Below are 55,052 nucleotides of genomic sequence, written 5' to 3'. Positions count from 1 at the left end.
CCGGATATCCACATGATATCCGGGGCCTTCTTCGTTTCCGATGTCGCCGTGTCGTCGGACAGGACTCGCGTGGATCGTCGAGTCCTGTCCGACGCGGTCGGGCCGGCGCCTGTCAGACCGCGCCGACGCCGAACACCAGACCGAGCACGTACGTGACCGCTGCGGCTCCGAAACCGATCGCCAGCTGACGCAGCGCACGACGCAGGGGCGGCCCTCCGGACAGGATGCCGACCATCGCTCCCGTCGACAGGAGCGCGATGCCCACGAGCACGAGAGCGACGACCACCGCTGTGGTCCCCTCGAGCCCGAAGAGCCACGGGAGCACGGGGATGATCGCGCCGGATGCGAAGAGCAGGAAGCTCGAGATCGCGGCGGTCCAGTCGCTGCCGACGATCTCGTGGTCGTCTCCGGCGTGGACGTGGACCGGCCCTGTGGCGGTGCGTTCCACGCCGGCGCGCGCGGCATCGACGATGCGCCGTGCGCGCTCCAGAGCCTCCTGCTGGCCGATCCCGCGCGCCCGGTAGACCAGAGCGAGCTCGTTCTCATCGATGTCGAGGTCGGCGGCAGATGCGGCAGCATCCTCGTTGGCCTCCGTCGACGCGAGCAACTCTCGTTGAGACCGCACGGACACGAACTCCCCCGCTCCCATCGACAGCGCCCCGGCGAGCAGGCCTGCGATGCCGCTGAACAGGACGAAACCCGAACTGACGCCTGTGGCGCCGATGCCGAGCACGAGCGCGAGGTTGCTCACGAGGCCGTCGTTGGCCCCGAAGACCGCTGCGCGGAACGAGCCCGACAGGCGACGCCGACCCCGCGCAGCGAGACCGCGAACCACCTCGTAGTGCACTTTCTCGTCAGCGCGCATCGCCGGCGTCGCGTACTGCTCCGAGTCGTACGGTGAACGTGCCTCGGCGCTCTGCGCGAGGGCCAGCACGAAGATGGATCCGAAGCGGCCCGCCATCCAGCCGAGGAGGCGGGAGCGGACGCCGGCGCGTGGCAATCGGACCGGTTCCGCGCCGAGCAGATCGAGCCAGTGCTGCTCATGGCGCCGCTCGGCGTCGGCGAGGCTGAGAAGGATCTCACGCTCCTCCCCCGTGCGTCGGCTCGCGAGCTTCTGGTACACGTGTCCTTCGGCGCGTTCCTCGACGAGGTACCGCGCCCAGCGGCGGCGGTCTGCGGTGGTGGGCTCGGCGGCAGCGGGGGCTGTCATGAAGTCTCCTGATCGACGGTCCCCGTTCTCGGGGCAACCGTTCAACGCTAGCTTCGGGAGCCCGTCTCGGTCGCACCCGGCGACGGTATTGCCAGCTTTTCGGGTATCCGAACCGGCGCCAGGGTTCAGGAGCGGACGCGCTTGCGGAGTACGTCGATACGGGACTGCAGCTGCGTCACGGTCGCCTGGGCGACTGCTGGTCCACCGCAGATCCGGCGCAGCTCGGCATGGACCGCACCATGCGGTTCGCCCTTCTGACGGGCGTACAGCCCCACGAGGCTGTTCAGCAGCTGCCGCTGCTCGCGCAGCGTGCGGTGCAGGGGCGCAGGGAGCGTCGTCGTCTCGGTGGGACCCGCCTCGGCTTCTCTCGTCTCTCGCAGTCGCGTCTGCCGTGCCTGTCGCTGCATCAGGAGCTCGTGCACGTGCTCGGGCTCGAGAAGACCGGGAAAGCCGATGAACTCCTCTTCTTCGGGGGTGCCCGGTTCGGCCAGCTGACCGAACTCCTGGCCCTCGAACACGACCCGGTCGAAGTGGGCCACCGACGAGAGCGCCTGATAGCTGAATTCCTGGGTCAGCGCGTCGGACGCGTCGTCCTCGCGGTTCGCGGAGTCGAGCAGCGAGTCCTCGAGCCCGTCGTCGTCCTTCGACTGACGGTCGAGCGCGTGATCGCGCTGCTTGTCCATCTCGTTCGCGAGACCCATCAGGACCGGCACCTGAGGGAGGAATACGCTCGCGGCCTCGCCACGGCGGCGTGCTCGCACGAATCGGCCGATGGCCTGAGCGAAGAACAGCGGCGTCGACGACGACGTGGCGTAGACGCCGACCGCGAGGCGCGGCACGTCCACCCCCTCGGACACCATGCGCACCGCGACCATCCAGCGGTCCTCGCTGTTGCTGAACTTCTCGATGCGTTCGGAGGCCGTCGCGTCATCGGACAGCACGATCGTCGGCTGCTGACCGGTGATGCTGTGCAGGATCTTGGCGTAGGCACGCGCGACGGTCTGATCGGTCGCGAGCACCAGGCCGCCGGCATCCGGAACGTGATGCCTGATCTCGGTCAGACGACGATCGGCTGCGGACAGCACAGCCGGCATCCACTCGCCCTCGGGGTCGAGCGCCGTGCGCCAGGCCTGCGAGGTCACGTCCTTGGTGTTGTCCTGCCCGAGATGCGTCTCGAGTTCGTCTCCGGTGCTCGTGCGCCATCGCATCTTGCCGGCGTACATGTGGAACAGCACGGGGCGGACGACGCCGTCGGCCAGGGCGCGACCGTAGCCGTAGTTGTAGTCGGTGCGGGAGATCCGTGCACCGGACTCGTCAGGGTGGTACTCCACGAACGGGATCGGTGCGGTGTCGCTGCGGAAGGGCGTCCCGGACAGCAGCAGTCGGCGCTTCGCCGGCCCGTACGCGTCTCGGATCGCATCACCCCAGCTGAGGGCGTCTCCGCCGTGATGCACCTCGTCGAGGACGACGAGGGTCTTCGCATCCTCGGTCAGATGACGGTGGACCGACGACTTCGCCGCGACCTGCGCGTAGGTCACGACGGCGCCGTGGTAATGCCGCGCCGGCGCCCAATGACTGTTGCGGAACCGGGGATCCAGACGGATGTGCACCCGCGCTGCTGCATCGGCCCACTGCGTCTTGAGATGCTCGGTCGGCGCGACCACGATGATCCGGTTGACCTCCCCCATGCGCATGAGCTCGACCGCGAGGGTGAGCGCGAAGGTCGTCTTGCCTGCACCGGGTGTCGCCGCGACGAGGAAGTCACGCTGATCCGCCTGGAAGTACTGTTCGAGCGCCTCCTGCTGCCAGGCGCGCAGCTTGTTCGCAGTACCCCAGGGGGCGCGCTGGGGGAAGGACGGAGAAAGCATCGAGTCAACGATAATCGCTGCCGCCGACACTCGGCACGCTCACGCGATCCGCCGAGCGCGTCCTCCCCACATCCCACGCACCCGAGTAGGCTCGGTCACTGCGTGGCCGCCCCAGATGGGCCGCGTTCGTTCGCGAAGGAGAGCTGGATGACAGACCAGGATTCGATCCGAACCCCGGAACTCGACAACGAGAATCCGCACCCCTGGCGGAGGTTCGTCGCGATCGGCGACTCGTTCACCGAGGGGATCGGCGACCCCGACCCCTCGCAGCCCGGCAGCCACCGCGGCTGGGCCGACCGCGTCGCCGAGGTGCTCTCGCGTCAGGTCGACGACTTCGCGTACGCCAACCTCGCCGTGCGCGGCAAGCTGATCGCCCAGATCGTGCGCGACCAGATCGAACCCGCCGTGGCGCTGCATCCCGACCTGATCTCGATCTGCGCGGGCGGCAACGACGTGATCCGTCCGGGCACCGACCCCGACGCCATCGCCGTCCAGCTGGAGGACGCCGTCGCACGCCTGTCATCGACGGGTGCCGCCGTGCTGCTGTTCACCGGGATCGACACCGCCTTCACTCCTGTCTTCCGAGCGTTCCGCGGCAAGGTCGCGATCTACAACGAGAACGTCCGCGCGATCGCCGAGCGCCACGACTGCATCGTCGCCGACCAGTGGGCGCTCAAGGTCGTGCAGGACATGCGGTTCTTCGATGACGACCGTCTGCACTACAACTCGCTGGGCCATCATGAGGTCGCCCGCATGGCCCTGCGCGCGCTCAACGTGCCCAACGACCTCGAGTCCATGCAGCCCGAGCCGCTTCCGCTGCGCACCTGGCGGGAGGCGCGCTCCGAAGACCTCGGCTGGGCGCGGGAGCATCTGGTTCCGTGGGTGCTGCGGCGTCTTCGCCATGAGTCATCCGGTGATCACATCGTCGCGAAGCGTCCCGAGCCCTCGCCGATCATCTTCCCGTCGTCCGACTGACCATCTCATCCCATCCCATCCCGTCAGCGGCGTCCGAGCGCCCACAGCGCCACGGCCGCGGCAGACGCCACGTTCAGCGAGTCGACGCCTCCCGACATGGGAATCGTCACCACGGTGTCTGCCTCGTCGAGGGCGGTGCGTGAGAGTCCGTCGCCTTCGGATCCCATGACGAGAGCGACGCGCTCGGGGCGGGACGCGACGTAGGCGTCGAGAGTCACCGCGTCGTCGCTCAGCGCGAGGGCTGCGACGTCGAACCCTGCGGTATGAAGGTCGGTGACGGCGGACGCCCAGTCCGTGATCCGGGTCCACGGCACCTGGAACACCGTTCCCATGCTGACGCGCACGCTGCGCCGGTACAGGGGGTCGGCTCCCCCGGGAGACACCAGCACGGCATCCGCTCCGAGCGCGGCGGCCGCACGGAATGCGGCGCCGACATTCGTGTGATCGCCGACGTTCTCGAGAATCAGCACGAGCGTGGCGGAGTCGATGACCTCACGCACCGTCGGCAGGTCAGGACGGTGCATCGAGGCGATCGTGCCCCGGTGCACGGCGAAACCGGTCAGCGCCTCCGCCACGTCGTCCGGGACGACGTACACAGGTACATCGAGTTCTCCGACGATCGCTCGGATGTCGTCCACCCGCCGCTCCTGAACGAGGACCGATCGCGGATGATGCCCCGCAGCGACGGCTCGCGCGATGACTTTCGTCGATTCGGCGATGTACAGCCCGCCGGCCGGGTCGCTCACACTTCGGAGCGCGGTGTCGGTCAGTGCGCGATAGTCGTCGAGTCGTCGATCATCGGGATTCGTCACGCGCAGCAGTTCCACGAGCCCCAGTCTGCCATCGCTCTCCGAGTCGCCGTCGCGGTCGGCCGCGACGCGTCGAGCGGCCTGCGCACGCCGTAGACTCGCACAGGGAGGTCCTGTGAGCGCATCGAGTCCGGTCGAACTGTCGACCACCATCGCTCGCACCGCCGAACTCCTGCGCGGTCGGAAGATCGCCTTGCTCACCGGCGCCGGGATCTCCACGGACTCGGGAATCCCCGCTTACCGCGGCGAAGGGTCGCGCAACCGGACTGATCCCATGACGATCCAGCGGTACCTGGCCGATGAGACGGCGCGGCGTCGTTATTGGGTCGGCGGGCATCTCGGCTGGCGGGCGTTCGCCCGCGCCGAGCCGAACCCCGGCCATCTCTCTCTCGCCGCCATGGAGTCCTCCGGACACGTCACCGGCGTCATCACCCAGAACGTCGACGGACTGCATCTGCGCGCGGGCAGCTCGCACGTCATCGAAGTGCACGGCACCATGCGCAGGGTTCTCTGCCTGAAGTGCGGCCAGGTCTTCGATCGCCGCGACATCGCAGTGCAGATCGAAGAGCGCAATCCGTGGATCTCCGTCCCCGAGAACGTGGCGCTCGCTCCCGACGGCGACGTGCTCCCCGAGAGCACCGACGGCTTCATCGTGCCGGTGTGCACGGTGTGCGAAGGGATGCTGAAGCCCGACGTCGTGTTCTTCGGGGAGTACGTGCCGCAGGGGCGCTTCAAGGCCGCGGAGTCGCTGCTCCGGGCGAGCGATGCGCTGATCGTCGCCGGCTCATCCCTCGTCGTCAACTCCGGCGTGCGCCTCGTCGAGCGCGCACGACGCCGCAGCATCCCCCTGATCATCATCAACCGCGAGCCGACGCGCGCGGATGTCTGGGCCGATGCCACCATCGCCGCAGGCACCAGCGACGTGCTCCCCGCGATCCAGGAGCTCCTCGAATGACTCTGCTCACGCTCATCCGCCACGGCCAGACGGATTGGAACCTCGCCCGACGGATCCAGGGCTCCACCGACATCCCCCTGAACGAGAAGGGCCGTGCGGACGCACGGACCGCCGCGGATCGTCTCGAGGGCGTGACACATCACTCGATCTACGCCAGCCCGCTGAAGCGGGCGCGGGAGACGGCAGAGATCATCTCCGAAAGCCTGGGCCTCGGGGCTCCCGTGCTGGTGCCGGACATGCGCGAGCGCGAGTTCGGTGAGGGCGAGGGCATGCTCGTCTCTGACTACATCGAGAAGTACGGCGATTGGCTCTCGCCGGTTCCCGGCGCGGAGACCCTGGAAGGTGTCGCCGAACGGGCGCTGGTCGCCCTCGACGCGATCGCCCGCGATGCTCGCCGTCGCTCCGCACCGGTGGCGGAGTCCGTCATCGTCGTGACGCACGGCGGCGTGATCCGGTCACTGATCAACCACGTCTCGGGCGGCACGCTGCCGCGCGTCGGCGAGGTGCTCGCGAACGGTTCCGCCCACCGTTTCGAGGCCTCCCCCGGATCTCTGCGTCTCATCGACCAGGCGATCCTGGTCTGAACGACAGACCGCGGGAGATCGTTCGATCAGCGGGTGCGACCGAGCAGCGACCGAGCATGCCTCAGCACGGGCTCGTCTATCATGCGTCCGTCGAAGCGGAACACGCCTCGCTCGCTCGCTGAGGCGGCGAGAACCCGGCGGGCCCACTCGAGCGTCGCGTCGTCCGGAGCGTACGCCGCGCGAATGACCGCCACTTGACTCGGGTGGATGCACGCGGTCGCGACGAACCCGGACGCGGCAGCGTCGACAGCCTCGGCCTCCTGACCTGCGACATCGCCGATCTCGATGTGCACGGCGTCGATGGCGCCCTTGCCCTGTGCCCCCGCTTCGAGGAGAACGCGGGAGCGGGCATAGCGCGCGATGTCTCGATAGCCACCCTCCGGTGTGCGGCTCGATGTGCCGCCGAGGGAGGCGACGAGATCCTCCGCGCCCCACATCATCGCGACGACCTGCGGATGTGCTGCGATGCGATCTGCCGCGTGGATCCCCTTCGCCGTCTCGCACAGGGCGATCAACGAGAACCTCTCGTCGAAAGCGTTGAGGCTCTCAGCGCTCTCGGTCTTCGCGACCATCACGGTGCGGAAGTCGGTCTGAGAGAGCATGGCGAGGTCTGAGACGAAGGCGTCGGAACCCGGTGCGTTCACGCGGACGATCACTCGATCGGGGTCCAGGTCGGCATCGACGAGATTGTCGCGAGCTGCGGCCTTCGCCTCGGCCAGCACCGCGTCTTCGAGGTCGAGGATGACAGCGTCCGCCTTCTCGAGGGCACCGCGGAACCGTTCGGGTCGATCGGCAGGGCAGAAGAGCAGTGCCGGTCCGAGATCGAAGCTCATCGTTCCCCCTCGGGAAGACAGTGCACGAGCACCGTTCGGGTCGCGGTGGCGACGACTGTGCCGTCCTGGTTGCGTCCGGTATGCGCGATGGTCACGATCCCCTGCCCCGCTCGTGACGTCGAGAGCCGCTTGTCGACGACCACGCTCTCGGTGTACAGCGTGTCACCGGCGAACAGCGGATGCGGGAAGGCGATCTCGCCCAACCCGAGCTGAGCCACCAGGGTGCCTTGCGTGAGCTGCGCGACGGATGCCCCGACCATGGTCGAGAGCGTCCACATCGAGTTGATCAGACGCGCACCGAACGGCTGCTGCCCATCGGCGAAGGCGGCGTCGAGGTGCAGCGCCTGGGTGTTCATCGTGAGCGTCGTGAAGAGGACGTTGTCGGCCTCGGTCGCGGTGCGCCCAGGGCGATGAAGATATCGGGCATCGGTGACGAACTCCTCGAAGAAGAGACCGCGCTGGACGATGTCGTGCACGATCACCTCACCTCCTCGGTTCGCTGAGCGGATGGCATCCTGCCACGCTACCCGGCGAGCCCCAGCGCTCGCGCGATCACGAGGAGCTGCACCTCGGTGGTGCCCTCGCCGATCTCGAGGATCTTCGAGTCGCGATAGTGACGGGCCACCGGGAACTCGTTCATGAAGCCGTTGCCGCCGAAGATCTGCGTCGCGTCCCGGGCGTTGTCCATCGCGGCCTCGCCCGCCACGAGCTTCGCGATCGCCGCCTGCTCAGCGAACGGCCGCCCGGCGTCACGGAGCCGTGCCGCATGGTGCCAGGCGAGCCGTGCCGTGTGCACTCGGGCACGCATGCGCGCGAGTGTGAACTGCGCGTTCTGTCGCGTGCTGAGGGCGCTGCCGAAGATGGTGCGACTCTTCGCATAGTCGACGGCTGCCTCGAGGCAGCCCTCCGCGGCGCCGGTCGACAGCGCGGCGATCGCGATGCGGCCCTCGTCGAGGATGCTCAGGAAGTTGCGGAAGCCGCTCCCCTGCTCGCCCAGGAGGTTGCCGGCGGGGACCCGTGCCCCGGTGAAGCTGAGCGGATGCGTGTCGGACGCGTTCCACCCGACCTTGTCGTACGGCGCCTCGACGGTGAAACCGGGTGTGCCGTTGGGCACGATGATGGTCGAGATCTGCTTGCGGCCCCCCTCGTTCCCGGTGACCGCGGTGACCGTGACGAAACGCGTGATGGGCGTTCCTGAATTGGTGATGAACTGCTTCGACCCGTCGATGACCCATTCGTCGCCGTCGAGCCGGGCGGTGGTCCGGGTCGCTCCCGCGTCGCTCCCGGCCTCCGGCTCGGTGAGGCCGAAGCCCGCGAGCGCTCGGCCGGCGAGCAGGTCCGGCAGGTACTCCTGCTTCTGCTCTTCGGTGCCGAAGCGGAAGACGGGCATCGCACCGAGGCTGACTCCGGCTTCGAGCGTGATGGCGATGGACTGGTCGACGCGTCCGAGTGCCTCGATCGCGATGCCCAGCGCCATGTAGTCGCCGCCCTGACCCCCGTACTCCTCGGGGAACGGCAGGCCGAACAGCCCGAGGTCACCCATCTGGGCGACCACGTCCATCGACAGCGTGTGCGTGCGGTCCGCCTCGTAGGACTGCGGCGCGACGACCGTCTCGGCGAACTCGCGCACCATCGCCGCGAGTTCGCGCTCTTCATCGGTCAGCTCATGCATCGTCACTTCTCCTCCGTCGTCATGTGCGCGACCGGCTGGTCGCGTCGAACCTGATCGCCGACGGCGACCAGGAGGCGCACCGTCCCGTCCTGGGGCGCCAGCACCGGGTGCTCCATCTTCATCGCCTCGATCGAGACGAGCGGCGTGCCGGCGGTCACGACGTCGCCATCGCGGACATGCACGGCCACCACGCTTCCCGGCATCGGAGCTCTCGCATCCGGACCGTTCGCGGACTCGCTCTGCTCCCTCTGCTGCAGACGGTGCAGCAACAGGGCTCGGCGATCGAGAGGCTCCAGGCGCACGGTGCGTCCGTCCTCGCTGACCCAGACCGCACCGTCGTCGTCCACCGCAGCCATGGCGCGCGACCGCGAGCCGCTGGATGCAGGCGCGGGGATGACCTTGCCGCGTTCGGTCCGGAAGGAGATCTCGCGCCGATCGTCCTGCGTGAGGTGCTGCCACACCGCGCCCGCTCGGTGACTCGCCCTGGTCGCGCCGACCGCGTCATCCGTGCCTGAGACGGTTCGCCGTGCGGCGGCCAGCATCGTCGGCGATGGCGGCTCCTCGACGAGCGGCAGAAGCGTCTCGATGAGTCCCGTGTCGAGGTCCCCGGCCGTGACCCGCTCATCGCGGCAGAGTGTGCGCAAGAACCCGATGTTCGTGTCCACACCCAGCACGACGGTCCTGCTCAGAGCCTCATCGAGCAGGCGGAGCGCGGTGGTCCGGTCGTCAGCGAACGCGATGATCTTCGCGATCATCGGGTCGTAGAATCCGGTCACGTCGTTGCCCGTCTCCACGGCCGCATCGACCCTCACACCGCGCGGCGGATCGAACAGCAGCACGCGTCCGGTCGAGGGCAGGAATCCGCGCTCCGGCGATTCCGCGTACACGCGCGCCTCGACGGCGTGACCGTGCAGACCCGGCGCAGGGTCGAGACGTCCGCCTGCCGCGACGTGGATCTGCAGGGCGACGAGGTCGAGGCCGGTGACCTCCTCGGTGACGGGATGCTCGACCTGCAGGCGGGTGTTCATCTCGATGAAGAAGACCTGGTCCGGAACATCGGCGTCGATGAGGAACTCCACGGTTCCGGCGCCGACGTACGAGACGCTCTGTGCGGCCTGCGTGGCGGCTTCGAGGAGTCGGTCCCTCGTCGACTCGGGGATCCCCGCAGAGGGAGCCTCCTCGATCACCTTCTGGTGACGTCGCTGCAGCGTGCACTCGCGCTCGCCGAGGGTGATCACCGTTCCGTGAGCGTCGCCGAACACCTGCACCTCGATGTGCCGGGGGCGTCGGATGAGCCGCTCCAGGATCAGGGAGTCGTCACCGAACGCCGAACGCGCCACCCGTCGAGCGGACGCCAGTGCGGCGCTGAGCCCGGATGCCGCCTCGACGACCTCCATACCCTTGCCGCCGCCGCCCGCACTCGGCTTGACGAGCAGCGGGTAGCCGACAGCGTCGGCCTCGTCAGCGATCTCCGCGTCCGACAGTCCTCTCGCATCGAAACCCGGCACCACCGGGACGCCGGATCGCACGACATGGTCGCGGGCCTTCGCCTTGTCTCCCATGACCTGGAGTGCGTCGACCGACGGACCGATGAAGACGATGCCGCTCTCCGCGCATGCCTCGGCCAGCCCGACGCTCTCCGAGAGGAATCCGTAGCCCGGATGGATGGCCTGCGCTCCGGTCGCGCGGGCTGCGGCGATGACGGCATCGATGTCGAGGTACGACTCGGCGACCGGCGCCGGGCCGATCCGCACGGCTTGATCGGCCTCGCGCACATGGGGGGCGTCGGCATCCGCATCGCTGTAGACGGCGACGCTGCGGATGCCCATCGCACTGAGAGTGCGGATGACCCGGCGTGCGATCTCGCCTCGATTGGCGACGAGGACGCTGTCGAAACGATGGGAGGTGGAGACACTGTTCGTCATTGCGGTCACATCCGGAAGAGGCCGAAACGCGGCTCGGGCAGCGGGCTTCGCGCGACCACATCGAGGGCGAGCCCCAGTAGGTCGCGGGTCTGGGCGGGGTCGATGATGCCGTCGTCCCACAGGCGGGCGGTGGCGTAGTACGGCTCACCCTGGGTCTCGTACTGCTCCCGGATGGGCTGTTCGAACGCGAGCCTCTCGTCGGTACTCCACGCCTGTCCGCGAGCCGTCAGCTGGTCGTCCTTCACCGTCCCGAGAACGGAGGCCGCCTGGGCGCCGCCCATCACCGAGATACGGCTGGCCGGCCACGTCCACAGGAAGCGAGGCGAGTACGCACGTCCGCACATGGAGTAGTTGCCGGCCCCGAAGGATCCGCCGATGATGACGGTGAGCTTCGGCACGCGGGTGCTGGCGACGGCGGTGACCATCTTCGCTCCGTCCTTCGCGATGCCGCCCGCCTCGGCATCCGATCCGACCATGAAGCCGGAGATGCTCTGCAGGAACACCAGAGGGATGCCGCGTTGGTCGCAGAGCTCGATGAAGTGCGCGCCCTTCAGGGCGGATTCGCTGAAGAGCACTCCGTTGTTCGCGACGATCCCGACCGGGTGCCCGTGCAGGCGCCCGAAGCCGGTGACGAGGGTCGTGCCGTACTCCTTCTTGAACTCGCGGAACGTGCCGCCGTCGATCAGCCGATCGATCACCTCGTGCACGTCGTACGGGGTGTTGACGTCGACCGGGACGACGTCATAGAGCGAGCCGGGTTCGGACGGCCGACGCGACTCGACCACGTCCCAGACCGGAGCGAGGGGCGACGGCAGGGTGGCGACGATGTCGCGCAGGATCTCGAGTGCGTGCTCGTCATCCTCGGCGAGATGGTCGACCACCCCGCTGCGCCGGGCGTGCAGTTCGCCGCCGCCGAGCTCCTCCGCCGACACGATCTCACCGATCGCCGCTTTCACGAGCGGAGGACCGCCGAGGAAGATCGTCCCCTGGCCACGCACGATGACGGTCTCGTCACTCATCGCGGGGACATAGGCTCCGCCCGCCGTGCACGAACCGAGCACGGCGGCGAGCTGCGGGATCCCCTCCGCGGACATCCTGGCCTGGTTGAAGAAGATGCGTCCGAAGTGCTCGCGGTCCGGGAACACCTCGTCCTGCTTGGGGAGGAAGGCGCCGCCGGAGTCGACGAGGTAGAGACACGGAAGTCGATTCTCGAGCGCTATCTCCTGTGCGCGCAGGTGCTTCTTGACCGTGAGCGGATAGTAGGTTCCGCCCTTGACTGTCGCGTCGTTGCACACGACCATCACGTGCCTGCCATGGACGAGGCCGATCCCCGCGATGACTCCTGCGGCTGGCGCCTCTCCCCCGTACAGTCCGTCGGCCGCCAACGGGGCGATCTCGACGAAGGGGCTGCCCTCGTCGAGGAGTCTGGTCACGCGATCACGCGGGAGGAGCTTGCCGCGCGCGATGTGCCGTTCCCGGGATGCCTGCGGCCCCCCTTGAGCGGCGACGGCCAGTCGTTCGTGCAGCTCGGCAGCGAGAGACTGCTGGGTTGCGGGCATCGTGACGTCCTCCTCGACCACATCGCGCCGGCGTCATCGCCCTGGCGCATTCGATGCTTTCTCGGTTAGTGTTCACTAACCGATCGCATCAGGTTAGCGAGGATTAACTGAGATGACAAGCCCTCCCACTGCGCGAGACCGCGCCAAGGCGGAGCGGTCTGACGCCATCCTCCGAGAAGCCGCACGACTCTTCGCCGAGAGCGGATACAACGGTGTGAGCCTCGAAGACATCGGCGCCGCCGTAGGCGTCTCCGGACCGGCGGTCTACCGCCACTTCGCCGGCAAGCAGGCGCTGCTCGGCGCCGTGCTCGTCCAGGTGAGCGATGACCTGGTCTCGGGCGGCACGAGTGTCGCGGCGGGCGGGTCCACACCCGAGGAGCGCATCCGCGCGCTCGTCGCCTTCCACGTGGAGTTCGCGCTGGGTCACGCGGATGTGATCCGAGTGCATGACCGGGACGTCGCGCATCTCGCCGCTCAGGATCATGCCGAGGTCCGCCGGCTGCAGCGCGCATACATCGAGCTCTGGATCGAGACCCTGAGCCCTCTGGTCGATGCCGACGCCGACGAGCTTCGTCTGCGGGTGCAAGCGTGCTTCGGGCTCATCAACTCGACACCGCACAGCACGCGCGCGGCGTCCCGGCAGCGCTCCGCCACCGCGACAGTGCTCGCCGCGATGGCGGAATCAGCGCTCCGAGCGACTACCTGAGCAGCATCGCCCTCCCCGGTTCCTCCAACACGTCCGCGACGTCCTTGAGGAACCTCGCTCCCTCCGCCCCGTCGACGATGCGGTGGTCGAACGACAGGCTGAGAGTCATCACTTGGCGAAGGGCGATCTCACCGCGGTACTCCCACGGAAGGCGCCGGACGGCGCCGACGGCGAGGATTCCCGACTGCCCCGGAGGCAGGATGGGGGTGCCCGCGTCGATGCCGAACACACCGATGTTCGAGATGGAGAAGGTGCCGCCCGCCAGCTCGACAGGAGATGTGCGTCCTTCCCGCGCGGTGACGGCGAGAGATGCCACCGCATCGGCGAGCTCCGTGAGTGTCAGAGACTCGGCGTCGCGGATGTGAGGCACGATGAGTCCCCGCTCGGTCGCTGCGGCGATCCCGAGGTCCACGTATCCGAACTGCACGATCTCGCCCGCGGACTCGTCCCATCGGGCATTGAGCCCGGGCGTGCGACTCAAAGCGAGACAGGCCGCTTTCGCCACCACCGCAAGCGGACCGATCCGATGCTCCGAGAGTGAGCGGTCGCCCCGCAGTGAGGCGATGAGGTCCATCGTCGCCGTGACATCCACCGTGTGGAAGACCGTGACGTGCGGTGCGGTGAACGCGCTCTCGACCATCGCCGCAGCCGTGTGCTTGCGAACTCCGCGGATGGGGATCCGCGTCTCCCGAGAGCCATCACGGAGGCTCGCGGCATCGTCCGGAACCCGCGGTCGGGGAGGCGCGGGATCGACCTGTTCTGCGGTCGTCGCCGTGCGAGACGCGTAGTCGTCGACATCCCCGCGGGTGATCACGCGATCCCCCACCGTCGCCGCCACCAGCACGAGATCGATCCCGAGACGCTTGGCATACGCACGCACGGGCGGAGTGGAGCGCGGCCGCTCGGCGACGACCTCGACGCTCACGGTCGGCGACGCGTCGTGCGGCGCCGCTTCGAGCACGGCCGTGTCGGTCGCCGCCCGTCCGCCGACCGCACGTCTGGCACGTCGGGCCGGTCGCCCGGATGCTGATGGCGCAGCTCCGTAGCCCACGAGGTTGGGTTGCGCCTTCTCCTCAGCACCGCCGCCATCCGAGGCGGCAGACGAAGCGTCGTCGGCTCCCTCGACATCGAACTCGATCAGCGGCGCGCCCACTGCGACGGTCTCCCCCGCCGCAGCATGCAGGGCTGTGACGACGCCTGCGTGCGGAGAAGGCAACTCGACGATCGCCTTGGCGGTCTCGACCTCGGCGAGAGTCTGATTGAGCGCGACGACATCGCCGGGAGCGACGAGCCACTGGACGACCTCCGCCTCTGTGAGTCCTTCTCCGAGGTCGGGCAGTCTGAACTCCGCGTTCACGCCTCTGCTCCCGTCAGGCTGTTCGGACGGTCGAGCACCCGGTCGACGGCGTCCAGCAGTCGGTCGAGATCCGGGAGATGGTATTTCTCGAGCTTCGCCGGCGGGTACGGGACGTCGTGTCCGGTCACGCGCAACGGCGCCGACTCGAGGTACTCGAAGCAGCGCTCCGTGACGCTCGCGATCACCTCAGCCGCCATACCGGCCTCTCGCGACGCCTCGTGCGCGACGACGACACGGCCGGTCTTGCGGACCGACGTCGCCACGGTGTCGTAGTCGACCGGCGACAGCGAACGCAGATCGATGACCTCGAGCGAGATGCCATCGTCTTCGGCGGCCTCGGCGGCCTGCAGCGCGGTCGTCACCATCGCCCCGTAGGTGATGAGCGTCGCATCATCGCCTGTGCGGACGACTCGCGCGAGTCCCATGGGGGCGGCATCCGCGAGCGGGGCGTCGAGATCGACATCGCCCTTGTGGTGGTAGAGCCGCTTCGGCTCGAAGAAGATCACCGGGTCGTCCGACGCGATCGCCTGGCGAAGACTCCGGTAGGCGTCTTCCGGATTGGAGACCGCGATCACACGGAGCCCTGCGGTGTGCACGAAGTACGCCTCAGGCGATTCCGAGTGATGCTCGGCAGCACCGATGCCTCCCGCCCAGGGGATGCGGATCGTTATCGGCATCTTCACCCGGCCCTGCGTCCGGTAGTGCAGCTTCGCCACCTGCGCGACGATCTGGTCGAAGGCCGGATAGACGAAACCGTCGAACTGGATCTCGACCACAGGCCGATAGCCGCGGAACGCCAACCCGACCGCCATGCCGACGATGCCGGATTCAGCGAGGGGCGTGTCGATGACACGCTGGGGCCCGAACTCGTCGAGGAGTCCATCCGTGATGCGGAAGACGCCTCCGAGCTTGCCGATGTCCTCGCCCAGCAGCACGACCTTGTCGTCGTCGCGCATCGCCCGTCGTAGACCTGCTCCGAGCGCCTTCCCGAGAGTGATCTGAGTCATGCTCACGCCTCGCCGTCGAACGACGCGAGGTACGCGGCGTACTCGTCGCGCTGCCGCTCGAGGCCGGAGTGCGGCTCTGCGTAGACGCCGTCGAACACCGAGAGCGGAGGACGCGTCACCATGCCCAGGCACTCGGCGCGCATGTCTCGAGCCGCGGCGTCCGCCGCTCTCTGCGTGTCCGCGAGCTGCTCGTCGTCGAGCTCGCCGATCGATCGCAGGTGTGCCTCCAGCCGGGCGATCGGGTCACGCTCACGCCATGCCTCGAGTTCGTCGTCGCTGCGGTAGCGGGTCGGGTCGTCGGCTGTCGTGTGCGGACCCATGCGATATGTGACGGCCTCGATGTAGGCGGGGCCCTGTCCGGACCGCGCGTGCGCGAGAGCCCAGCGCATCGCGGCCATGCAGGCCAGCACGTCGTTGCCGTCCACGCGCAGGCTCGGGATGCCGAAGCCGGGCGCGCGTCCGGCGATCGGATACTGCGATTGCACCGATACCGGCTCCGAGATGGCCCAGTGGTTGTTCTGGCAGACGAACACCACCGGAGCCTGATACGAGGACGCGAAGATCATCGCCTCGTTCACATCTCCCTGGCTCGTGGCACCGTCGCCGAAGTAGGTGACGGCGACCTCGTCCGCATCTTCGTGACGGATGCCGAGCGCATACCCGACCGCGTGGAGCGTCTGCGCTCCGATGATGATCTGCAACGGAGCGACGCGGAGTGCTGCGGGGTCGTGACCCGCGCCCTCTTCACCACGCCACATACGGACGAAGTCGCCCGGCTGCGCGCCCCGTGCATAGATGACACCCGTCTCGCGGTAGCTCGGGAAGACGTAATCCTGCGGTGCGAGCGCCCTCGCGGTTCCGATCTGGGTCGCCTCCTGCCCCTGGCATGGCGCCCAGAGCCCCAGCTGGCCCTGGCGCTGGAGCGCCACCCCCTCCGCGTCGATGCGCCGGAGGACGACCATGTCGCGGTGGAGCGCGCGCAGTCCGGCACCGTCGACGTCGGCGACGAACCCGTCGAGACGAGTGTTCGCGACGCGCTCGCCGTCCGGCGCGAGGATGCGCTCCGCGAGTTCGAGATCCTGCGCCATGTCGGCGATCGGAGTGATCTGGGGTGACATCGTCGTCCTCCTCGTTCGTGGCCGTCGTCACGGGTTCTACGCGCGGCCCCGGCCTCAGCGCCGGTTCACTTGAGAGTACGTCCGCTCATCACCTCGCTCAAGCAATCGAGAGCGGCTTGAGCATGTTGCCAAATCTGGGGTACATCGTGCCTGCTATCGTTTGGCACTATGGCCGGACTTGACCGCATTGATCTGGAACTTCTCGCCGCACTCGCCGATGACCCTCGCGTGACGATCGTGGCGCTGGCGGAGAATCTTGGACTCTCCCGCAACACCATCCAGGCGCGCATGGCGCGACTCGAGCAGACAGGGATCTTCCAGTCGTACGAGCGGTCGTTCTCGACCGACGTGCTGGGGTTCCCCCTTCAGGCGTTCGTGAGCATCGGCGTGCGTCAGACCGAATTGCCGCGGATCATCAACGAACTGGCGCGCATTCCCGAGGTCGTGCAGGCGCACGGACTCAGCGGATCGATCGATCTGCTGGCACGCGTCGCGTGCAGGGATGCCCGCCACCTGTTCGACACCGATGCGCGCATCCTGTCGATCGACGGAGTCGAGCGGACCGAGACCTCCCTGGCCATGGGCGAGGTCATCCCCTTCCGGGTCGCCGGCCTCATCGGGCTCGCGAGACGGGAATCCTGAGGAATCGTCGCACGGCGCCTGCAGCCTCGGCAGGCGTCTCGTAATGGATCAGGTGTCCGACCTCGGCGATCTCCACGAGGGTCGCGTCATCGAATCTGGTGGCGAGCTCCCGCTCGACCTCGATCGGTGTGATGTCGTCGCGCTGAGCGGCGATGAGCAGAGTCGGGGTCGGGATCGAGCGGGCGAATTTGCTCACATCATGCGACACGCTCGTCACGAAGGCGTCCCGCAGGACATCGCGGTCGGCGAAGCGCGAGAAGTAGGTGTCGTGCTGATCGTGGATGAAACGGCGCAGCTGCGGGTCCGACGTCTTCGCCATCGTGATGCTCATGACTCTGACGATCAGTCGGTTCCGCAGCAGAGCAGTGCCCAGCCGCTCGGGCAGCCGCGCCCCGAGCGAGTAGTACAGCACGGCCAGCCGCGTCATGATGCCCTTGGGGCCCTCGAGGGCGGGTGCTCCGATCGGATTGATGAGGATCAGCCGCGGAGTCTCGAGCCCTGCCGCCACGGCCGCGGAGGCGACGATCGATCCGAAGGAGTGCCCGAGGATCACCGCCCCGGGGGCCACCGCAGCGGCGAACTCGGTCAGCCACGCGACGTACTGGTCGAGATCGTACGAGCGCCCGGCGACGGGCGCCGTCTCTCCGAAGCCGGGAAGGTCGGGAGAGATGACCCGGACCTCGGGAAGGAACGCGAGAACCGGCTCGAGACCGTGGTGCTCACCTCGGAATCCATGCACGGCGACGACTGTCACATCTGCATCGGAGGGACCGTACTCCCAGTACACGGTCGTCCCGCCTCTGACCTCGACCTCATGACGCACGACCGGCAGTCGGCTCAGACGGTCGGCATACGGAGAGGGCGCTGGCATGGATCAAGTCTAGGGTCGTCGCATGCGGGATCCCCGTGTGCCTCCGCCCCGATGTCGGAGCCCGGTTCTACGGTGAGATCATGCCCCCGGCACCCTCGCTCCCGCACTGGATCACTCGCGTAGGCGTGTTCGACCTCGAGACGACCGGTGTGGACGTGGAGCACGACCGCATCATCAGCGCACACGTCGGGCTCCTCGACGCCGGCGGCCGCGAGATCGCCGCACGGGACTGGCTCGCGGATCCCGGCGTGCCGATTCCGGACGGCGCCACCGCCGTGCACGGGATCACGACCGAGCACGCGCGCCGCCACGGACGGCAGGGCGCCGAGGTGGTCCGAGAGGTCACGGCGGCCCTGCGATCCCTGCTTTCTCAAGGTGTGCCGATCGTGGCCTACAACGCCGCATACGATTTCTCCCTCCTGGCACACGAGGCGCACCGCCACGGCATCCCGCCACTGGAGGACCCTTCACCGATCATCGACCCGCTCGTGATCGACAAGGCCTATGACCGCTATCGTCCGGGCAAGCGAACGCTCGAGGTGGTCGCAGCCCTCTATGCGGTGCGCCTCGAGGACGCCCACGAAGCGGCGGCGGATGCCGTGGCCGCAGGCCGGGTCGCGCAGGCTCTGGCCCGCCAGTTCGTGCTTCCGGATACCCTAGAAGAGCTGCACACACGCCAGATCGGGTGGGCCCGCTCTCAGGCGGCGAGCCTCACGGAGTACTTCATCCGGATGGGCCGCATCGAACCTGATGAGCGCCTCGACGGAACCTGGCCGGTCCGTGCACGTCGAACCGTTCAGGAGGTGCCCCGCGATGCGATTCCGTACCAGTGACGTCTCGCGTGTCGAGAGCACCTGGAAGCAGTTCGTCCCGTCCGCCGTCCTGCACGACGTCGACCCGCAACGCTTCCGCTTCGACTGGCACTCTGCCGATCTCGGTGCCGTGAGTCTCGTGCGCTACGACCTCGCCGCCGAGGTGCGCTCGACAGCCGAACCACAGGACCAGGTGCTGGTCTGCCGTGTCGATGGGCCCGATGCCCGGGTGTACTCCGATCGAGGAGATCTCGATGCGAGTCTCCCCTGGATCTCCGATGGTCCGAGAGTGCGCGCCCGCTGGGATGCGGGAGCGAGGGTCACGGCACTCGTCTTCGAGCGGAACACCCTGACCCACCTCGCGAAGAGGATCAGTGGCGACGACGGCGTATCCGTCCGCGTGGGCGATCTCGCTCCGCGCTCCGCGCACGCCGGGGCCGCTTGGGATCGCATGTTCGCGTATCTCGAGATGAGCGCCGCGGATCTCGTCGACGATGCGGACGATGACGATCTCGTGCGCAGCGAACTGGCTCGCCATGCCGCGGCGACGACGCTCGCGGCCTTCGCGACGACGAGTCGCCTGCAACGGCATCGGCCGGCGCAGAGCACGCCGGCGCCGGCGACGGTGCGTCGCGCCCTCGCCTTCATCGCCGAGAATTCGCACCGGCCGATCACGGTCGACGACGTCGCCGCTGCCGTCCACATCTCGACGCGAGGCCTTCAATACGCCTTTCGGCGCGCACTCGACACGACGCCGGCGGAGTCGCTGAGGCAGGCGCGCCTCGATGGAGCGCACCGCGATCTGCGTTCGGGCTCACCGACGACGGTCGCCGCGGTGGCCCGACGGTGGGGTTTCTCGCATCCGTCTCGCTTCGCCGCGGCGTATCGCGAGAGCTTCGGCGTGCTTCCTTCTGTGACGGCGGCGAAGCACAGTCGATGACACTATGCGAACAGATTGTTCGCACGTGTCGCGCGCCGCGACCAGCACGCCGAGAGCGTCGCCGACTGAGACATATATTCCGAGATATGGGTTCTCTCTATTACGGCGGCTCGGAGCCGATCCATATCGAAGATCGGGCGCTCGCGCACCTCAAGGTCGTCATCGCGACGAAGTTGCGTCGCAACGAGAGCTTCACACTCACGTGGAAGCATCCCGACGGTGACACCGAAGGCCGTTCGACGGTCTGGCTGCATCCGTCGATCCCGCTGCGGTTCGTCTTCGACGAGAGCGAGACGCCCGAGCTCAGCCGCCGATGGATCGAGGATCTCGCTCATTCGGCCAACTCGAGCGGGGGCATCACGCTCGTCGACGAGGTCATCGACCCCTCGCCCGACCTCGACGCCGCGGGTACTCACTGACGTCCACAGGCATCGGCACGCACCTCCCGGTGTCAAGTCCCTCGCGCCCGACGTCGGGTGATGCCACGATCGAACCGATGACGGCACGCACCGAGGGGCACACGATGGAGACGGTCGATGGCCTTCCGTCGACGGCGAATCAGGGCACACGGGTCACCACGTCAGTGGTCATCCCGGTCAAGGACGATGCCGAGCTGCTGGTGCGCTGCCTGAGCGCTCTGCACGCCCAGGACCAGCCGGCCGACGAGATCATCGTCGTCGACAACGGCTCATCCGACTCGTCGGCCTCCGTCGCCCTCGCCCGGGGTGCGCGCGTGCTGACGTGTCTCGATCCCGGCATTCCCGCTGCAGCGTCGACCGGGTATGACGCGGCTCTCGGCGAACTGATCCTGCGCCTCGACGCGGACTGCGAACCGGATGCTCAGTGGATCACGGCCATCGTCTCGGCCTTCGACGACGACGAGCACCTCGGGGCGATCACCGGGCCCGCGCGCTTCACGGACGGGCCGGCAGCCCTGCGCACGCCGCTCTCGCGGCTCTATCTCGGCGCCTATATGACCCTCTTGAGCGTCACTCTCGGACATCTGCCCCTCTTCGGATCCAATCTCGCGTTCCGCAGGGAGGCCTGGCAGGCCGTGCGGTCCGACGTGCACCGAGGAGACCCCGACATCCACGACGACCTCGACCTCGCCTTCCACCTCGGCGAGAATCACCGCATCGCCCGGCTCCCGCACACCACGATGGGGATGTCGATGAGGCCGCTCACCGCAGGACAGTTCGGTCGACGCGTGCACCGAGGCGTCCGTAGCGTGCTCGTGCACTGGCCCCGCGACTTCCCACCCGTGCGTTGGGGACGGCTCATCGTCCGCCGCCGCCTGTTCAGCATCGCGGGACGGAGCGCCCGATGACGGTCGTGCCGCTGATCGGTCCCGCTGCTGCACCGGACCTGCACGTGATGTCGTTCAACATCCGTCGCGCGATGGAAGGCGCCCTGCGTCAGAAGCGTGACCGCTGGAGCCATCGCGAGCCTGCGGTCGCCGAGATGATCCGCTCGGAGCGGCCGACCGTCCTCGGACTGCAGGAAGTGCTCCCCCGATCGCTGAACGCCGTCACCGACGCCCTCGGGCGGGACCATCGGTTCATCGGCAGAGGGAGGAACCGCGATGGCACTGGTGAGGGAACACCCATCCTCTACGACGCGTCGCGGCTGGAGCTGCGCGGGTGGGACCAGCACGCTCTCTCGACACGGATCGACGAGCCGGGCAGCCTGTCATGGGGAGCGCTCTTTCCTCGCATCGTCGTCTCCGCGGAGTTCAGGGACAGGTCGACAGGGGTCGGGTTCCTGGTCGTCAACACCCATCTCGATCATCTCTCGCGTCGGTCTCGGCGACGTTCTGCCGAGGTCATCGCCGCACTGGTTCGCGCGCGCTCCCTTCCGACGGTCGTGATGGGAGACCTGAATGCGGGCCCCGGCTCCCAGGCCCTGCGCACACTCGTCTCGCGCGCCGATCTGAGCGACTCCTGGGGCGCGGCAGATGATCGGCTGACGCCCCTGTGGAGCACTCTCAGCGGATATCGGCGTCCGAAGGTCGGCGGTCGACGCATCGATTGGCTGCTCGTCAGTCCGGATGTCCGAGTCCGTGCCGCTGCAGTGAACGCACACGTCTTCGACGGGATCGCGCCCTCGGATCATCGCCCGGTGCAGGCGCTCCTGCGCCTGACGGGGAGGACACCGTGAAAGAGGACTTCCTGCGACCGCCGCGCACCGTCACGGAGTGGTCGGCCGACGCCGTGCGGGCGGTGGGCATCATCGGGGTCGCCGTCGCGCTGGTATGGCTCGCCCCGACCGACGCCGGCATCGCGGCGCTTGCGCTTCCCGCTCTGATGCTGCCGCGAGTTCTGGGCATGCGCGGGTGGTTCGACCTCACTGTGTGCGCCACCGTGCTCGTGGCGGCGTGGAGCAATGTGCTCGACCTGTACCGGTCGATCCCCGGATGGGACCTGCTCCTGCACCTGATCTGCACGGGGGTTCTCACGGTCGTCGCCGCACTGATCCTCACCCGGGCAGATGTCGTGCCCCTGACTCGCGACTCGGGCGCCAGCCGACGCACCTCGCTGATCCTCGCGCCCGTCCTGGCGCTGGCGCTGAGCGCGGTGTGGGAGATGATCGAGTGGCTCGGCTGGGCCTACCTCAGTGACGAGATCTTCGTCACCTACCAGGACACGATCGGCGACATGGTCTTCGGCGCCTTGGGCGGGATCGCCGCCGGAACAGTCCTCGCGACGTCGTCCCTCGATCGACAGCGGTCGACCGATGACGTCGCTGCGAAGCGGAGCAGGAGTAGGGCGGGCGGGACTTGAACCCGCGATCGTTGGGTTATGAGCCCACTGCCTTAACCAGCTTGGCCACCGCCCCGTGAGGACCAGCCTATCGGTCGAATCCGATCAGATCGGTGTCGCCGCGGCGTGGGTCCGGACGTGCGCGAGGTAGACGTCGGCGTTCGCGATCAGGTCAGCACGCTCCTGGTCGCTGAGCGCTCGGCGCACCTTCGCGGGCACCCCGGCCACCAGTGATCCGTCTGGCACCTCTGTGCCTCCGAGCACGACGGCTCCACCGGCGATGAGACAGCCGGCGCCGATGACGGCCCCGCTGAGCACGACGGCTCCCATGCCGATGAGCGAACCGTCTCCGATCGTGCACCCATGGACGACCGCGTTGTGACCGATCGACACCTTCGCGCCGATGACGACCGGATGCGCCGCGTCGACATGGACCGAGACATTGTCCTGGACGTTGCTGTCGCGTCCGACCGCGATGGAGGCAGAGTCGCCTCGAAGGACCGCGTTGTACCAGACACTCGCACCCTCGGCCAGCGACACGTCTCCCACGATGCGTGCGCCCTCGGCGATGAACGCGTCGGCGGCGATCCACGGGGACTTCCCCGACAGGGCGAGGACGGAGGCTCCGGCAGCGATGCTCATAAGGTGAGACTATCCTCCCAAGCCCGGATTTCCGCATGATTCCGGGCCACTAAGCCGAGCCTTCGCTTGCTTGCGGAATGATTTCAGACGAGTAGCGTTGTCCTCATCAGGCACGAAGAGACAACTCCGGAGGAGTCACAATGAGCAAGGTACAGACCGTTTCCACCACAGCCAGCGACCCGACCGTGGCCGCTGCAGCGTCTCAGTTCCTCTCCCCCGTCGTGCTCGGTCTCCAGGCGCTGACGATCGACGGCAAGCAGGCGCACTGGCATGTCCGCGGCGCCAACTTCGTCGGAGTTCATGAGCTTCTCGACACCATCGTCGCGCACGCCGGCGACTTCGCCGACACGGCCGCCGAGCGGATCGTCGCCCTCGGTCTCCCGATCGACGCGCGCATCAGCGCCGTCGCCGCCAAGGGCGGTGCGACGTCGGTTCCGGCTGGCTTCACCCAGTCCGATGAGCTCGTGCGCGCCGTCATCTCCGACATCGACGCGATCCTCGTCGACGTGAAGGCAGCGATCGACGGGCTCGACGAGGTCGACCTCACGAGCCAGGACGTCGCGATCGAGATCATGCGCGGGCTCGAGAAGGACCGCTGGTTCCTCGTGTCGCACATCGCAGCCTGAGCACGCACGCGACGAAGAAGGGCACCGGGCTTCCGGTGCCCTTCTTCGTTCTCGCGCTCATCCGCCGTAGGTCAGCCGCCCGGCGACCATCGTCGCCATGACCGGCATCCCTCGCAGATCCGCACCTGATGCGGAGAGCGGGTCGTAGCCGCACAGGGCGATGTCTGCGGCCTCTCCCGGACGCAGAGCCGTGCGGACGCTCGCCTGGATCGCCTGTTCCCTCGTCAGTCGCTCTTCGGGGTGCCAGGGGTCGCGATCATCGTCCGTGCGGGTGACCGCCGCGGCGATCGCCTGCCAGGGATCGAGGGGAGCCACGGGAGCGTCGGATCCGAAGCGGATCTCCACACCGGCGTCTCGGAGGGCACTGAGCGGATAGCCGATCGACGTCTGCCCGGCCCAGTGCCGGCCGACCAGATCCCTGTCATCGAGCGCGTGCTGCGGTTGCACACTCGCGATGACGCCGAGCCTGCCGAACCGCGCGAGGTCGGAGTGCCGCACCAGCTGAGCGTGCTCGATGGTTCCGACGGCACCCGACACCGTGAAGGCGTCCAGCGCCCCGGTGACGGCGCGATCACCGATCGCATGCACCGCGACCGAGAGCCCTGCGCCGGTGGCTGTCGTGAGCAGCTCGGCGAGCTCGGCGGTCGGCACATTGAGCACCCCGAAGTTCTCGGGATCGCCAGGATACGAATGCGAGCAGGCCGCGGTGCGCGTGCCCAGCGAGCCGTCGCTGATGATCTTCAGCGGCCCGATCCGGATCAGGCCGCGCCCGGCTTCCGGTGCGTCCGCCGCCTCGTGCAGCTCGCCCGACCGGAGCCCGGCGCGGATCGCACGTCCGAGGTCGAAAGGGTAGATGGCGAACTCGACACGATGGGCAGCGAACCCGGCGCCGATACGCCGCGGCCAGGCATCGGCGTTCCAGGCCATGTCGAAGTCCACCAGGCCGGTGATGCCTCGAGAGGCGGCCCTGTCCCCCGCGTCGCGGACCGCTCTGTCGCCGCGTTCCGGGTCGACGGCGTTCAGGCGACGGGAGATCTCGAAGGCTTGCTCCTCTCTGAGCATCCCGTCTGGACTGTCGAAGCCCTCGAGCCGCAACGCCGCCGAGTTGAGCCACGTGCTGTGCACATCCGCGTTGATGAGATAGGTGGGCACTTCTCCCGTGGCGCTGTCGAGAAGTGCGAGCGAGGGCTGATCGGGCCACATCGCATCACGGAACCCGCTGCCGACCTTCCGCCCGTCCGGGAGGGGCGCCGCGGAGGACATGATCGCAGCCGCCTCCGACGCGGAGCCCGCGCCACCGAGAGCGACGCGTTCGGCGGCCAGAGCCCACTGCACCGTGTGCACGTGGTTGTCCCAGAGGCCCGGCACGGCCCATGCTCCGTTGCCGTCGAGGATGCGCCCCTGTGGCGGCAGCGCTCCGGCGGGGGCGATGTCGCTGATCCGGCCGTCTTCGATGAAGATGTCGACGGGCTCGTCGTCGATCAGGAACTCCTTGCCCGGTCCTGAGACCCGGACGCCCGACACGGTGGCCACGCTGTCTGCGGCTCCGGTCACGAGCGGGCTCCGACGCGCGCCTGCTGGGCGCGACGCATCTCGGCGGCGAGGGCGGGCTGTGCGTACGGCCCATCGGCCTCGAGTTCGGCGATGATGGTCTCCACTGTCTCGGCCGGCTTGTTCTGACTCAGTTTGCGTTTGGCGACGACGCGTGTCGGGGTGAGCCTGAATCCCACCGTCCCTGCGGCCAGGCGTGTGATGAACGCGGGGTCGTTCGGCCGTTCCCACATCTGCCGTGGCTCCGGCATCCGCCCCTCGAAACGGTCGACGAGTCGATCGAGAACGGCGAGGTTCTCTTCGTCGCTGAGTATCTCGGGAACTCCGGCAAGATGAACGGCCGTGTAGTTCCACGTCGGAACGGAGGGGACATCGCCATACCAGCCCGGTGAGATGTAGCCGTGCGGCCCCTGGAACACGATGAGCAGTTCCCTCTCGCCCAAGCCGTGGATCAGGTCGTCGGGCCGGCCGACGTGACCGACGACCGTGAGATCATCGCGATCCTGGTCGAGCAGCACGACGTAGTGAGAGGAGACGAGGCCCTCCGGTCCGTCGCTCACTATGGTCGCCCACGGATCGGCATCGATGACCCGACGGATCTCGGCCACATCAGCGAGCGTGAAACTGGGGTTCTGACGCATCCCCTCAGCCTACGGCTGACCGGTCAGGCCTGGCAGCGCGGGCACCAGTACAGCTTGCGGGCGCCGATCTCCTCGAGGGCGATCTCGGTGCCGCAGATACGACACGGCAGACCGGCACGATGGTAGACCCAGTGGCGATCGTCGCGGCTCGCCATCGCCGCCCGATAGGCGTCGGGCGACAGATCATCCATGGTCATCATCTGGCCGGTCTCCACACCGACGGCCAGCAGACGCACCCAGTCGCGCCACAGTGCTCGCACGACTTCCTCGGGCACCTCGCGGCCGGGCGTGTGGGGGTTCAGCCGCTGTCGGAACAGCATCTCCGCCCGATACACGTTTCCGATGCCGCTGACCACGGCCTGATCCATCAGCAGAAGTGCGATCACCGTCTGCTTCTTACGCACCGCCTGCACGAAGCGCTCCTCGTTCTGCGCGGGATCCCCCACGAGGGGATCCGGGCCGAGCTTGGCGACGCTTGCGAGCATCTCCTCCGGACTCTGGAGCACGCAGGCCGTGGGGCCGCGCAGATCGGCAGCCGTGATGTCGGTCATCAGACGCAGTCGAACCTGACCGACGACCGGTGGGGGCCATTCGAGTCCCTCGTCGGCGAGCCCCTTCGTCTGCTCCGACATGCGCACGTGCACCCGGGTCCGGCGGGGTGCGCCGATCGAGGCGAGCGAGTTCTCTCCGGCATCGTCGAGGATCTCCTCGTCGACCACAGTTCCGCGCTGGTTCGTCTGGCCCATGCGGCCGTTCGCAGAGGCGATCGTCGGGTCGACCAGGATGTCGCCGGCGAAGTCCCACGCTCCGTACAGGCCGAGGTGCACCCGAAGCCACACATCGCCTTCGGCCTCGAGGAACATCTGCTTCCCCACCGCCTGCACGCTGATCGCCTCACGACCGTTCAGGACGGCCGCCCCCTCGGCGAATCGTCCCTGGGGGCTCGAGGCGAGCATCTGCTTGCCGACGAAGTTACGGTCGAACTGGCGCGCGATGCGGTGGACCGAATGTCCCTCGGGCATCTCAGGCTCTCGGATCCGGGAGCAGCGAGCCGTTGCGCTCGAAGTCCGCGATCTGACCGATTCGGCGGACGTGGCGCTCGTCCTCCGAGAACGGCGTCGCGATGAAGGTGTCGATGAACGAGGTGACCTCGTCGAAGGAATGCTGCCGCGCCCCGATCGAGATCACGTTCGCGTCATTGTGCTGGCGGGCCAGCTCGGCGGTCGACGTGTTCCACACCAGCGCGGCACGGACACCCTCGACCTTGTTCGCGGCGATCTGCTCGCCGTTGCCGGAGCCGCCGAACACCACACCGAGCGTCTCGACACCGGCCGCCTGATCCGCGACGACCGCCTGCGCCGCACGGATGCAGAATGCGGGGTAATCGTCCAGCGCGTCGTACTCGATCGGCCCGTGATCCACGACCTCGTGTCCCGCGCCGCGGAGGTGATCCTGTAGCTGCGTGGAGAAGTCGAGACCGGCGTGATCGGTGGCGATATGGATGCGCATGGCATCCATCCTAGAAGCGCCGCGGGTCAGCGGGTGCTCACGGGGCCACGCCGGCGGCGGCCGGCTTGAATCCGGCGCGGACGTTCTCGCAGCAGCCCGGACGGCACACGTCGAACGCACCCGGCAGCGACGTCACGTGAGGGCGCTCCTCGTTGGGGCGGCCTTCCAGCCGCTCGACGATCAGGTCGACGATGCCGGTGACGAATGACGGCGCCACCCCGGGCGTGGGAGTGCGTGTGAAAGCCAGACCGGCCTCTTCCGCAGCTTCGGCCGCCTCGGTGTCGAGGTCCCAGAGAACCTCCATGTGGTCGCTCATGAAACCGACCGGCACGACCGCCACGGCTTTCCGACCGCGCTCGGGGAGTTCGCCGATCACGTCGCACACATCCGGCTCCAGCCACGGCTGCGAGGCGGGACCCGAACGGGACTGGTAGACGAGCTCCCACGACACGTCCGCCGCCTCGGGGATGCTCTCGCGGACTCGATCCATGACCCACGCGGCGACCGCGAGGTGCTGCGCCGCGTAGGCGCCGCCCTCGCCCCAGTCGATGTCCCGCGCACCGGAGCGCTCCGCGTCGGCCGTCGGGATGCTGTGGGTCGAGAACAGGATCTGGATGTCCGCGGGGGCGATGCCCTGTCCGAGGAACGCCTCCACGGCCTCGCGGACGCCCGTCTCGAACGACTCGACGAATCCGGGGTGGTCGTAGAAGGGACGGATCTTGTCGATCGTCACCGTCTCGCCGAGCTTCGTCTCCTCGAGCACGCGCGCGAAGTCCTCGCGATACTGCCTACAGCTCGAGAACGAGCTGTAGGCACTGGTGGCGAACGCGAGCAGGGTCGTCTTCCCGTCGTCGGCCGCCTCGGTCACGACCTCCTCGAGGTACGGACTCCAGTTGCGGTTGCCCCAGTACACCGGAAGATCGATGCCGCGGCGTGCGAGCTCGCCCTCCAGAGCCTCCTTGAGGATGCGGTTCTGACCGTTGATCGGGCTCACGCCACCGAAGTGACGGTAGTGATGCGCCACCTCTTCCAGTCGTTCATCGGGGATACCGCGACCGCGCGTGACGTTGCGGAGGAACGGGATGACGTCGTCCTGTCCCTCGGGCCCTCCGAATCCGGCGAGCAGGATGCCGTCGTACGCCGTCGGCGTCGATACGTAGGGCGCACCTTCGGCAGCGGCAGCAGAGGCAAAGAGGACGTGGTTCGGCTCGATCGCGGTCACCCCTCCATCCTTTCACCTTCCAGACGTGAGACAGGCCGCCGTGCTGGCGTAGGCTGTCATGGTTGCCGTGGGCGCCAACTGCGCTGGGTTGCGGCAGCATCCCCTCACCCCTGGGAGTACAGCTGTGCCTGGAGAGAACCTCACCCGCATCGAAGCGCAGGAGCGCCGCGACGTCATCGACACTCAGTCGTACGAAGTCTCGCTCGACCTGACGAAGGGTGCGGAGGTCTTCGGCTCCCGCAGCGTCGTCCGGTTCACCGCGACGCCGGAGAGCACCACCTTCATCGATCTGATCGCCCGCGACGTGCGCGAGATCTCGCTGAACGGCGAGCAGCTGGACCCCGACGAGGTCTTCGCCGACTCGCGCATCGCACTCGCCGGTCTGCAGGCCGAGAACGTCCTCGTGGTCGACGCGGACTGCCTCTACACGAACACCGGAGAGGGACTCCACCGGTTCGTCGATCCCGTGGACGGCGAGGTCTACCTGTACTCGCAGTTCGAGGTCCCCGACTCCCGACGCGTGTTCGCGGTGTTCGAGCAGCCCGACCTCAAGGCGACGTTCCAGTTCACGGTCACCGCACCGGCGTCGTGGAAGGTCGTCTCCAACTCCCCCACGCCCGAGCCCATCGTGCACGACGACCACTCGGTCGCCACCTGGGGCTTCGAGCCCACCCCGCGTATCTCCTCGTACATCACGGCGCTCGTCGCCGGGCCCTACGAAGCGACGTTCTCCGAGCTCACCAGCGCCTCGGGCCGGGTGATCCCGCTCGGCGTCTACGGACGCAAGAGCCTCTGGCAGCACCTCGACGCCGACTACATCTTCGACAAGACCCGCGAGGGATTCGCATACTTCGAGTCGAAGTTCGGCGTCCCCTACCCGTTCGCGAAGTACGATCAGCTCTTCGTCCCGGAGTTCAACGCCGGCGCCATGGAGAACGCGGGCGCGGTGACCTTCACCGAGACCTACGTCTTCCGCAGCAAGGTGACCGACGCCGTCAAGGAGCGTCGCGTCGTCACGATCCTGCATGAGCTCGCACACATGTGGTTCGGCGACCTCGTCACGATGAAGTGGTGGAACGACCTCTGGCTGAACGAATCGTTCGCCGAGTGGGCGTCGACGATCGCGACCGCCGAGGCCACCGAGTGGACCGAGGCATGGACCACGTTCAACGCGATGGAGAAGACCTGGGCCTACCGTCAGGATCAGCTTCCGTCCACCCACCCGATCGTGGCCGAGATCAACGATCTCGAAGACGTGCAGGTGAACTTCGACGGCATCACCTACGCGAAGGGCGGCTCGGTTCTCAAGCAGCTCGCCGCCTGGGTCGGCATCGAGGAGTTCTTCGCGGGTGTCTCGCAGTACTTCCAGAAGCACTCGTGGGGCAACACCGAGCTGAGCGATCTTCTCACCGAGCTCGAGGCCACCAGCGGTCGCGATCTGAGCACCTGGTCGAAGAAGTGGCTCGAGACCGCGGGCGTGAACACGCTCGAACCGGTGATCGCCGACGACGTCGACGGCACCATCACGCGGTTCGCCGTGACGCAGACTGCTCCCGCGGACTACCCCACCATCCGCCCTCACCGCCTCGGCATCGGCTTCTACAATCTCCAGGACGGCGCACTCGTGCGGTCGCACTATGCCGAGGTCGACGTCGACGGAGACCGCACCGAGGTCCCCGAACTGCACGGCCTCAAGCGCCCCGACCTGGTGCTGCTCAACGATGACGATCTCGCCTACGCGAAGATCCGCCTCGATGACCGTTCCCTTGCCACGGCGATCGAGCACCTCGCAGACATCCGTGATCCCCTCGCACGCTCGCTCGTGTGGGGAGCGGCGTGGGATCAGACCCGCGACGCCGAGACCGCCGCATCCGATTACATCGATCTGGTGCTGGGGAACATCGGCCACGAGACGGAGTCGACCACGGTCCGTACGACCCTTGCGCAGCTGCGCACGGCTGCGACGCTCTACGTCACGCCGGAGGACCGCCTCGCGGCCCGCCAGAAGGTCGCCGACGGTCTCTGGGCACTCGCAGAATCCGCCGAATCGGGCAGCGACAGCCAGCTCCAGTTCGTGACGGCCTTCGCGAACGCGCTCGTCACTCCCGAGCACGCCGGCATCGTGGGTCGACTGCGCTCCGGCGAGGAGACGCTTCCCGGTCTCGAGATCGACGCGGACCTCAGCTGGCAGCTCCTTGTGGGCCTCGCCACGATCGGAGCGACGGACGCAGCATCCATCGATGCCGCGCTGTCCTCGGACAACACCTCGAAGGGCGGCGAGTTCGCCGCGCAGGCCCGTGCCGCGCTGCCGGACTCCGCCTCGAAGAAGGCCGCGTGGGCCTCGCTGATCGATCGTGACGACGCTCCGAACACGATCGTGCGTTCGGCCGCACTCGGCTTCGTCCACCCGGCGGGCGCCGAATCGCTCCGCGAGTTCGTTCCGGCGTACTTCGACATGCTCGTGCCGATCTGGGAGTCCCGCAGCTACCAGATCGCGCAGTACCTCATCGTCGGCCTGTTCCCCACCGCCATCGCGGATGTCGAACTGCGCGATGCGACGCGGGCCTGGCTGTCCGCGAATCAGGACGCCGCACCGGCACTCCGTCGTCTCGTGCTCGAGAACCTCGCAGACGTCGAGCGGTCGCTCGCCGCGCAGTCTCGCGACGCAGAGGACTGACCCGTCTCTCCCGATCAGGCCTCTGTGCGGTGCATCCAGCCCGCGCAGAGGCCTGATCGCTACTCTGGAGGGGATGATGCAGCCATTCGATACGAACCCTGACCCTGCAGAGACCCCACTCCCCGACTGGTGGATGGATGCTGTCACCGTGCTCCGGGACGTGGGCCTCCAAGCTCTCGGGGTCGTCGCGATCATCGGCGGCTGCATCCTGATCGGTCTGGTCCTCCGGGTGGTCATCCGACGCGTCGTGCACCGGATCGTCGACAGTGCGAAGAGCAAGGCAGACGTCGACGACACCCAGGCCCTCGAGCGATCTCCGCTCGCCGACATGCGCCTCGTGCAGCGGACGCGAACTCTCGGGACGATCCTGCAGAACATCGTCAATGTGATGCTCGTGGTGATCGCGATCGTGCTGGTGGTCAACCATCTGTCCCCCACCCTGCTCGGTTCCCTCACCCTGCTCACTGCGGCGGTCGGCGCGGGCCTCGGCTTCGGCGCTCAGAACATCGTCAAGGACGTGCTGAACGGCATGTTCATCGTCGCGGAGGATCAGATCGGCATCGGCGACGTCGTCGATCTCGGTCTCGCGTCAGGCGTCGTCGAGTACGTGAGTGTGCGCATCACCCAGGTCCGTGATGTGAACGGCACCCTCTGGTACGTCCGCAACGGCGAGGTGCTCCGCATCGGCAACATGTCCCAGGGTTGGGCGCGCGCGATCATCGACGTCGGTGTGCCCGTCGACTCGGACTTCGACAAGGCCGAGCAGACCATGTTGGACACCGCGCTGGCGCTGGCCAAGGATCCGAAGTGGCGAACTCGCATCGTCGAGAAGCCGGAGCTGTGGGGTCTCGAGTCGATCGACGGCGACGCCCTGGTCATCCGTCTCGTCATCAAGGCTCGTGCGAACGCCAAGGACGACGTCGCGCAGGAGCTGCGCAAGCGTCTGCGGTCGGCCCTGCTCGAGAACGAGATCGCGCTCCCGAGCATGACGACGGTCGTGCCCACCGGTCTCGACGGTGCACGCCGGGTTCGAGGTGCGAATCCGCCCAAGACCCGTCCGAACGCGGTCACCGGCGTGCCTGTGATCCCGGACAGGGGAATCTGGCGACGCAAGAAGACGAACGACGACGGGAGCTCCCAGAAGTGACTTTCTACGACGAGGTCGGCGGTCGCGACACCTTCGCGAAGATCGTGTCGGTCTTCTACCGCGAGGTCGCACTCGATCCTGTCCTGAAGCCGATGTATCCCGAAGAGGATCTCGGCCCCGCCGAGGAACGCCTGCTCCTGTTCCTCGAGCAGTACTGGGGTGGCCCCACGACGTACGGCGAGACTCGTGGCCACCCCCGCCTCAGGATGCGCCACATGCCGTTCCACGTCGACCCCGACGCGCGTGACCGGTGGCTCCGGCACATGCGAACGGCCGTGGACGAGGCGCAGTTGTCGCCACTCCACGAATCGACGCTCTGGGACTACCTGGAACGAGCCGCGTATGCCATGGTGAACACATTCGAGCCGTCCGGCATCGGCGCACCCTCCGCCGGGCGTCCCACGCTCGAGACGCGATCACGTCAGGAATCAACGGAGAGCACATGACGACCACGCCCCTGTCTGCAGACGTACTGGTCATCGGATGGGGGCTTGCCGGGCTCGTCGCGGCGAGTGAGGCGTTGGATGCCGGGCGTCGCGTGATCCTCGTCGACCAGGAGCCGCGCACGAATCTCGGCGGGCAGGCGTGGTGGTCGTTCGGCGGACTCTTCTTCATCGATTCGCCCGAGCAGCGACGGATGGGGATCCGGGATTCGCTCGCGCTGGCGACTCAGGACTGGTTCGGAACGGCCTCCTTCGACCGCCCGGAGGATCACTGGCCGCGCCGGTGGGCCGAGGCCTACCTCCAGTTCGCGGCCGGTGAGAAGCGCGCGTGGCTGCGCGAACGCGGCGTCTCGTTCTTCCCCGTGGTCGGATGGGCCGAGCGAGGCGGATACGGTGCACTCGGTCCGGGCAACTCGGTTCCGCGATTCCACATCACCTGGGGCACCGGGCCCGGTGTCGTGGCTCCGTTCGCCGCAGCAGTCGAACAGGGTGAGCGCGAGGGCCGGATCACGATCGTGCCCCGCCACCGGGTGACCGAACTCGTCACCACCGACGGAGCCGTCACCGGCGTACGGGGAACGATCCTGGAGTCGAGCCCCGCGCTTCGCGGCGTCGAGTCGTCACGGTCCGCGATCGGCGACTTCGAGATCAGCGCCGGAGCGACGATCGTCTCCTCGGGCGGCATCGGCGGCAACCACGATCTCGTGCGTGCGGCATGGCCTGCGAGCCTCGGCGTGCCGCCCGAGCACATGCTGACGGGGGTGCCCGCGTACGTGGACGGATCGATGCACGCCGTCTCGGACGCGGCGGGGGCTCGCCTCGTGAACGGTGACCGGATGTGGCACTACGTCGAAGGCATCACGAACTGGGATCCGGTCTGGCCGTCCCACGGCATCCGCATCCTCCCCGGACCCTCGTCGCTGTGGCTCGATGCCACGGGGACGCGATTGCCTGTCCCCTTGTTTCCTGGCTTCGACACGCTGGGCACGCTCGCCCACCTCCGCCGCACCGGCTACGACCACTCGTGGTTCATCACCTCTCGTCAGATCGTCGAGAAGGAGTTCGCCCTCTCGGGAAGTGAGCAGAACCCCGACCTGACGGGCAAGGACGTCGGTCTGCTGGTGAAGTCCCGACTGGCGAAGGGACCGACCGGCCCGGTGCAGGCATTCCTCGACGAGGGTGAGGACTTCATCGTCGAGAACGATCTCGAGTCCCTGCTCGAGCAGATGAAGCGGCATCCCGGCGGCGAATCGCTCGACATCGACCACGTCCGACGGGAGGTCGTGGCGCGCGACCTGGAGATGGACAACGAGTTCTCGAAGGACGCCCAGATCGGCATGCTTCGCTCCATGCGCGGATATCGTGGCGACAGGCTGATCCGCACCGCCGCACCGCACCGGCTCCAGGATCCGGCAGCAGGTCCGCTCGTCGCTGTGAAACTGCACGTCCTCACGCGGAAATCACTCGGCGGAATCAATACCGATCTCGACGGCCGTGCTCTCGGAGCCGACGGCGAACCGATCCCCGGCCTGTATGCCGCGGGCGAGGCGAGCGGCTTCGGCGGCGGCGGGATGCACGGCTACCGCGCACTCGAGGGCACGTTCCTCGGCGGATGTCTCTTCTCGGGTCGTCAGGCCGGGCGCGCTGCCGCGCGGTGAGCTCGTACGCGTCTACTGTGCGGAGCCCGTACCCCTGACGGCGGTCAGGCCCGACGCAACGGGACCTCGAGAGAGAACGTGTCCGCGACGGAAGGCGAGCCGAGTCCATCGCCCCGATTGCATGACCGGAACGTTCTCCTCGCCGGAGATGAAGCCGAACGCGTCCGCCGCGAATGCCACTCCGCGCGGCAGACCGCCGAGATCGTCATCGGGCTCGCCCCAGATGGCCGCACGGAGGGCTCTGACCGCCTCCTCGCCCGCGCCCGGCGTCGCTCCACGAGCAACGGCGCTGATCCCCCACTGGGCGCGTCGGGCGATCACGGATGCCGGCAGGGTCGACGTCGCCCGCCAGTGACCGCGCGGCGGGGCGACCCCGGCCCACGCGGGTGAGAGCCCGGTCTCCGGCAGCGTCAGGGCGCGCTCGTCGTCCGTCGCTGTGAGCGCGGCGACGACGACGTCGCACTCGAGCTCGGGGTCCGCCTGGACGACTCGCATCGCCAGCACCGTCGGAGTCTGATCGAACAGCCCGTGGGGAGAGAGCGCGGCGCCCGTCAGCGCGAGAACTCCCCGCGCTGCCTGCAGCCGAACCCCTTCATCGGAGATGCGGGTCGCTCGTCCGAGGAAGGTCAGAACGTCCTTCGCGGTCTCGGCGTCTGCGAGAAGAAGCTGGTGGGGCACACCCTCTAAACTAGCAACGCCAGAAGCATCCGCAGTCGCGGGAAGGAAGTCATGACCGCCGACGCCCACGCGATCCGCACCGTCGAACAACTCCTCGACGTGCTCGATCTCGACTCGACGCAGGCACGCACCACCGAGGACATCTTCACCGGTTCGTCGCATCCGATGCCGTCCGGACGGATCTACGGTGGCCAGGTGCTCGCGCAGAGCCTGCTCGCCGCGGAGCGCACGCTTCCGGAGGATCGGGCTGTCCACTCCATGCACGGCTACTTCCTGCGGCCGGGCGACGCGAGTCAGGGAATCACGATCGCTGTGGATCGCATCCACGACGGGCGATCCTTCTCGACTCGCCGATCACAGGCCTATCAGAACGGCGTACCGATCTTCTCGATGATCGCGTCCTTCCAGGACGAGGATCCGGGACTCGAGCATGCCGTCCCCATGCCCGCCGATGTCCCCGGTCCCGACTCCTTGCTCCCCGATGAGCAGCGCGTCGACGGTCTGCCCTCCGGCGTCGTGCGGATGCTCAGTGATCGCGCGGCCGACGTGCGCCATATCGACTCGCCTCTGTTTCTGCCGAGCGCAGACGACCGCGTCCCTCAACAGGGTGTGTGGATGCGCATGAAGGCGCCGCTTCCCGATGACCAGCGCATCCACAGGGCGGCTCTCGCATACCTGAGCGACATGACGATCCAGGAATCGATCCTCCGGGCCCATGGCGTCTACTGGGGCCTGCCCGGGCTCAAGGTGGCGAGCCTGGACCACGCGATGTGGTGGCACCGTCCCGCACGTGTCGACGGGTGGTTGCTCTATCTACAGGAGTCCCCGAACGCGCGCGGCGGCCGTGGACTCGCCCAGGGACGCATCTACACGCAGTCGGGCGACCTCGTCGCCTCGGTCGCGCAGGAGATCATGGTCAGGGTGCCGGCACCGGCGTGATCCGGCCGGCGCCGACGAGTCAGCTCACCTCACCGGTGGGCGTACTCGATGGACGGCCCGACGTACGGTTCCCAGGCCTCGCGCATCTCCTGCGTGAGCCGCGTGGGTCGTCCGGTCTTCGCATCGACGAGCACGATGATGGCGGTGGAGCGCGCATAGATCGTACGAGGTTCCGCCGTCGGGTCGTTGTGCACCTCGTAGCAGACCTCGACGCTGGAGCCGCCGAGCTTGCCGAACCACATCTGCACCTCGAGCGGGCGCCGTTGATACGGCACCGGTGCGAGATACTCGATCTCCTGACGAGCGATGAGCGTCAGCGTTCCCTCGTCGATGCCTGAGTCGAGCACAGCGGTGGATGGCGCCTGCTCACCGGGACCCGCACGCCAGAACGCGCGTACGCGCGCCTCCTCGAGGAGCTTCAGCATCGAGGTGTTGTTGACGTGATTGAATGCGTCCAGATCCCCCCAGCGGAGGTGGATCGGGATGTGCAGCCGGGATCCCGGTGTCAGGTCGGACATCGGGCGGTCAGTCGCGCGTGAGCTTGCGGTGCGTCGAGCGGTGCGGCTTCGCCGCGTCTGCACCGAGGCGCTGGATCTTGTTCTCCTCGTACGCCTCGAAGTTGCCCTCGAACCAGTACCACTGGTCGGGCTTCTCGTCGGTACCCTCGTACGCGAGGATGTGCGTCGCGATGCGGTCGAGGAACCACCGGTCGTGGGTGATCACGACTGCGCAGCCGGGGAATTCGAGCAGCGCGTTCTCGAGGGAGCTCAGCGTCTCGACGTCCAGGTCGTTGGTGGGCTCGTCGAGCAGCAGCAGGTTGCCGCCCTCCTTCAGAGTGAGGGCCAGGTTCAGTCGGTTGCGCTCACCACCGGAGAGCACACCGGCCTTCTTCTGCTGGTCCGGCCCCTTGAAGCCGAACTTCGAGACGTACGCGCGCGAGGGGATCTCCGTCTTGCCCACGGTGATGAAGTCGAGCCCGTCGGAGACGACCTCCCACAGCGTCTTGTCCGGGTCGATGTTCGACCGGGACTGGTCGACGTAGCTGATCTTGACCGTCTCACCGATCTTGAGGTCGCCCCCGTCGAGCGGCTCGAGGCCGACGATCGTCTTGAACAGCGTCGTCTTACCCACACCGTTCGGGCCGATCACCCCGACGATGCCGTTCGGCGGAAGGCTGAAGCTGAGGCCGTCGATGAGCGAACGCCCGTCGAACCCCTTCTTCAGGTTCTTCGCGTCGATGACGACACTCCCGAGTCGGGGACCCGCCGGGATCGTGATCTCCTCGAAGTCCAGCTTCCTGGTCCGCTCGGCCTCGGTCGCCATCTCCTCGTACCGCGCGAGACGTGCCTTGGACTTGGTCTGACGGCCCTTCGCGCTCGACCGCACCCACTCGAGCTCCTCCTTGAGGCGCTTGGCGAGCTTGGCGTCCTTCTTGCCCTGGATCTCGAGGCGTTCGCCCTTCTTCTCCAGATAGGTCGAGTAGTTGCCCTCGTACCCGATGAGCCGACCACGGTCGACCTCGGCGATCCACTCGGCGACGTGGTCGAGGAAGTACCGGTCGTGGGTGATCGCGATCACCGCGCCCTTGTACGCCTGCAGGTGCTGTTCGAGCCAGAGCACGCTCTCGGCGTCCAGGTGGTTGGTGGGCTCGTCGAGCAGCAGAAGATCGGGCTTCTGGAGCAGGAGCTTCGCCAGCGCGACTCGGCGCTTCTCTCCGCCGGAGAGAGGCGCGATGGCGGCATCGGCCGGCGGCGTGCGGAGGGCGTCCATCGCCTGCTCGAGCTGCGAGTCGAGGTCCCAGCCATCGGCTGCATCGATCTCTTCCTGCAGTGTGCCCATCTCAGCCAAAAGCGAGTCGAAGTCCGCATCCGGGTCGGCCATCAGCATCGAGATCTCGTTGAAACGGTCGACCTTCGCCTTGATGGCGATGCCGTCCTGGATGTTCTCGATGACGGTCTTGCTCTCGTCGAGCTCGGGCTCCTGCATCAGGATCCCGACGGAGAAGCCGGGAGACAGCTTCGCCTCGCCGTTGGACGGCGTGTCCATGCCGGCCATGATCTTGAGGATCGTCGACTTGCCGGCGCCGTTCGGACCCACCATGCCGATCTTGGCACCGGGGAGGAATGCCATGGTGACGTCATCGAGGATGAGCTTGTCGCCCACCGCCTTGCGCGCACGAACCATCGAGTAGATGTACTCAGCCACCGAAAACCGCTCCTTCTGTTGGCGTCGAAGATCGACACTCCAGCCTACCGGCGATCGCAGGGCTCGCTACCGAAGCCGCCGTATCACCAGTCGATTGCCCGCGTCGCACCGACGAGACAGCGCCCTTCTGCGAGCTGGGGCATCACGACGGCGACGGGCTCGCCGGTCGACGGTCCCACCTGACCGACGAGGCACTCCGCGTCGCCCCAACGCACCGCGAACTGCAGGCTCTCGACCGGGTTTCCGACCGTCGTGACGTCTGCGGTCACCTGCATGGCGGCCTTGTCGAAGCCGGCCGCCGTCAGGGCATCGATATACGCGCGGCCGGAAACCCTCTGCTCGGATGCCCATACGCCGTCGGTCACGGCTGCGAAGAGCGGCAGGTTGTCCTCCGCACTGCCGTCCGCCACGAACACGGGACCTGCCGGAGATGCCGACGGCCCCGGCGACGCAGCGGCGTCGGTCGAACCCGGTGCCGGTGCGGGCGAGGCTGTCGGACCGCACGCCGTCAGCAGCAGCACCAGAGTCGTGCCGATGCCGACTGCGATCGCCGAACGCGGTGCGGAGGAGTCCGGTCGTCGAAGCACGAACCGAGTCTACGGGCGTCCTCCTCCGCACGCGTCCGGCTCACCACGATCGAGTGCGTCGGACGCAGTCCTCACCCGCCCTCAGGACGCACCGGAACCTGAGGGGAACGAACCCACGAGGTCGCTGCCTGATCCCGCAGGCTCGGCGTCGTTCGCGGCCCACGACGTCCGCGTCGATGTCGACGCTGGTCCCCTGCTTGCCGTTGTTCTCCCATGCGCGGATCTTCATCCTCCCGGTGACGATCACGCTGTCGCCCGCCCGCAGCGAGGCCTTGGCATGCTCTCCCAACTGGCGAAAAGCCGCGACCGAATACCAGTTCGTGACCACGTCGATCCAGGTCCGCGTCGATTCGTCGAACCGCCTGTGAGTGCTGGCGAGTCGGAAGTTCGTGACAGGGATCCCGCTGGTCGTGCGCCCCTGGGTGGGATCGGTCGCAACGTTTCCCACGATCGTCACTGTGTCGTACATGTTCGCTCCTCTGTGCCCGGAACGTGCGTCCGGCTCGCTACAGAGTGCGCTCCGGCGGTGCTTCCTGCGCACGCGGAACACCAGATCCTGAACAACCAGAATCGACGTCCGCATGTGCAGAAGAACTGCGCTTGCCGCCGCATCATGCCACCCGCGCAATGTCGGTGGTCGGTCATACGTTCGAATCAGGAAAGGAGATTCGATGTCCGCCACCCTGATCACGTCCGTCCCCGAGGTTCCCCACGCGGCGCCGCGGCTGTCGGCGAAGAAGGAGCACCTTGTGCGCGCCTCAGCCCATCTCTGGCGGGTGCAGGACGCGAAGGACCGGGTCCTCGGGCATCTGCGCCTCGTCCCAGATCCCCTCGGGGTCAGGTATCGGGCGGAACGCCTCCACCTCGCCACGTCGTCTTTCCGACTCGTCGGAGACTTCTGGAGCGCAGACGATGCGGTGGCCGCGCTGCGGAACGGATGAGCCTCCGCGCACGGGCCCGGGCGATGGTGCCCCCGGCAGGATTCGAACCTGCGACCAAGAGATTAGAAGGCTCCTGCTCTATCCCCTGAGCTACGGAGGCGCACAGAACTACCGTACCGCGCCCGACTCGGATGTCGGAGCCGTCGATAGGATGGCGACATGGTATCTGCCTCAGAGAACGACCGCCTCGTCTGGATCGACTGTGAGATGACCGGTCTCGATCTCTCCGTCGACGAGCTCGTCGAGATCGCCGTCGTCATCACTGATTTCGAACTGCGTCCGGTCGATCCCGGCTTCCAGATCGTGATCCGCCCGAGCGACGCAGCACTCGAGAACATGAACGACTTCGTGACGAAGATGCACGAGTCCTCCGGGCTGATCACAGAGATCCCGCATGGCGTCTCGCTGGCCGAGGCCGAGGAGCAGACCCTCGCCTACATCAAGCGGTTCGTCCCCCTCGAACGCAAGGCTCCGCTCGCAGGCAACACCATCGGCACCGACCGCATGTTCCTGGCGAAGTACATGAGCCAGGTGGACCAGTGGCTGCACTACCGCAACGTCGACGTCTCCAGCATCAAGGAGTTGTCGCGGCGGTGGTACCCGCGGGTGTTCTTCCAGGCGCCGGCGAAGGACGGCGGACACCGCGCCCTCGCGGACATCCTCGAGTCGATCCGCGAGCTGCGGTACTACCGTGAGGCGGTCTTCGTCGACGAGCCCGGACCGTCGAGTGACGACGCTCGCGACATCGCCATTCGCACCGTGTCAGAGTTCACCCCGAACATGTAATAGACTCGTCTGGTTGCCAATCGCGATTGGCACATGGTGGGTATAGCTCAGCTGGTAGAGCGCTGGCTTGTGGTGCCGGATGTCGCGGGTTCGAGTCCCGTTACTCACCCCACTCAGAAGAAGGTCCGAGTCGAGAGACTCGGACCTTCTTCTGTTCTCCTCGTCGGATGACGCCGCGGTCCTGAAGCCCAGGCGGCCGTGATCGAGAGCACGCTGAGCTGCCCCTAGGATTGCGGGGTGTCGCTCGCCGTGTGGTTCTCGCTTCTGACCGCCTGCGTGGTGATCAGCTTCACACCGGGCGCCGGTGCGATCAACACGATGTCGAACGCTCTGAGTCAGGGCTGGCGCCGATCGATCTGGGGCATCCTCGGGCAGCAGCTGGCTCTCATCCTCCATGTCGTGATCGTCGCCGCCGGCCTGGGGCTTCTCGTCTCGCAGTCCGAAGTCCTCTTCAACGTGATCAGGTATGCCGGCGCGGCGTACCTGGTCTTCCTCGGAATCCGACTGATCCTCACGAGGCCTCGACGTGCCGCCGATGAAGACGGGACGGTCGTCGACCTGCACGAGGGCCACTGGTCGATGATCAGACGCGGATTCTGGGTCAACCTGCTCAATCCCAAGGCGATCGTCTTCTTCCTCGCCTTCATCCCGCAGTTCATCCGACTGGACGAGCCCCAACTCCCCCAGTACCTCACTCTCATCGGCACCGTCATCATCGTCGACATCGTGGTGATGTGGGGATTCTTTGCCACAGCGGCCGGACCGTTCCGCAGGCTCACGAGATCCTCGCGGGGGCAGCGGACGCTCAACAGTGTCTTCGGCGTCCTCTTCATCGCCGTCGCGGGCCTCCTCGTCTTCCTCCACTGACACGCAGCTCCCCCAGCCGGCAATAGGCTGGAGCTGATGGAGATGGATGCAGCGGACTTCGAAGAGCTCGTGATCGACGAGCTCGATCGCCTGCCCGACGAGTTGGTCGACGGGCTGGAGAACGTGGTGTTCGTCGTCGAGGATCGTCCGGAGGATGGAAGCCTCGACCTGCTCGGACTCTATGACGGCTTGGCCCTGACGGAGCGAACGCAATACGGCTCCGGGGAGCTCCCGGATCGGATCGTCGTCTATCGCGAGTCTCATCTGGCCGCCTGCGACAGCGATGACGAGCTTCGCGACGAGATCCATACGACCCTCGTGCACGAGATCGCGCACTTCTACGGCATCGACGACGAGCAGCTCCACACGCTGGGGTGGGCATGAGTCCCCTCGCCACACCTGACATCGACGAACAGCTCGATCTCTCGGCCGCCCCGCTCGAGCCCTGGGAGGTCGTCGTGTGGAACGACCCGGTGAATCTGATGAGCTACGTCGTGCGGGTCTTCCGCACCTATTTCGGATATTCGCTCGAGCGAGCCACGATGCTGATGCGACAGGTGCACCACGACGGTCAGGCCATCGTCGCTACGGGCCCGCGCGAGACGATGGAGGTGCACGCGCAGGCGATGCACGACTACGGCCTCTGGGCGACCGTCCGAAAGGCTTCGAGGTGACCGACCTGACCGTACGGGTGCGGATGGCCCGCGTCGAGGGTGCGCAGCTGGTGCACCTGGTCGACGACTTCCGTGAACTCGTGGGAGCGAACCGCGACGTCGAGGATCCCGCGATCGGTCGCCTGATTCCAGACCCCTATCCCGAAGACGAAGACTCGTCGCGCGCGTTCCGTGACGCGACCCGAGACGATCTCTTGGATCGACGCGCTCTGGACGCGGACATCGTCCGTACCGCACTCGCCGGGATGCGCGGGGACCTCGGCGACATGCCCCGGGACGAAGCCTTCGCAGAGCACGATCTCGACATCCCCCTGTCTGATGTCGACGCGTGGATGCGCACGCTCACCGCCCTCCGACTCGTCATCGCCGAGCGTCTCGGCATCCAGACCGATGACGATCATGATCCCGACGACCCGAGGTACGGCGTCTACGACTGGCTCGGATATCGTCTTGAGCTGACTGTCGAAGCGGCGGACCGCCTTCTCTGAGCTACGGCACTTCGATGACCCTGGTCGCCAGGGAGCGGGGATCATCGCGCGCGATGTGATCGCTTTCCTGCCGCGCCCACTGCTCCCAATGAGGCCGATACGTGTCGCCATCCCGCGCCAGAGCCCGCGCCTTGCGGCCGGTTTCGGCGGACTCGATCCAGACGCGCACGTCCGCGATCGCCGCAGTGGCCGGCGTCAGTATCCCGCTCCCCTCGATGAGCACGCCCAGCGAGGGGTCTACCGCGTGAGTCTCAGCCTCGGCGCCCTTCGCCCAGTCCCAGCGTCGCCACTCCCCGAGGTACCCGCGACCATGCGGACGCAGAATACCGTTCAGTGCTCGCTCCACTCCGTCGCTGAGGCCGTCCCAACCGGGGTAGATGGAGTCGAGAGCGACGAGCTGCACCCGTCCGGCGATCGGCCAGCGCTGGACGAGCATCCGGGCGAGAGTCGTCTTACCGGCACCGCTGCGACCGTCGATGAGGACGACCGGATTGGCCGCAGACAGCATCCGGATGTCCTCGACGATCTGGGTCGCTGCGCGCTCGAGCGCGACAGCGACCGGGTCGTCACTTCTTGAGTGCACGGATGATGCGAGAGAGAGCGCGCCCGGTGACCCAGATGAACGGCACGGCGACGACGAGCAGCGTCACGATGTTGGGCTCGAATCGGAGTCCCTCCTCGCGGCGGACGTAGACGCCGACCGGAACGGAGACACCGCCGCCACCACCGCCTTCGGCGCCGTCACCGCTGCCTCCGCCGAAGCCGGAGTAGGTGAAAGCGACAGGAGTGATGCTCACTCCATCGACATCCTGCTGTTCGCCGTACGCGCTCTTCACGCCGAACGCGGCGGCCTGCTTTCCGAGTTCCAGTGCAATGTTGGGCATGGCTCCACGCTAGTCCAGGAATCGTCCGCGACAAGCGTCAATCCAGTCCATGGGCCTTGGGATGCTGGGCAGCACCGCGGCCGTCACCGCGCCCTATGTGGCGCGCTCGACTGATCGTGGCGCTCCCGAACCGTGCCACGGCGTCGTCGACCGCGCCCTCGACGCGTCGCCAGTCCTCATCGTCGTCCCACAGGCCGAACCCGCCACCGCCGGCGGGACGCAGCTTCTCTGCGCGCACCCCGACGAGCCGCACAGGATCGCGTCGCTCGATCTGATCGAAGAGCGTCTGAGCCGCTTCGCCGATGCGTTGCCCCACCGCGGTGGGTTCCGGGAGCGTCTGTGAACGGCTGATGGTGCGGAAGTCGTCGAACCTGATCTTGATGGCTACGGTCGAGGTCTCCCACTCTGCTTTCCGCAGACGCGCCGCGACGCGGTCCGCGAGGTGCAGCAGTTCAGCCCTGAGGAACGATCGGTCCATGATGTCCGTGTCGAAGGTCTCCTCGTGCCCGATGCTCTTCTCCACCCGCTCGGTCTCGACTGCACGGGGGTCCTCCCCGCGGGCGAGTTCCGAGAGCCGAGCGCTCAGAGCCGGTCCGACGGCACGGTCGAGAATCGCCTGCGACGAGGTGCGGATGTCCCGCACTGTGCGAATTCCTCGTCCCTCCAGCGCTTCGGCGGCTTTCGGGCCCACACCCCACATCGCACGCACTGGGCGCGGATCGAGGAAGTCCTGGGTTTCCGATGCGGCGATGACCAGCATCCCGTCAGGTTTCGAGATCGTCGAGGCCATCTTCGCCACATGCTTGGTCGCAGCGACGCCGACGCTGCAGGTGATCCCGACCTCTTCTCTGACTCGCTCGCGAACGAGGTGCGCGATTCGCGCAGGGCTCCCCCACAGACGTCGGACGCCCCGCACATCGAGAAACGCCTCGTCGACAGAGAGCGGCTCGACGAGCGGTGTGAACGACTCGAAGATCGCCATGACCTGTCGCGAGACGGCGTGGTATCGATGGAAATGCGGAGGGACGATGCGCGCAGAAGGACACAGGCGCAGAGCCTGAGAGACCGGCATAGCTGCGCGAACGCCGTAGCGACGAGCCTCGTACGATGCGCTCGACACCACCGAGCGACCGTCAGGCGCTCCGATGATCAACGGCAGTCCTCGCAGGCTCGGATCATCGAGCACCTCGACGGCCGCGTAGAACGCATCCATATCGACGTGCAGGATGCTCGTGCCGGTGTCGTCGGCATCCGCGGACGACACGATGCGCCCTCTGCCGTCACCGTGACCCATGACACCATTCTCCCCCGGGCCTCGGACATGAGGCCCGGGGGAACCGGTTACTGCGCAGCGCGCTCGAGGACGAGTTCGCGGACACGGGCGGCGTCCGCCTGGCCCTTCATCGCCTTCATCACAGCGCCGATAACGGCCCCGGCGGCCTGGACCTTGCCATCCTTGATCTTGGCCAGCACATCGGGCTGCGCTGCGAGTGCGTCGTCGATCGCTGCGATCAGCGCACCGTCATCCGAGACGACCGCGAGTCCGCGGCCGTCGACGACCTCCTGAGGCGTGCCCTCGCCCGCGATGACGCCCTCGAGCACCTGACGCGCGAGCTTGTCTGTGAGCGTTCCGGCGTCGACGAGTTTCTGCAGGGCCGCGACGTTCTCCGGCGAGACCAGCTCGGTGACGTCCTTCTCCTGTGAGTTGGCGAGGCGCGTGATCTCGCCCGTCCACCACTTCCGGGCCGTCGCCGGAGTCGCGCCGGCGGCGATCGTCGCTTCGACGACCTCCAGCAGCCCTCCATTGCGCACGTCCTGGAACTCCAGGTCCGTGAAGCCCCACTCGGCCATCAGACGGCGTCGACGGGCGACGGGCTGTTCCGGGAGCTCGGCACGCAGGGCTTCGATCAGCTCTGCTGCAGGCTCCACCGGCAGGAGGTCGGGCTCAGGGAAGTAGCGATAGTCGTCCGCATCCGACTTCGGACGACCGGGCGAGGTCGTCCCGGTGTCCTCGTGCCAGTGTCGCGTCTCCTGAGTGATGGTCCCGCCATCGGCGAGGATCTGCGCCTGACGCTGGATCTCGTACCGGACGGCACGCTCGACCGAGCGCATCGAGTTGACGTTCTTCGTCTCGGTGCGGGTGCCCAGCTTCTCCTGTCCGCGGGGACGCAGCGACACGTTCGCGTCGCAGCGCAGGTTGCCTCGTTCCAGACGCGCCTCGGAGATCCCGAGGCTGCGCACGATGTCACGGATCGTCGCGACGTATGCCTTGGCGACCTCGGGGGCGCGGTGCTCGGTGCCGAAGATCGTCTTCGTCACGATCTCGACGAGCGGCACACCGGCGCGGTTGTAGTCGACGAGCGAGTATTCGGCTCCCTGGATGCGTCCGGTCGCGCCACCCATGTGGGTGAGCTTGCCGGCGTCCTCCTCCATGTGGGCGCGCTCGATGGGGATCTGCACGATCGTGCCGTCCTCGAGCTCCACCTCGACGGAACCCTCGAACGCGATCGGCTCGTCGTACTGGGAGATCTGGTAGTTCTTGCCGAGATCCGGGTAGAAGTAGTTCTTCCGGGCGAAGCGGCTCGACGGTGCGATCGAGCATCCGAGGGCGAGACCGAGACTGATCGACGAACGGATCGCCGTCTCGTTCACGACCGGGAGCGATCCGGGCAGGCCCAGATCCACCGGCGCGATCAGCGTGTTGGGCTCGGCGGCGTGGTAGAGCTCGTTCGCCGGGTTCGGCGCGTCCGAGAACATCTTGGTGTGCGTGTTGAGCTCGACGTGGACCTCGAACCCGAGCACGGGCTCGTACAGTTCGAGCGCTTTGTCGAAGTCCATGAGCTTGGCGGTGGCCATCAGCGGGTCCCTTCCACGAGCTGGGGTGCACGCGTGAGAAGCGGCGCTCCCCACGAATCGACGAGCAGCGTCTCGACGGCGGCGCCCACCTTGTAGAGTCGCGCATCCTCCCGCGCCGGTGCGATGAACTGGATGCCGACGGGCAATCCGTCTTCCGACGCGAGTCCGCTGGGGACCGAGATGCCGGGAACGCCCGCGAGGTTGACGGGAATGGTCGTGATGTCGTTCAGATACATCTGCAGCGGATCGTCGATCTTCTCGCCGATCTTGAACGCGGTGGTCGGAGCCGAGGGCGTCGCGATGACGTCGACCTCCGCGAAGGCGTTCGCGAAGTCCTGCTGAATGAGCGTGCGCACCTTCTGAGCACTGCCGTAGTACGCGTCGTAGTAGCCGGCCGACAGCGCGTAGGTGCCGAGGATGATGCGTCGCTTCACCTCGTCGCCGAAACCGGCGTCACGCGTGGCGGACATGACGTCCTCGACGGTGGGGGTGCCGTGGGGCGTGACGCGCAGGCCGAAGCGCACCGAGTCGAACTTCGCGAGGTTGCTCGACGCCTCCGCAGGCAGGATCAGGTAGTAGGCCGCGACGCCGTACTCGAAGTGCGGAGCGCCGATCTCGACGATCTCCGCGCCCTGCGCCTCCATCATCGCGAGCGCGCTGCGGAACGATTCGGCGACACCGGGCTGGAACCCGCTGTCCGGCAGCTCTCGGATGACACCGACCTTGAGCCCCTTGAGCACATCACCGCGCGCGCCCTCACGGGCCGCGTCAGCGAATGAGGGCCACTCGTCACGCAAAGACGTGGAGTCCTTCGGGTCGTGTCCGCCGATCGCATCGTGCAGGAGACCCGCGTCGAGCACTGTACGCGTGACGGGTCCGACCTGGTCGAGGCTGGAGGCGAGTGCGATGGCCCCGTAGCGGCTGACGCCACCATAGGTCGGCTTGACGCCCACCGTGCCGGTGACATGAGCAGGCTGACGGATCGAGCCACCGGTGTCGGAGCCGAGTGCCAGCGGAGCCTCGAAAGCGGCGACTGCTGCCGCCGATCCGCCGCCGGAACCGCCCGGGATCCGGTCGAGGTCCCACGGGTTGCGGGTGGGACCGTAGGCGGAGTGCTCTGTCGAGGACCCCATGGCGAACTCGTCCATGTTGGTCTTGCCGAGCGGGATCAGCCCCGCCGCGCGCGAGCGGGCGACGACCGTGGCGTCGTACGGCGAGCGGTAGCCCTTGAGGATCCGCGAGCCGCTCGTCGTCGGCTGGTCGGTCGTCACGAGGACGTCCTTGATGGCGAGCGGCACGCCGGCGATCGGGCCGAGCTGCTCACCCGCCGCACGCTGGGCGTCGACAGCGGCGGCCGCCTCGAGCGCACCCTCGTTGATGTGCAGGAAGGCATGAACGTCGCCGTCGACGGCTGCGATGCGGTCGAGGTGAGCGCGAGTGGCCTCGACGCTCGAGATCTCGCGGCTGGCGAGCTTGTCGGCAAGCTCCGCCGCAGTCATGCGGATGATGTCGCTCACTGCTCTTCTCCCAGGATCGCGGTGACGCGGAATCGGCCGTCGGCCTGATCCGGCGCGTTCTGGAGCACCTGCTCGTGTGTGAGGGTCTCGCCCACCACATCGGGACGGTAGACGTTGCTCAGCGGAATCGGATGACTCGTCGCTGCGATGTCGGGGCCTGCGACCTCCGACACCTTCGCGATGTTGTCGACGATGGCATCGAGCTGGCCCGTGAGTCGGGACACCTCGTCGTCGTTGAGCTGGATGCGCGCGAGCACGCCGAGATGACGCACGAGATCAGGGGTGATTTCAGACACGGCCCCAGTCTAGTTGCCGTGCTCACCGGGTCCCTGCAGTCCGGCGAAGCCGCCCTATGCTGGGCGGGTGAGCTCGTACCAGCCTCCTCGCCCATGGATCGCCAGCTATGCCGCAGGCGTCCCGGAAGACCTCTCCCCCGTGTCCGGATCGCTGGTCGACATCGTCGCCGCGTCCGCCCGCGACTACCCGGATGCCCCCGCCCTGCAGTTCTTCGGTCGTGAGACGTCGTACTCAGAACTGCAGAATGCGATCGACCGAGCAGCCGCAGGACTGCGCGACCTCGGCGTGCGGGCGGGCGATCCCGTGGCGATCGTGCTTCCGAACTGTCCGCAGCACATCGTGGCGTTCTACGCGGTGCTCCGTCTCGGCGCCGTCGTCGTCGAGCACAACCCGCTCTACACTGCGCGCGAGCTGCGGAAGCAGTTCGAGGACCATGGCGCGAAGCACGCGATCGTGTGGAACAAGGTCGTCGCCACGGTGCAGGAGTTCCCCGCCGACCTCGCCGTGACGAACCTCATCTCCGTCGATGTGACGCGCGCGATGCCCCTCCTCACTCGTGTGGCGCTGCGGCTTCCGGTGGCGAAGGCCCGTGAGTCTCGCGCCGCTCTGACCGAGAAGGTGCGAGGAACCGTCACCTGGGACTCGCTGGTGCAGTCCGCCCCGATCCCTGCCGCGCACCCGAAGCCCGCCACCGACGACCTCGCGATCATCCAGTACACGTCCGGCACCACGGGAACCCCCAAGGGCGCCGCCCTGACCCACGGCAACCTGCTCGCGAACGCCGCGCAGTCGCAGGCATGGGTTCCGTCGATCCAGCGCGGCAAGGGCTGCGTCGTGTACGCGGTGCTGCCGATGTTCCACGCATACGGTCTGACGCTCTGCCTGACGTTCGCGATGTCCATGGGTGCGCGCCTGGTGCTCTTCCCGAAGTTCGATCCGGATCTCGTGCTCGACGTGATGAAGAAGCACCCCGCCACCTTCCTTCCCCTCGTGCCCCCGATCGCCGACCGCCTGCTGTCGGCGGCGAAGGCGAAGGATGTCTCGCTCGACGGCATCGAGGTCGCGATCTCCGGTGCCATGGCTTTGCCGCACGAACTCGTGGTGCCGTTCGAGGCGGCGACGCATGGCTTCCTCGTCGAGGGGTACGGACTCAGCGAGTGCTCCCCCGTGTTGATGGCGAACCCCGTAGCTGACAACCGCGTGCCCGGCACCGTGGGACTTCCTCTTCCGGGAACCGAATGCCGCGTCGTCGATCCCGAGAACCCGACCGTCGACGTTCCTGAAGGATCCGCGGGTGAGCTCCTGGTGCGCGGACCCCAGGTGTTCTCCGGCTACTACGGCAAGCCGGAGGAGACGGAGGCCGTCTTCGTCGACGGCTGGTTCCGCACCGGTGACATCGTGACGGTCGATGAGGCGGGTTTCATCCGGATCGTCGACCGCATCAAGGAGCTGATCATCACCGGCGGCTTCAATGTGGCCCCCACCGAGGTCGAGAGCGCTCTGCGTCAGCATCCTCAGGTCGTGGACGCTGCCGTGGTCGGTCTGCCGAGCGACCACTCCGGCGAGGAGGTCGTCGCCGCGATCGTCGTCGACGCGGGGGCAGACGTCGACGTCGAAGCGATCCGCGAGTATGCGCGCAGCATCCTCACCCCGTACAAGGTTCCGCGGCGTCTGTTCATCGTCGACGAGCTGCCCAAATCGCTGATCGGCAAGGTGCTGCGTCGCCAGGTCAAGGAGAGACTGCTCACTCTGACTTCCGGCTCCTGAGGGCGCCCTCACAGGCGCGGAATCCCGCGAAGCGCTACCCTTGGTCAGTGACTCCTGAAGACGCTGTGCCCACCGACGCCCCCGAGACCCCTGGATTCGAGGAGCTCGGCATCACCGGCCCCGTCCTCAAGGCCATCAAGGACCTCGGCTACGAGACCCCCTCCCCCATCCAAGCCGCCACGATCCCGACCCTGCTCTCCGGTCGCGATGTCGTCGGTATGGCGCAGACCGGAACGGGAAAGACCGCGGCATTCGCGCTCCCCGTGCTCGAGCGCCTCGACGTGTCCCAGAAGACCCCGCAAGCTCTCGTGCTCGCTCCGACCCGCGAGCTCGCTCTGCAGGTGTGCGAGGCGTTCGAGTCGTACGCGTCGAAGATGAAGGGCGTCCACGTCCTCCCCGTCTACGGCGGACAGGGCTACGGCGTGCAGCTGTCGGCGCTGCGCCGCGGCGTGCACGTGATCGTCGGCACCCCCGGTCGCATCATGGACCACCTCGCCAAGGGCACCCTCGACCTGTCCCAGCTGCAGTACCTGGTGCTCGATGAAGCCGATGAGATGCTCAAGATGGGCTTCGCCGAAGACGTCGAGCAGATCCTCGCGCAGACGCCCGAGGAGAAGCAGGTAGCCCTCTTCTCAGCGACCATGCCCCCGCAGATCCGCCGACTCGCGCAGAAGTACCTGCGTGAGCCCGAAGAGATCAGCATCAAGTCGAAGACCGCCACCGGCACCAACATCACGCAGCGGTACCTCGTGGTGTCGTACGCGCAGAAGGTGGATGCGCTCACTCGCATCCTCGAGGTCGAGAACTTCGACGGCATGATCGTGTTCGTCCGCACGAAGAACGAGACCGAGACGCTGGCCGAGAAGCTGCGTGCCCGCGGATACTCCGCCGCCGCCATCAACGGCGACGTGCCGCAGGTCCAGCGTGAGCGCAGCGTCAACCAGCTCAAGGCGAGCAAGCTCGACATCCTCGTCGCGACCGACGTGGCCGCTCGCGGTCTCGACGTCGAGCGCATCAGCCACGTCATCAACTTCGACATCCCCACCGACACCGAGTCGTACGTGCACCGCATCGGCCGCACCGGCCGCGCGGGACGCACCGGAGACGCGATCAGCTTCATCACCCCGCGTGAGCGCTACCTGCTCAAGTCGATCGAGAAGGCCACGCGTCAGCAGCCCACTCAGATGCAGCTGCCCAGCCTCGACGACGTGAACACCACGCGCCTCGCCCGCTTCGACGACGCGATCACGACCGCGCTCAGCGATAGCACCCGCATCGAGAAGTTCCGCGACATCATCGACCACTACGTGCGCAACCACGATGTGCCCGAGGCCGATGTCGCAGCTGCGCTCGCTGTCGTCGCCCAGGGCGATACTCCTCTGCTGCTCGACCCGGCCGACGACGCCCTGTCGAAAGCGGTCGAGTACGACAACCGTCCGCCGCGCGAGAGCAACACTCGCGAGCGTCGCGAGACCCGCGAACCGCGCGAGCGCCGTGGGCGCGGCGACTACAAGCCGTACCGCATCGAGGTCGGACGCCGTCACCGCGTCGAGCCCCGTCAGATCGTCGGCGCACTCGCGAATGAGGGCGGCCTGGGTCGTGATGACTTCGGCGCGATCAACATCCGGCCGGACTTCACTGTCGTCGAGTTGCCGGCGAACCTCGACTCGTCCGTCCTGGAGAAGCTGAAGGACACCCGCATCTCGGGTCGGCTCATCGAGATCAAGCCCGACCGTGGGCCTGGAGCCCGTCGTAACGACGGCCCTCGTGACGGCGCGCTCTCGTTCATCGATGGGGCAACCATCCTGACAGCCAGCCTGCGCGTCAGGCTCCTGCAGACCCATTGCGGGCGAGACGCGCGGCCACGTCGATGAGCTGTTCAGGGCGCGCGAGCAACGCTCTCTGCTCCGGGTTGTCGATGAGATGCTGCAGCAGCCGGTGCGCCCCGTCCACCGTCGGTGTCCAGTAGCCGCCGACGTGGTGACGGCTCAGCGGTGCGATCGACGTTTCCCCGTCGGCCAGGAGCTCGACCGCGCCATCCTCAGGGTCGAATCCGAGATCGGACACGGCGAGGAACGTCAGGGCGCCGAGGACGAGCGTGCTCATGAGGCCGGGCAGACGGAACCGCGTGGTGGGCACGTCGAGGATCACTCGCTGCACCTGCGACCAGGGAATGATCCCCCGGTTCTCTGTGCCGTGGCGGATCAGCAGCGCATCAGGCGTCAGACGCAGGTGGTTCCGACCCGGGTCTCCCACAGCCATCGCGCCGGAGACGGCGATCAGCGGTCCATATCGCCTCATCCCAGAGCGTCCGGCCCCTCCGTGACGAGGATGTGGAACTGAGCGGCATCGAGGATGCGGATGCCGAGCTCCTCCGCCTTCCCCAGCTTCGACCCCGCTCCGGGACCGGCCGCGACGAAGTCCGTCTTCTTGGAGACGCTCGACGCGGCCTTACCGCCCGCCTTGAGGATGGCCTCCTGCGCTCCATCTCGGGTGTACCCGTCGAGCGAACCGGTCGCGACGACCGTGATCCCGTCCAACACACCGCCCTGGACGACTGCCGCGCCCGGACCGGGATGACCGGGCGTGGCCCACTGGACGCCTGCCTCGGCCCAGCGACGAACGATGTCCTGGTGCCAGTCGACATCGAACCACGCGAGCAGGGAGTCGGCGATGATGCCGCCGACTCCTTCCACAGCGGCGAGCTCGTCGCGAGAGGCCGCGCGGATCGCGTCGAGCGAACCGAACCACTGCGCCAGCGCTCTCGCCGCGACCGGCCCGACGTGACGGATGTTCAGTGAGACGAGCAGCCGCCAAAGGTCTTTGGTCTTCGCCTTCTCGAGTTCCGCGAGCAGAGTCACAGCTTGAGAGGAGGGCTGGGGGCCCTCCAGCCCCGACTTCTTCTCTGTCGCGGTCGGGTTGCGTCGGAATGGCGCCCTCGTCTTCACGAGACCGTCTTCGTCCTCCTTGGGCAGCCCCGTCTCGGCATCGCGCACGACGAGCTCGATCGGCACGATCTCCTCGAGCGTCAGCGCGAACAGTCCGGCTTCGGTCTCGAGAGGCGGTGTCGCCGGCGAGGTCGGCTGGGTGAGCGCGGCCGCCGTGACTTCTCCGAGCGCCTCGATGTCGAGGGCGCCCCGCGAACCGATGTGCTCGACACGACCGCGAACCTGGGCCGGACACGAGCGCGCGTTGGGGCAGCGCAGATCGATGTCGCCCTCCTTCATCGGACGCAGCGGCGTGCCGCACTCGGGGCATTCGATCGGCATCACGAACTCCCGCTCGGTACCGTCGCGTTTCTCGACGACCGGACCGAGGACCTCGGGGATCACGTCGCCCGCCTTGCGCAGGACGACGGTGTCGCCGATCAGCACTCCCTTGGCTTTCACCACGTCCTTGTTGTGCAGCGTCGCCTGCCTGACGACGCTCCCCGCGACCTGGGCGGGAGCCATCACCGCGAACGGCGTCGCCCTGCCGGTTCGACCCACAGACACGACGATGTCGAGCAGCTTCGTCTGCACCTCTTCGGGCGGGTACTTGTACGCGATCGCCCAGCGAGGCGCCCGACTGGTGGCGCCGAGCTCGTCGTGGAGGGACAGCTCGTCGACCTTGACGACGATCCCGTCCAGCTCGTGCTCGATATCGTGCCGGTGCTCGCCGAAGTACTCGACGAACGCAACCACGTCGTCGATGCTCGTGCACACCCTGGTGTGCGGGCTGGTCGGCAGCCCCCAGTCCGACAGCTGGTCGTAGACCTGACTCTGTGCGGCGACCGGCGGATTCTCCCAGGCCCCGATGCCGTGCACGTACAGCGCGAGCGACTCGATGCGCAGCATCCCCGCCTCGAGCTCGAGCCCGTCCTTCTTGTCGATCTGCTGACGCAGGCCACCACTCGCCGCGTTGCGCGGATTCGCGAACGAGGGGAACCGCCGAGCCGCAGCAGTTCGCGCCTTCTCTTCGTCGAACGGCTTCTTCGCTCCGCTCCGAGCCTCCCAGCGGGCGAGAGCATCGGCGTAGGCCCTGTCGCGGAACTCCGACTGTGCGGCATTCAGGCGCTCGAAGGCGGCCACGGGAATGAACACCTCGCCGCGCACCTCGACGATGGGAGGGTGACCTTCGCCGCTGAGCTCGAGGGGGATCTCGGGAAGGCGCAGCGCGTTCTCGGTGACGATCTCACCGACGCGCCCATCTCCCCGCGTCGCCGCCGACGTCAGCCGGCCGTTCTCGTAGCGGAGATTGATCGCGAGGCCGTCGATCTTGAGTTCGGTGAGCCAGTCGACAGCTCGCCCCGCAGAGGCGCGCGTCTTGGCGGCCCAATCCCTGAGCTCGTCGATCGAGAACACGTTGTCGAGACTCAGCATCCGCTCCGCGTGCTCGATGGTGGCGAGCCCGGTGGCCTCGGCCGCCCCCACCATCTGAGTGGGCGAGTCCTGACCCTGCAGCTCGGGATGCATCCGCTCCAGCTCTTCGAGCCTGTGCATCCACCCGTCGTAGGTGAAGTCGTCGACGAGTGAAGTGTCGCGCCCGTAGTACGCGTCCTTCGCTTCGAGGATTCGAGTGGTCAGCTCGTCCGCTTCGATACGGGCGTCTTCCAGCGAGATGTTCTCCGGCACCCCGCCAGTCTACGAGCGGGCGCCGACATCGAGAGGCAGGCGCTATGCGTCGACCGGCACTGCGGACACGGTGCGGTCGATCGTGAACTGGCCGAGCACGCGCGTTCCGACGTACAGCACGGCGGTCTGGCCCGGCGCGACCCCGTTGAGCGGCTGCTCGGGCACGACGCGCACGCCCTCGGGCGAGACGAATGCCCGGGCTGCTTCCGGCTCGGCGTGGGCGCGGATCTGCACC

57 protein-coding genes and 3 tRNA genes (1 of these 60 running past the window's edge) are annotated in these 55,052 nt (G+C 67.4%); 26 read left to right on the top strand and 34 right to left on the bottom strand.

The genetic code is table 11. The features are described from left to right. Positions 1 to 112 precede the first annotated feature (112 nt). On the bottom strand, positions 113 to 1,210 hold the full coding sequence (locus tag ACIPV5_RS10680) for a VIT1/CCC1 family protein (RefSeq protein ID WP_400341008.1): 1,098 nt from the start codon (positions 1,208 to 1,210) through the stop codon (positions 113 to 115). Between the two features lie 125 nt (positions 1,211 to 1,335). Continuing rightward, on the bottom strand, positions 1,336 to 3,078 hold the full coding sequence (locus ACIPV5_RS10675; protein WP_072591269.1) for a DEAD/DEAH box helicase: 1,743 nt from the start codon (positions 3,076 to 3,078) through the stop codon (positions 1,336 to 1,338). A 147-nt stretch (positions 3,079 to 3,225) separates the two neighbouring features. Here ACIPV5_RS10675 and ACIPV5_RS10670 point away from each other — a divergent pair, with 147 nt between their 5' ends. Further along, positions 3,226 to 4,053, top strand: a complete 828-nt coding sequence (locus tag ACIPV5_RS10670) for an SGNH/GDSL hydrolase family protein (protein WP_053096053.1) — start codon at positions 3,226 to 3,228, stop codon at positions 4,051 to 4,053. 23 nt (positions 4,054 to 4,076) lie between these two features. Here the strand turns inward: ACIPV5_RS10670 and ACIPV5_RS10665 are convergent, their stop codons facing one another. Further along, positions 4,077 to 4,880, bottom strand: coding sequence for a TrmH family RNA methyltransferase (locus tag ACIPV5_RS10665; RefSeq protein WP_400341007.1), 804 nt, complete (start codon positions 4,878 to 4,880; stop codon positions 4,077 to 4,079). Between the two features lie 97 nt (positions 4,881 to 4,977). On the opposite strand from ACIPV5_RS10665, the gene ACIPV5_RS10660 reads away from it, so the two are divergent. Together ACIPV5_RS10660 and ACIPV5_RS10655 are read left to right on the top strand one after the other, a co-directional pair. After that, positions 4,978 to 5,817 (top strand): Sir2 family NAD-dependent protein deacetylase, encoded by an 840-nt coding sequence (locus ACIPV5_RS10660; RefSeq protein WP_053096052.1) that lies wholly within the window; start codon positions 4,978 to 4,980, stop codon positions 5,815 to 5,817. Continuing rightward, on the top strand, positions 5,814 to 6,401 hold the full coding sequence (locus tag ACIPV5_RS10655; protein WP_053096051.1) for a histidine phosphatase family protein: 588 nt from the start codon (positions 5,814 to 5,816) through the stop codon (positions 6,399 to 6,401). The genes ACIPV5_RS10660 and ACIPV5_RS10655 overlap by 4 nt, the downstream gene beginning before the upstream one ends. A 26-nt stretch (positions 6,402 to 6,427) precedes the next feature. Here the strand turns inward: ACIPV5_RS10655 and ACIPV5_RS10650 are convergent, their stop codons facing one another. Genes ACIPV5_RS10650 through ACIPV5_RS10630 form a run of 5 tightly spaced genes read right to left on the bottom strand, consistent with a single transcriptional unit; the run spans position 6,428 to position 12,390 of the window. After that, a complete protein-coding gene (locus ACIPV5_RS10650) occupies positions 6,428 to 7,234 on the bottom strand; it encodes an HpcH/HpaI aldolase/citrate lyase family protein (RefSeq protein ID WP_400341006.1) in 807 nt (268 codons plus the stop codon). Further along, positions 7,231 to 7,716 carry a MaoC family dehydratase gene (locus ACIPV5_RS10645; RefSeq protein ID WP_400341005.1) on the bottom strand — a complete coding sequence of 162 codons (486 nt, stop codon included), beginning with the start codon at positions 7,714 to 7,716 and terminating at the stop codon, positions 7,231 to 7,233. Before ACIPV5_RS10645 ends, ACIPV5_RS10650 begins: the two co-directional genes overlap by 4 nt. Positions 7,717 to 7,757: 41 nt before the next feature. Then, positions 7,758 to 8,906, bottom strand: coding sequence for an acyl-CoA dehydrogenase family protein (locus tag ACIPV5_RS10640; RefSeq protein ID WP_053096049.1), 1,149 nt, complete (start codon positions 8,904 to 8,906; stop codon positions 7,758 to 7,760). 2 nt (positions 8,907 to 8,908) lie between these two features. Continuing rightward, positions 8,909 to 10,831 (bottom strand): biotin carboxylase N-terminal domain-containing protein, encoded by a 1,923-nt coding sequence (locus ACIPV5_RS10635; RefSeq protein ID WP_400341004.1) that lies wholly within the window; start codon positions 10,829 to 10,831, stop codon positions 8,909 to 8,911. Positions 10,832 to 10,836: 5 nt separating this feature from the next. Then, positions 10,837 to 12,390 (bottom strand): carboxyl transferase domain-containing protein, encoded by a 1,554-nt coding sequence (locus tag ACIPV5_RS10630; RefSeq protein ID WP_400341003.1) that lies wholly within the window; start codon positions 12,388 to 12,390, stop codon positions 10,837 to 10,839. 112 nt (positions 12,391 to 12,502) lie between these two features. On the opposite strand from ACIPV5_RS10630, the gene ACIPV5_RS10625 reads away from it, so the two are divergent. Next, entirely contained in the window at positions 12,503 to 13,096 is a 594-nt protein-coding gene (locus tag ACIPV5_RS10625; protein ID WP_053096047.1) for a TetR/AcrR family transcriptional regulator, read from the top strand. Here ACIPV5_RS10625 and ACIPV5_RS10620 read toward each other — a convergent pair. From ACIPV5_RS10620 to pdhA, 3 genes are read right to left on the bottom strand one after another with little or no spacing between them, the layout of a single operon-like run. Continuing rightward, positions 13,089 to 14,453: a dihydrolipoamide acetyltransferase family protein gene (locus ACIPV5_RS10620; protein ID WP_320488243.1), complete on the bottom strand. Its 1,365-nt coding sequence runs from the start codon at positions 14,451 to 14,453 to the stop codon at positions 13,089 to 13,091. The genes ACIPV5_RS10625 and ACIPV5_RS10620 overlap by 8 nt on opposite strands. Further along, positions 14,450 to 15,460: an alpha-ketoacid dehydrogenase subunit beta gene (locus tag ACIPV5_RS10615; protein WP_400341002.1), complete on the bottom strand. Its 1,011-nt coding sequence runs from the start codon at positions 15,458 to 15,460 to the stop codon at positions 14,450 to 14,452. Before ACIPV5_RS10615 ends, ACIPV5_RS10620 begins: the two co-directional genes overlap by 4 nt. Before the next feature lie 2 nt (positions 15,461 to 15,462). Further along, positions 15,463 to 16,578, bottom strand: a complete 1,116-nt coding sequence (pdhA, locus tag ACIPV5_RS10610; RefSeq protein WP_400341001.1) for a pyruvate dehydrogenase (acetyl-transferring) E1 component subunit alpha — start codon at positions 16,576 to 16,578, stop codon at positions 15,463 to 15,465. 168 nt (positions 16,579 to 16,746) lie between these two features. On the opposite strand from pdhA, the gene ACIPV5_RS10605 reads away from it, so the two are divergent. Beyond that, complete coding sequence (locus ACIPV5_RS10605; RefSeq protein ID WP_053096043.1) at positions 16,747 to 17,220, top strand: Lrp/AsnC family transcriptional regulator; 474 nt, start codon at positions 16,747 to 16,749, stop codon at positions 17,218 to 17,220. On the opposite strand, the gene ACIPV5_RS10600 is transcribed toward ACIPV5_RS10605, so the two are convergent. Next, positions 17,192 to 18,091, bottom strand: coding sequence for an alpha/beta fold hydrolase (locus tag ACIPV5_RS10600; protein WP_400340999.1), 900 nt, complete (start codon positions 18,089 to 18,091; stop codon positions 17,192 to 17,194). The two genes, ACIPV5_RS10605 and ACIPV5_RS10600, sit on opposite strands and share 29 nt — an antisense overlap. An 80-nt stretch (positions 18,092 to 18,171) precedes the next feature. Here ACIPV5_RS10600 and ACIPV5_RS10595 point away from each other — a divergent pair, with 80 nt between their 5' ends. From ACIPV5_RS10595 to ACIPV5_RS10570, 6 genes are all read left to right on the top strand, one after another. Then, a complete protein-coding gene (locus tag ACIPV5_RS10595; RefSeq protein ID WP_400340998.1) occupies positions 18,172 to 18,924 on the top strand; it encodes an exonuclease domain-containing protein in 753 nt (250 codons plus the stop codon). Continuing rightward, positions 18,905 to 19,843, top strand: coding sequence for a helix-turn-helix transcriptional regulator (locus ACIPV5_RS10590; RefSeq protein ID WP_400340997.1), 939 nt, complete (start codon positions 18,905 to 18,907; stop codon positions 19,841 to 19,843). Before ACIPV5_RS10595 ends, ACIPV5_RS10590 begins: the two co-directional genes overlap by 20 nt. 86 nt (positions 19,844 to 19,929) lie before the next feature. Then, positions 19,930 to 20,262, top strand: a complete 333-nt coding sequence (locus ACIPV5_RS10585; RefSeq protein WP_400340996.1) for a hypothetical protein — start codon at positions 19,930 to 19,932, stop codon at positions 20,260 to 20,262. A gap of 77 nt (positions 20,263 to 20,339) precedes the next feature. Continuing rightward, positions 20,340 to 21,170, top strand: a complete 831-nt coding sequence (locus ACIPV5_RS10580; protein WP_400340995.1) for a glycosyltransferase family 2 protein — start codon at positions 20,340 to 20,342, stop codon at positions 21,168 to 21,170. Then, the gene (locus ACIPV5_RS10575) at positions 21,167 to 22,000 is read left to right on the top strand and encodes an endonuclease/exonuclease/phosphatase family protein (RefSeq protein ID WP_400340994.1); all 834 of its coding nucleotides are present in this window, start codon (positions 21,167 to 21,169) and stop codon (positions 21,998 to 22,000) included. Before ACIPV5_RS10580 ends, ACIPV5_RS10575 begins: the two co-directional genes overlap by 4 nt. Further along, positions 21,997 to 22,623, top strand: a complete 627-nt coding sequence (locus ACIPV5_RS10570) for a hypothetical protein (RefSeq protein WP_400340993.1) — start codon at positions 21,997 to 21,999, stop codon at positions 22,621 to 22,623. Before ACIPV5_RS10575 ends, ACIPV5_RS10570 begins: the two co-directional genes overlap by 4 nt. Here the strand turns inward: ACIPV5_RS10570 and ACIPV5_RS10565 are convergent. Both ACIPV5_RS10565 and ACIPV5_RS10560 read right to left on the bottom strand, forming a co-directional pair. Then, a tRNA-Ile gene (locus tag ACIPV5_RS10565) sits at positions 22,605 to 22,678 on the bottom strand. The two genes, ACIPV5_RS10570 and ACIPV5_RS10565, sit on opposite strands and share 19 nt — an antisense overlap. A 29-nt stretch (positions 22,679 to 22,707) precedes the next feature. Beyond that, positions 22,708 to 23,244 (bottom strand): gamma carbonic anhydrase family protein, encoded by a 537-nt coding sequence (locus ACIPV5_RS10560; RefSeq protein ID WP_400340992.1) that lies wholly within the window; start codon positions 23,242 to 23,244, stop codon positions 22,708 to 22,710. 140 nt (positions 23,245 to 23,384) lie between these two features. Between ACIPV5_RS10560 and ACIPV5_RS10555 the strand changes: the two genes are divergently transcribed. Next, positions 23,385 to 23,870, top strand: a complete 486-nt coding sequence (locus tag ACIPV5_RS10555) for a Dps family protein (protein ID WP_053096038.1) — start codon at positions 23,385 to 23,387, stop codon at positions 23,868 to 23,870. A gap of 57 nt (positions 23,871 to 23,927) precedes the next feature. Here the strand turns inward: ACIPV5_RS10555 and ACIPV5_RS10550 are convergent, their stop codons facing one another. The 5 genes from ACIPV5_RS10550 to ACIPV5_RS10530 are packed head-to-tail and all read right to left on the bottom strand — an operon-like array spanning position 23,928 to position 28,793. Continuing rightward, positions 23,928 to 25,424, bottom strand: a complete 1,497-nt coding sequence (locus tag ACIPV5_RS10550; protein ID WP_400340991.1) for an amidohydrolase — start codon at positions 25,422 to 25,424, stop codon at positions 23,928 to 23,930. Beyond that, the gene (locus tag ACIPV5_RS10545) at positions 25,421 to 26,062 is read right to left on the bottom strand and encodes an FMN-binding negative transcriptional regulator (RefSeq protein WP_053096036.1); all 642 of its coding nucleotides are present in this window, start codon (positions 26,060 to 26,062) and stop codon (positions 25,421 to 25,423) included. The genes ACIPV5_RS10550 and ACIPV5_RS10545 overlap by 4 nt, the downstream gene beginning before the upstream one ends. 23 nt (positions 26,063 to 26,085) lie before the next feature. After that, the gene (locus ACIPV5_RS10540; RefSeq protein ID WP_056278701.1) at positions 26,086 to 27,084 is read right to left on the bottom strand and encodes an Fpg/Nei family DNA glycosylase; all 999 of its coding nucleotides are present in this window, start codon (positions 27,082 to 27,084) and stop codon (positions 26,086 to 26,088) included. 1 nt (position 27,085) lies between these two features. Continuing rightward, positions 27,086 to 27,571: a ribose-5-phosphate isomerase gene (locus tag ACIPV5_RS10535; RefSeq protein WP_295102189.1), complete on the bottom strand. Its 486-nt coding sequence runs from the start codon at positions 27,569 to 27,571 to the stop codon at positions 27,086 to 27,088. Positions 27,572 to 27,608: 37 nt separating this feature from the next. Next, positions 27,609 to 28,793 (bottom strand): ferrochelatase, encoded by a 1,185-nt coding sequence (locus ACIPV5_RS10530; RefSeq protein WP_400340990.1) that lies wholly within the window; start codon positions 28,791 to 28,793, stop codon positions 27,609 to 27,611. 124 nt (positions 28,794 to 28,917) lie between these two features. Here ACIPV5_RS10530 and pepN point away from each other — a divergent pair, with 124 nt between their 5' ends. From pepN to ACIPV5_RS10510, 4 genes are all read left to right on the top strand, one after another. Beyond that, positions 28,918 to 31,470: an aminopeptidase N gene (gene pepN / locus ACIPV5_RS10525; RefSeq protein WP_400340989.1), complete on the top strand. Its 2,553-nt coding sequence runs from the start codon at positions 28,918 to 28,920 to the stop codon at positions 31,468 to 31,470. 73 nt (positions 31,471 to 31,543) lie between these two features. Then, complete coding sequence (locus ACIPV5_RS10520; RefSeq protein ID WP_320488224.1) at positions 31,544 to 32,617, top strand: mechanosensitive ion channel domain-containing protein; 1,074 nt, start codon at positions 31,544 to 31,546, stop codon at positions 32,615 to 32,617. After that, the gene (locus ACIPV5_RS10515) at positions 32,572 to 33,063 is read left to right on the top strand and encodes a globin (protein WP_394194394.1); all 492 of its coding nucleotides are present in this window, start codon (positions 32,572 to 32,574) and stop codon (positions 33,061 to 33,063) included. The genes ACIPV5_RS10520 and ACIPV5_RS10515 overlap by 46 nt, the downstream gene beginning before the upstream one ends. Continuing rightward, positions 33,060 to 34,718 carry an FAD-binding dehydrogenase gene (locus tag ACIPV5_RS10510; protein WP_400340988.1) on the top strand — a complete coding sequence of 553 codons (1,659 nt, stop codon included), beginning with the start codon at positions 33,060 to 33,062 and terminating at the stop codon, positions 34,716 to 34,718. Before ACIPV5_RS10515 ends, ACIPV5_RS10510 begins: the two co-directional genes overlap by 4 nt. Positions 34,719 to 34,730: 12 nt before the next feature. On the opposite strand, the gene ACIPV5_RS10505 is transcribed toward ACIPV5_RS10510, so the two are convergent. Continuing rightward, complete coding sequence (locus ACIPV5_RS10505) at positions 34,731 to 35,396, bottom strand: hypothetical protein (RefSeq protein WP_400340987.1); 666 nt, start codon at positions 35,394 to 35,396, stop codon at positions 34,731 to 34,733. Positions 35,397 to 35,447: 51 nt separating this feature from the next. Between ACIPV5_RS10505 and ACIPV5_RS10500 the strand changes: the two genes are divergently transcribed. After that, a complete protein-coding gene (locus tag ACIPV5_RS10500) occupies positions 35,448 to 36,335 on the top strand; it encodes an acyl-CoA thioesterase (protein WP_400340986.1) in 888 nt (295 codons plus the stop codon). Between the two features lie 29 nt (positions 36,336 to 36,364). Here ACIPV5_RS10500 and ACIPV5_RS10495 read toward each other — a convergent pair whose 3' ends face one another. The 4 genes from ACIPV5_RS10495 to ACIPV5_RS10480 form a co-directional block, all read right to left on the bottom strand. Further along, the gene (locus ACIPV5_RS10495; RefSeq protein ID WP_056278694.1) at positions 36,365 to 36,853 is read right to left on the bottom strand and encodes a thioesterase family protein; all 489 of its coding nucleotides are present in this window, start codon (positions 36,851 to 36,853) and stop codon (positions 36,365 to 36,367) included. A gap of 7 nt (positions 36,854 to 36,860) precedes the next feature. Then, entirely contained in the window at positions 36,861 to 38,540 is a 1,680-nt protein-coding gene (ettA, locus tag ACIPV5_RS10490) for an energy-dependent translational throttle protein EttA (protein WP_363520815.1), read from the bottom strand. A gap of 83 nt (positions 38,541 to 38,623) precedes the next feature. Then, positions 38,624 to 39,127 (bottom strand): DUF6993 domain-containing protein, encoded by a 504-nt coding sequence (locus tag ACIPV5_RS10485; protein WP_400340985.1) that lies wholly within the window; start codon positions 39,125 to 39,127, stop codon positions 38,624 to 38,626. Positions 39,128 to 39,167: 40 nt separating this feature from the next. Beyond that, entirely contained in the window at positions 39,168 to 39,809 is a 642-nt protein-coding gene (locus ACIPV5_RS10480; RefSeq protein ID WP_400340984.1) for a single-stranded DNA-binding protein, read from the bottom strand. Between ACIPV5_RS10480 and ACIPV5_RS10475 the strand changes: the two genes are divergently transcribed. After that, the gene (locus ACIPV5_RS10475; protein WP_400340983.1) at positions 39,799 to 40,068 is read left to right on the top strand and encodes a hypothetical protein; all 270 of its coding nucleotides are present in this window, start codon (positions 39,799 to 39,801) and stop codon (positions 40,066 to 40,068) included. The genes ACIPV5_RS10480 and ACIPV5_RS10475 overlap by 11 nt on opposite strands. Positions 40,069 to 40,092: 24 nt before the next feature. On the opposite strand, the gene ACIPV5_RS10470 is transcribed toward ACIPV5_RS10475, so the two are convergent. Continuing rightward, positions 40,093 to 40,168: transfer RNA gene (locus ACIPV5_RS10470), tRNA-Arg, on the bottom strand. Positions 40,169 to 40,227: 59 nt separating this feature from the next. Here ACIPV5_RS10470 and orn point away from each other — a divergent pair. The 6 genes from orn (at position 40,228) to ACIPV5_RS10440 (ending at position 42,883) form a co-directional block, all read left to right on the top strand. After that, the gene (gene orn / locus ACIPV5_RS10465; RefSeq protein ID WP_187249616.1) at positions 40,228 to 40,854 is read left to right on the top strand and encodes an oligoribonuclease; all 627 of its coding nucleotides are present in this window, start codon (positions 40,228 to 40,230) and stop codon (positions 40,852 to 40,854) included. Positions 40,855 to 40,890: 36 nt separating this feature from the next. Then, positions 40,891 to 40,966: transfer RNA gene (locus ACIPV5_RS10460), tRNA-His, on the top strand. Between the two features lie 125 nt (positions 40,967 to 41,091). Next, the gene (locus ACIPV5_RS10455) at positions 41,092 to 41,721 is read left to right on the top strand and encodes a LysE family transporter (RefSeq protein ID WP_187249615.1); all 630 of its coding nucleotides are present in this window, start codon (positions 41,092 to 41,094) and stop codon (positions 41,719 to 41,721) included. Between the two features lie 36 nt (positions 41,722 to 41,757). Further along, positions 41,758 to 42,105 (top strand): metallopeptidase family protein, encoded by a 348-nt coding sequence (locus ACIPV5_RS10450; protein ID WP_400340982.1) that lies wholly within the window; start codon positions 41,758 to 41,760, stop codon positions 42,103 to 42,105. After that, positions 42,102 to 42,395 (top strand): ATP-dependent Clp protease adapter ClpS, encoded by a 294-nt coding sequence (clpS, locus tag ACIPV5_RS10445; protein ID WP_053096019.1) that lies wholly within the window; start codon positions 42,102 to 42,104, stop codon positions 42,393 to 42,395. Before ACIPV5_RS10450 ends, clpS begins: the two co-directional genes overlap by 4 nt. Beyond that, the gene (locus tag ACIPV5_RS10440) at positions 42,392 to 42,883 is read left to right on the top strand and encodes a DUF2017 family protein (RefSeq protein ID WP_053096018.1); all 492 of its coding nucleotides are present in this window, start codon (positions 42,392 to 42,394) and stop codon (positions 42,881 to 42,883) included. Before clpS ends, ACIPV5_RS10440 begins: the two co-directional genes overlap by 4 nt. Position 42,884: 1 nt before the next feature. Here the strand turns inward: ACIPV5_RS10440 and ACIPV5_RS10435 are convergent, their stop codons facing one another. Genes ACIPV5_RS10435 through gatC form a run of 6 tightly spaced genes read right to left on the bottom strand, consistent with a single transcriptional unit; the run spans position 42,885 to position 48,436 of the window. Then, a complete protein-coding gene (locus tag ACIPV5_RS10435; protein ID WP_400340981.1) occupies positions 42,885 to 43,466 on the bottom strand; it encodes a hypothetical protein in 582 nt (193 codons plus the stop codon). Continuing rightward, entirely contained in the window at positions 43,450 to 43,767 is a 318-nt protein-coding gene (locus ACIPV5_RS10430) for a hypothetical protein (protein ID WP_053096016.1), read from the bottom strand. Before ACIPV5_RS10430 ends, ACIPV5_RS10435 begins: the two co-directional genes overlap by 17 nt. Positions 43,768 to 43,804: 37 nt before the next feature. Next, the gene (gene dinB, locus ACIPV5_RS10425) at positions 43,805 to 45,061 is read right to left on the bottom strand and encodes a DNA polymerase IV (RefSeq protein ID WP_400340980.1); all 1,257 of its coding nucleotides are present in this window, start codon (positions 45,059 to 45,061) and stop codon (positions 43,805 to 43,807) included. Positions 45,062 to 45,108: 47 nt separating this feature from the next. Continuing rightward, positions 45,109 to 46,623: an Asp-tRNA(Asn)/Glu-tRNA(Gln) amidotransferase subunit GatB gene (gatB, locus tag ACIPV5_RS10420; RefSeq protein ID WP_053096014.1), complete on the bottom strand. Its 1,515-nt coding sequence runs from the start codon at positions 46,621 to 46,623 to the stop codon at positions 45,109 to 45,111. Next, positions 46,623 to 48,140, bottom strand: a complete 1,518-nt coding sequence (gatA, locus tag ACIPV5_RS10415) for an Asp-tRNA(Asn)/Glu-tRNA(Gln) amidotransferase subunit GatA (protein ID WP_400340979.1) — start codon at positions 48,138 to 48,140, stop codon at positions 46,623 to 46,625. The genes gatB and gatA overlap by 1 nt, the downstream gene beginning before the upstream one ends. After that, positions 48,137 to 48,436: an Asp-tRNA(Asn)/Glu-tRNA(Gln) amidotransferase subunit GatC gene (gatC, locus tag ACIPV5_RS10410; RefSeq protein ID WP_053096012.1), complete on the bottom strand. Its 300-nt coding sequence runs from the start codon at positions 48,434 to 48,436 to the stop codon at positions 48,137 to 48,139. Before gatC ends, gatA begins: the two co-directional genes overlap by 4 nt. A 67-nt stretch (positions 48,437 to 48,503) precedes the next feature. Between gatC and ACIPV5_RS10405 the strand changes: the two genes are divergently transcribed. Both ACIPV5_RS10405 and ACIPV5_RS10400 read left to right on the top strand, forming a co-directional pair. Further along, positions 48,504 to 50,204, top strand: coding sequence for a long-chain-fatty-acid--CoA ligase (locus tag ACIPV5_RS10405; protein WP_400340978.1), 1,701 nt, complete (start codon positions 48,504 to 48,506; stop codon positions 50,202 to 50,204). 47 nt (positions 50,205 to 50,251) lie between these two features. After that, on the top strand, positions 50,252 to 52,078 hold the full coding sequence (locus ACIPV5_RS10400; RefSeq protein ID WP_400340977.1) for a DEAD/DEAH box helicase: 1,827 nt from the start codon (positions 50,252 to 50,254) through the stop codon (positions 52,076 to 52,078). Here the strand turns inward: ACIPV5_RS10400 and ACIPV5_RS10395 are convergent. The 3 genes in view from ACIPV5_RS10395 to mnmA are tightly spaced (at most 42 nt apart) and all read right to left on the bottom strand, a layout consistent with a single transcriptional unit that may run on beyond the window. Continuing rightward, positions 52,029 to 52,505, bottom strand: a complete 477-nt coding sequence (locus ACIPV5_RS10395; protein WP_372983578.1) for a hypothetical protein — start codon at positions 52,503 to 52,505, stop codon at positions 52,029 to 52,031. The genes ACIPV5_RS10400 and ACIPV5_RS10395 overlap by 50 nt on opposite strands. Beyond that, complete coding sequence (ligA, locus tag ACIPV5_RS10390; RefSeq protein ID WP_400340976.1) at positions 52,502 to 54,817, bottom strand: NAD-dependent DNA ligase LigA; 2,316 nt, start codon at positions 54,815 to 54,817, stop codon at positions 52,502 to 52,504. Before ligA ends, ACIPV5_RS10395 begins: the two co-directional genes overlap by 4 nt. Positions 54,818 to 54,859: 42 nt before the next feature. Beyond that, positions 54,860 to 55,052: the final stretch of a tRNA 2-thiouridine(34) synthase MnmA gene (mnmA, locus tag ACIPV5_RS10385; protein ID WP_072591240.1), read on the bottom strand. The gene runs 905 nt beyond the window's last position; 193 of the gene's 1,098 nt are visible here — the last part of the coding sequence; its start codon lies off the right edge, out of view; its stop codon occupies positions 54,860 to 54,862.

Origin of the sequence: Microbacterium sp. NPDC090014 (genome assembly GCF_044748285.1) — a bacterium.
Classification (GTDB): Bacteria; Actinomycetota; Actinomycetes; order Actinomycetales; family Microbacteriaceae; genus Microbacterium.
This window is presented reverse-complemented; position numbering and strand designations above follow the sequence as displayed.

Bases quoted from the DNA above. Each gene is read 5' to 3' on its own strand.
- ACIPV5_RS10680 (WP_400341008.1), bottom strand. From the start codon at position 1,210: ATGACAGCCCCCGCTGCCGCCGAGCCCACCACCGCAGACCGCCGCCGC.
- ACIPV5_RS10675 (WP_072591269.1), bottom strand. From the start codon at position 3,078: ATGCTTTCTCCGTCCTTCCCCCAGCGCGCCCCCTGGGGTACTGCGAAC.
- ACIPV5_RS10670 (WP_053096053.1), top strand. From the start codon at position 3,226: ATGACAGACCAGGATTCGATCCGAACCCCGGAACTCGACAACGAGAAT.
- ACIPV5_RS10655 (WP_053096051.1), top strand. From the start codon at position 5,814: ATGACTCTGCTCACGCTCATCCGCCACGGCCAGACGGATTGGAACCTC.
- ACIPV5_RS10650 (WP_400341006.1), bottom strand. From the start codon at position 7,234: ATGAGCTTCGATCTCGGACCGGCACTGCTCTTCTGCCCTGCCGATCGA.
- ACIPV5_RS10640 (WP_053096049.1), bottom strand. From the start codon at position 8,906: ATGCATGAGCTGACCGATGAAGAGCGCGAACTCGCGGCGATGGTGCGC.
- ACIPV5_RS10635 (WP_400341004.1), bottom strand. From the start codon at position 10,831: ATGACGAACAGTGTCTCCACCTCCCATCGTTTCGACAGCGTCCTCGTC.
- ACIPV5_RS10630 (WP_400341003.1), bottom strand. From the start codon at position 12,390: ATGCCCGCAACCCAGCAGTCTCTCGCTGCCGAGCTGCACGAACGACTG.
- ACIPV5_RS10625 (WP_053096047.1), top strand. From the start codon at position 12,503: ATGACAAGCCCTCCCACTGCGCGAGACCGCGCCAAGGCGGAGCGGTCT.
- ACIPV5_RS10615 (WP_400341002.1), bottom strand. From the start codon at position 15,460: ATGACTCAGATCACTCTCGGGAAGGCGCTCGGAGCAGGTCTACGACGG.
- pdhA (WP_400341001.1), bottom strand. From the start codon at position 16,578: ATGTCACCCCAGATCACTCCGATCGCCGACATGGCGCAGGATCTCGAA.
- ACIPV5_RS10605 (WP_053096043.1), top strand. From the start codon at position 16,747: ATGGCCGGACTTGACCGCATTGATCTGGAACTTCTCGCCGCACTCGCC.
- ACIPV5_RS10600 (WP_400340999.1), bottom strand. From the start codon at position 18,091: ATGCCAGCGCCCTCTCCGTATGCCGACCGTCTGAGCCGACTGCCGGTC.
- ACIPV5_RS10595 (WP_400340998.1), top strand. From the start codon at position 18,172: ATGCCCCCGGCACCCTCGCTCCCGCACTGGATCACTCGCGTAGGCGTG.
- ACIPV5_RS10590 (WP_400340997.1), top strand. From the start codon at position 18,905: ATGCGATTCCGTACCAGTGACGTCTCGCGTGTCGAGAGCACCTGGAAG.
- ACIPV5_RS10585 (WP_400340996.1), top strand. From the start codon at position 19,930: ATGGGTTCTCTCTATTACGGCGGCTCGGAGCCGATCCATATCGAAGAT.
- ACIPV5_RS10580 (WP_400340995.1), top strand. From the start codon at position 20,340: ATGACGGCACGCACCGAGGGGCACACGATGGAGACGGTCGATGGCCTT.
- ACIPV5_RS10575 (WP_400340994.1), top strand. From the start codon at position 21,167: ATGACGGTCGTGCCGCTGATCGGTCCCGCTGCTGCACCGGACCTGCAC.
- ACIPV5_RS10560 (WP_400340992.1), bottom strand. From the start codon at position 23,244: ATGAGCATCGCTGCCGGAGCCTCCGTCCTCGCCCTGTCGGGGAAGTCC.
- ACIPV5_RS10555 (WP_053096038.1), top strand. From the start codon at position 23,385: ATGAGCAAGGTACAGACCGTTTCCACCACAGCCAGCGACCCGACCGTG.
- ACIPV5_RS10545 (WP_053096036.1), bottom strand. From the start codon at position 26,062: ATGCGTCAGAACCCCAGTTTCACGCTCGCTGATGTGGCCGAGATCCGT.
- ACIPV5_RS10540 (WP_056278701.1), bottom strand. From the start codon at position 27,084: ATGCCCGAGGGACATTCGGTCCACCGCATCGCGCGCCAGTTCGACCGT.
- ACIPV5_RS10535 (WP_295102189.1), bottom strand. From the start codon at position 27,571: ATGCGCATCCATATCGCCACCGATCACGCCGGTCTCGACTTCTCCACG.
- ACIPV5_RS10520 (WP_320488224.1), top strand. From the start codon at position 31,544: ATGATGCAGCCATTCGATACGAACCCTGACCCTGCAGAGACCCCACTC.
- ACIPV5_RS10510 (WP_400340988.1), top strand. From the start codon at position 33,060: ATGACGACCACGCCCCTGTCTGCAGACGTACTGGTCATCGGATGGGGG.
- ACIPV5_RS10500 (WP_400340986.1), top strand. From the start codon at position 35,448: ATGACCGCCGACGCCCACGCGATCCGCACCGTCGAACAACTCCTCGAC.
- ACIPV5_RS10495 (WP_056278694.1), bottom strand. From the start codon at position 36,853: ATGTCCGACCTGACACCGGGATCCCGGCTGCACATCCCGATCCACCTC.
- ACIPV5_RS10475 (WP_400340983.1), top strand. From the start codon at position 39,799: ATGTCCGCCACCCTGATCACGTCCGTCCCCGAGGTTCCCCACGCGGCG.
- orn (WP_187249616.1), top strand. From the start codon at position 40,228: ATGGTATCTGCCTCAGAGAACGACCGCCTCGTCTGGATCGACTGTGAG.
- ACIPV5_RS10450 (WP_400340982.1), top strand. From the start codon at position 41,758: ATGGAGATGGATGCAGCGGACTTCGAAGAGCTCGTGATCGACGAGCTC.
- clpS (WP_053096019.1), top strand. From the start codon at position 42,102: ATGAGTCCCCTCGCCACACCTGACATCGACGAACAGCTCGATCTCTCG.
- ACIPV5_RS10430 (WP_053096016.1), bottom strand. From the start codon at position 43,767: ATGCCCAACATTGCACTGGAACTCGGAAAGCAGGCCGCCGCGTTCGGC.
- dinB (WP_400340980.1), bottom strand. From the start codon at position 45,061: ATGGGTCACGGTGACGGCAGAGGGCGCATCGTGTCGTCCGCGGATGCC.
- gatB (WP_053096014.1), bottom strand. From the start codon at position 46,623: ATGGCCACCGCCAAGCTCATGGACTTCGACAAAGCGCTCGAACTGTAC.
- ACIPV5_RS10395 (WP_372983578.1), bottom strand. From the start codon at position 52,505: ATGAGGCGATATGGACCGCTGATCGCCGTCTCCGGCGCGATGGCTGTG.